The sequence below is a fragment of the Homoserinimonas aerilata genome, from assembly GCF_006716125.1.
GTDB classification, from domain to species: domain Bacteria; phylum Actinomycetota; class Actinomycetes; order Actinomycetales; family Microbacteriaceae; genus Homoserinimonas; species Homoserinimonas aerilata.
In genome coordinates this window covers 2004456-2062126 of record NZ_VFOM01000001.1, presented here as the reverse complement: position 1 = coordinate 2062126, position 57671 = coordinate 2004456, and the positions used below count along the sequence as shown (strand labels likewise).

General features: G+C 67.7%; 49 protein-coding genes (2 of these 49 cut by a window edge). 31 read left to right on the top strand and 18 right to left on the bottom strand.

The genetic code is table 11. The annotated features are described in order from the left end of the window. The 10 genes from FB562_RS09635 to rplL form a co-directional block, all read left to right on the top strand. On the top strand, positions 1-733 hold the 3' portion of the coding sequence (locus tag FB562_RS09635; RefSeq protein ID WP_246081418.1) for a Gfo/Idh/MocA family protein. 317 nt of this gene lie to the left of the window's left edge; 733 of the gene's 1050 nt are visible here — the last part of the coding sequence; its start codon lies off the left edge, out of view; its stop codon occupies positions 731-733. After that, a complete protein-coding gene (locus tag FB562_RS09630) occupies positions 730-1521 on the top strand; it encodes a hypothetical protein (RefSeq protein WP_141880910.1) in 792 nt (263 codons plus the stop codon). The genes FB562_RS09635 and FB562_RS09630 overlap by 4 nt, the downstream gene beginning before the upstream one ends. Positions 1522-1549: 28 nt before the next feature. Beyond that, positions 1550-2299: a sugar phosphate isomerase/epimerase family protein gene (locus FB562_RS09625; RefSeq protein WP_185740531.1), complete on the top strand. Its 750-nt coding sequence runs from the start codon at positions 1550-1552 to the stop codon at positions 2297-2299. Positions 2300-2304: 5 nt separating this feature from the next. Beyond that, on the top strand, positions 2305-3393 hold the full coding sequence (locus FB562_RS09620; protein WP_246081452.1) for a Gfo/Idh/MocA family protein: 1089 nt from the start codon (positions 2305-2307) through the stop codon (positions 3391-3393). Then, the gene (locus FB562_RS09615) at positions 3386-4399 is read left to right on the top strand and encodes a sugar phosphate isomerase/epimerase family protein (protein WP_141880908.1); all 1014 of its coding nucleotides are present in this window, start codon (positions 3386-3388) and stop codon (positions 4397-4399) included. Before FB562_RS09620 ends, FB562_RS09615 begins: the two co-directional genes overlap by 8 nt. Before the next feature lie 72 nt (positions 4400-4471). Continuing rightward, positions 4472-5215, top strand: coding sequence for a response regulator transcription factor (locus FB562_RS09610; RefSeq protein ID WP_141880907.1), 744 nt, complete (start codon positions 4472-4474; stop codon positions 5213-5215). Continuing rightward, complete coding sequence (locus FB562_RS09605; RefSeq protein ID WP_141880906.1) at positions 5212-6699, top strand: sensor histidine kinase; 1488 nt, start codon at positions 5212-5214, stop codon at positions 6697-6699. The genes FB562_RS09610 and FB562_RS09605 overlap by 4 nt, the downstream gene beginning before the upstream one ends. Positions 6700-6853: 154 nt before the next feature. Next, on the top strand, positions 6854-7657 hold the full coding sequence (locus tag FB562_RS09600; protein ID WP_141880905.1) for a hypothetical protein: 804 nt from the start codon (positions 6854-6856) through the stop codon (positions 7655-7657). Between the two features lie 246 nt (positions 7658-7903). Further along, on the top strand, positions 7904-8419 hold the full coding sequence (gene rplJ, locus FB562_RS09595) for a 50S ribosomal protein L10 (RefSeq protein ID WP_141880904.1): 516 nt from the start codon (positions 7904-7906) through the stop codon (positions 8417-8419). A 54-nt stretch (positions 8420-8473) separates the two neighbouring features. After that, on the top strand, positions 8474-8863 hold the full coding sequence (rplL, locus tag FB562_RS09590; RefSeq protein WP_141880903.1) for a 50S ribosomal protein L7/L12: 390 nt from the start codon (positions 8474-8476) through the stop codon (positions 8861-8863). A 392-nt stretch (positions 8864-9255) separates the two neighbouring features. Here rplL and FB562_RS09585 read toward each other — a convergent pair whose 3' ends face one another. Together FB562_RS09585 and FB562_RS09580 are read right to left on the bottom strand one after the other, a co-directional pair. Continuing rightward, the gene (locus tag FB562_RS09585; protein WP_141880902.1) at positions 9256-10512 is read right to left on the bottom strand and encodes a hypothetical protein; all 1257 of its coding nucleotides are present in this window, start codon (positions 10510-10512) and stop codon (positions 9256-9258) included. A 121-nt stretch (positions 10513-10633) separates the two neighbouring features. Beyond that, a complete protein-coding gene (locus FB562_RS09580) occupies positions 10634-12229 on the bottom strand; it encodes a helix-turn-helix transcriptional regulator (RefSeq protein WP_141880901.1) in 1596 nt (531 codons plus the stop codon). 228 nt (positions 12230-12457) lie between these two features. Between FB562_RS09580 and FB562_RS09575 the strand changes: the two genes are divergently transcribed. The 4 genes from FB562_RS09575 to FB562_RS09560 all read left to right on the top strand — a co-directional run bounded on the left by FB562_RS09575 (position 12458) and on the right by FB562_RS09560 (position 17926). Then, positions 12458-13789, top strand: coding sequence for an ABC transporter substrate-binding protein (locus tag FB562_RS09575; RefSeq protein ID WP_141880900.1), 1332 nt, complete (start codon positions 12458-12460; stop codon positions 13787-13789). Between the two features lie 154 nt (positions 13790-13943). Continuing rightward, positions 13944-15074, top strand: a complete 1131-nt coding sequence (locus FB562_RS09570; protein WP_141880899.1) for a carbohydrate ABC transporter permease — start codon at positions 13944-13946, stop codon at positions 15072-15074. After that, positions 15071-16033 (top strand): carbohydrate ABC transporter permease, encoded by a 963-nt coding sequence (locus FB562_RS09565; RefSeq protein WP_141880898.1) that lies wholly within the window; start codon positions 15071-15073, stop codon positions 16031-16033. Before FB562_RS09570 ends, FB562_RS09565 begins: the two co-directional genes overlap by 4 nt. Positions 16034-16060: 27 nt before the next feature. Then, positions 16061-17926: an ABC transporter ATP-binding protein gene (locus tag FB562_RS09560; protein ID WP_141880897.1), complete on the top strand. Its 1866-nt coding sequence runs from the start codon at positions 16061-16063 to the stop codon at positions 17924-17926. A 13-nt stretch (positions 17927-17939) separates the two neighbouring features. On the opposite strand, the gene FB562_RS09555 is transcribed toward FB562_RS09560, so the two are convergent. The 3 genes from FB562_RS09555 to FB562_RS09545 form a co-directional block, all read right to left on the bottom strand. Further along, positions 17940-19118 (bottom strand): type II toxin-antitoxin system HipA family toxin, encoded by a 1179-nt coding sequence (locus FB562_RS09555; RefSeq protein ID WP_141880896.1) that lies wholly within the window; start codon positions 19116-19118, stop codon positions 17940-17942. Then, positions 19115-19339 (bottom strand): helix-turn-helix transcriptional regulator, encoded by a 225-nt coding sequence (locus tag FB562_RS09550; protein WP_141880895.1) that lies wholly within the window; start codon positions 19337-19339, stop codon positions 19115-19117. The genes FB562_RS09555 and FB562_RS09550 overlap by 4 nt, the downstream gene beginning before the upstream one ends. Positions 19340-19501: 162 nt before the next feature. Next, on the bottom strand, positions 19502-20194 hold the full coding sequence (locus FB562_RS09545) for a DNA alkylation repair protein (protein WP_141880894.1): 693 nt from the start codon (positions 20192-20194) through the stop codon (positions 19502-19504). A gap of 401 nt (positions 20195-20595) precedes the next feature. Here FB562_RS09545 and FB562_RS09540 point away from each other — a divergent pair, with 401 nt between their 5' ends. Further along, positions 20596-20880, top strand: a complete 285-nt coding sequence (locus FB562_RS09540; protein ID WP_141880893.1) for a hypothetical protein — start codon at positions 20596-20598, stop codon at positions 20878-20880. Positions 20881-20940: 60 nt separating this feature from the next. Here the strand turns inward: FB562_RS09540 and FB562_RS09535 are convergent, their stop codons facing one another. Together FB562_RS09535 and FB562_RS09530 are read right to left on the bottom strand one after the other, a co-directional pair. After that, a complete protein-coding gene (locus tag FB562_RS09535; protein ID WP_246081417.1) occupies positions 20941-21639 on the bottom strand; it encodes a DUF305 domain-containing protein in 699 nt (232 codons plus the stop codon). Next, complete coding sequence (locus FB562_RS09530) at positions 21632-22363, bottom strand: thioredoxin-like domain-containing protein (RefSeq protein ID WP_141880892.1); 732 nt, start codon at positions 22361-22363, stop codon at positions 21632-21634. Before FB562_RS09530 ends, FB562_RS09535 begins: the two co-directional genes overlap by 8 nt. 254 nt (positions 22364-22617) lie before the next feature. On the opposite strand from FB562_RS09530, the gene FB562_RS09525 reads away from it, so the two are divergent. The 11 genes from FB562_RS09525 (at position 22618) to FB562_RS09475 (ending at position 37655) form a co-directional block, all read left to right on the top strand. Beyond that, complete coding sequence (locus tag FB562_RS09525) at positions 22618-23979, top strand: cystathionine beta-synthase (RefSeq protein WP_141880891.1); 1362 nt, start codon at positions 22618-22620, stop codon at positions 23977-23979. A 9-nt stretch (positions 23980-23988) separates the two neighbouring features. Then, entirely contained in the window at positions 23989-25137 is a 1149-nt protein-coding gene (locus FB562_RS09520) for a cystathionine gamma-synthase (RefSeq protein WP_141880890.1), read from the top strand. A 33-nt stretch (positions 25138-25170) separates the two neighbouring features. Next, positions 25171-26550, top strand: coding sequence for an MFS transporter (locus tag FB562_RS09515; RefSeq protein WP_185740500.1), 1380 nt, complete (start codon positions 25171-25173; stop codon positions 26548-26550). 150 nt (positions 26551-26700) lie between these two features. Continuing rightward, the gene (locus FB562_RS09510) at positions 26701-27708 is read left to right on the top strand and encodes a LacI family DNA-binding transcriptional regulator (RefSeq protein WP_141880889.1); all 1008 of its coding nucleotides are present in this window, start codon (positions 26701-26703) and stop codon (positions 27706-27708) included. Between the two features lie 412 nt (positions 27709-28120). Continuing rightward, positions 28121-29782: a ribulokinase gene (araB, locus tag FB562_RS09505; RefSeq protein WP_141881177.1), complete on the top strand. Its 1662-nt coding sequence runs from the start codon at positions 28121-28123 to the stop codon at positions 29780-29782. After that, positions 29779-30483, top strand: a complete 705-nt coding sequence (locus FB562_RS09500; RefSeq protein ID WP_141880888.1) for an L-ribulose-5-phosphate 4-epimerase — start codon at positions 29779-29781, stop codon at positions 30481-30483. The genes araB and FB562_RS09500 overlap by 4 nt, the downstream gene beginning before the upstream one ends. Continuing rightward, positions 30483-32000 carry an L-arabinose isomerase gene (gene araA / locus FB562_RS09495; protein ID WP_141880887.1) on the top strand — a complete coding sequence of 506 codons (1518 nt, stop codon included), beginning with the start codon at positions 30483-30485 and terminating at the stop codon, positions 31998-32000. The genes FB562_RS09500 and araA overlap by 1 nt, the downstream gene beginning before the upstream one ends. An 84-nt stretch (positions 32001-32084) precedes the next feature. Then, positions 32085-33197: a multiple monosaccharide ABC transporter substrate-binding protein gene (chvE, locus tag FB562_RS09490; protein WP_425459820.1), complete on the top strand. Its 1113-nt coding sequence runs from the start codon at positions 32085-32087 to the stop codon at positions 33195-33197. 111 nt (positions 33198-33308) lie between these two features. After that, complete coding sequence (gene mmsA, locus FB562_RS09485; RefSeq protein WP_141880885.1) at positions 33309-34841, top strand: multiple monosaccharide ABC transporter ATP-binding protein; 1533 nt, start codon at positions 33309-33311, stop codon at positions 34839-34841. A 2-nt stretch (positions 34842-34843) separates the two neighbouring features. Next, positions 34844-36100, top strand: coding sequence for a multiple monosaccharide ABC transporter permease (mmsB, locus tag FB562_RS09480; RefSeq protein ID WP_141880884.1), 1257 nt, complete (start codon positions 34844-34846; stop codon positions 36098-36100). A gap of 301 nt (positions 36101-36401) precedes the next feature. Then, positions 36402-37655 carry a multidrug effflux MFS transporter gene (locus tag FB562_RS09475; RefSeq protein WP_246081451.1) on the top strand — a complete coding sequence of 418 codons (1254 nt, stop codon included), beginning with the start codon at positions 36402-36404 and terminating at the stop codon, positions 37653-37655. A gap of 15 nt (positions 37656-37670) precedes the next feature. Here FB562_RS09475 and FB562_RS09470 read toward each other — a convergent pair whose 3' ends face one another. From FB562_RS09470 to FB562_RS09450, 5 genes are all read right to left on the bottom strand, one after another. After that, complete coding sequence (locus FB562_RS09470; protein WP_141880882.1) at positions 37671-38702, bottom strand: LacI family DNA-binding transcriptional regulator; 1032 nt, start codon at positions 38700-38702, stop codon at positions 37671-37673. Between the two features lie 82 nt (positions 38703-38784). Further along, entirely contained in the window at positions 38785-39807 is a 1023-nt protein-coding gene (yjfF, locus tag FB562_RS09465; RefSeq protein WP_141880881.1) for a galactofuranose ABC transporter, permease protein YjfF, read from the bottom strand. Further along, the gene (locus tag FB562_RS09460) at positions 39804-40853 is read right to left on the bottom strand and encodes an ABC transporter permease (RefSeq protein WP_141880880.1); all 1050 of its coding nucleotides are present in this window, start codon (positions 40851-40853) and stop codon (positions 39804-39806) included. Before FB562_RS09460 ends, yjfF begins: the two co-directional genes overlap by 4 nt. Continuing rightward, positions 40850-42451: a sugar ABC transporter ATP-binding protein gene (locus FB562_RS09455; RefSeq protein WP_141880879.1), complete on the bottom strand. Its 1602-nt coding sequence runs from the start codon at positions 42449-42451 to the stop codon at positions 40850-40852. Before FB562_RS09455 ends, FB562_RS09460 begins: the two co-directional genes overlap by 4 nt. Positions 42452-42566: 115 nt before the next feature. Beyond that, positions 42567-43547: an ABC transporter substrate-binding protein gene (locus FB562_RS09450; RefSeq protein WP_425459828.1), complete on the bottom strand. Its 981-nt coding sequence runs from the start codon at positions 43545-43547 to the stop codon at positions 42567-42569. A gap of 330 nt (positions 43548-43877) precedes the next feature. On the opposite strand from FB562_RS09450, the gene arfA reads away from it, so the two are divergent. From arfA to FB562_RS09430, 4 genes are all read left to right on the top strand, one after another. Next, entirely contained in the window at positions 43878-45437 is a 1560-nt protein-coding gene (arfA, locus tag FB562_RS09445; protein WP_141880877.1) for an arabinosylfuranosidase ArfA, read from the top strand. Positions 45438-45465: 28 nt separating this feature from the next. After that, complete coding sequence (locus FB562_RS09440) at positions 45466-46707, top strand: FAD-binding protein (RefSeq protein WP_141880876.1); 1242 nt, start codon at positions 45466-45468, stop codon at positions 46705-46707. A gap of 120 nt (positions 46708-46827) precedes the next feature. After that, positions 46828-48177, top strand: a complete 1350-nt coding sequence (locus tag FB562_RS09435) for an APC family permease (RefSeq protein ID WP_246081416.1) — start codon at positions 46828-46830, stop codon at positions 48175-48177. A 17-nt stretch (positions 48178-48194) separates the two neighbouring features. Further along, positions 48195-49307: a glycerate kinase gene (locus tag FB562_RS09430; RefSeq protein ID WP_141880875.1), complete on the top strand. Its 1113-nt coding sequence runs from the start codon at positions 48195-48197 to the stop codon at positions 49305-49307. A gap of 38 nt (positions 49308-49345) precedes the next feature. Here the strand turns inward: FB562_RS09430 and FB562_RS09425 are convergent, their stop codons facing one another. From FB562_RS09425 to FB562_RS09410, 4 genes are all read right to left on the bottom strand, one after another. Then, complete coding sequence (locus tag FB562_RS09425) at positions 49346-50263, bottom strand: carbohydrate ABC transporter permease (RefSeq protein ID WP_141880874.1); 918 nt, start codon at positions 50261-50263, stop codon at positions 49346-49348. Next, complete coding sequence (locus FB562_RS09420; RefSeq protein ID WP_141880873.1) at positions 50260-51150, bottom strand: carbohydrate ABC transporter permease; 891 nt, start codon at positions 51148-51150, stop codon at positions 50260-50262. Before FB562_RS09420 ends, FB562_RS09425 begins: the two co-directional genes overlap by 4 nt. A 109-nt stretch (positions 51151-51259) precedes the next feature. Continuing rightward, positions 51260-52534 carry an ABC transporter substrate-binding protein gene (locus FB562_RS09415; protein WP_141880872.1) on the bottom strand — a complete coding sequence of 425 codons (1275 nt, stop codon included), beginning with the start codon at positions 52532-52534 and terminating at the stop codon, positions 51260-51262. Positions 52535-52775: 241 nt separating this feature from the next. Next, on the bottom strand, positions 52776-53828 hold the full coding sequence (locus tag FB562_RS09410; protein WP_221625374.1) for a LacI family DNA-binding transcriptional regulator: 1053 nt from the start codon (positions 53826-53828) through the stop codon (positions 52776-52778). 134 nt (positions 53829-53962) lie between these two features. Here FB562_RS09410 and FB562_RS09405 point away from each other — a divergent pair, with 134 nt between their 5' ends. Further along, a complete protein-coding gene (locus FB562_RS09405) occupies positions 53963-54982 on the top strand; it encodes a LacI family DNA-binding transcriptional regulator (protein ID WP_141880871.1) in 1020 nt (339 codons plus the stop codon). A gap of 46 nt (positions 54983-55028) precedes the next feature. On the opposite strand, the gene FB562_RS09400 is transcribed toward FB562_RS09405, so the two are convergent. Beyond that, complete coding sequence (locus FB562_RS09400; protein WP_141880870.1) at positions 55029-56261, bottom strand: endo-1,4-beta-xylanase; 1233 nt, start codon at positions 56259-56261, stop codon at positions 55029-55031. Further along, positions 56258-57671: the 3' portion of a beta-xylosidase/alpha-l-arabinosidase gene (locus tag FB562_RS09395; RefSeq protein ID WP_141880869.1), read on the bottom strand. The gene runs 944 nt beyond the window's last position; only the last 1414 of its 2358 coding nucleotides appear in the window; the start codon falls outside the window, past its right edge; it ends in the stop codon at positions 56258-56260. The genes FB562_RS09400 and FB562_RS09395 overlap by 4 nt, the downstream gene beginning before the upstream one ends.

The following is a 57671-nucleotide window of genomic DNA, read 5'->3' as shown; positions in this document are numbered from 1 at the left end:
CGAGGAGGCAATGGAGTTGGCTGACGTCGCGCAGCGCAACGGAGTGCCGATCGTCGTCGGTGCAATGCACACGTATGACCCTGCATGGGACGCGGTGTCTGCGCAATGGGACAGGCTCGGGTCTGCAGCGCACAGCATTCGCTCCTCGATCGTATTACCGATGAACTCCCGTTTCGAGGACTGGGCCACGGAGATCCACCACCGTGCGGCGCCTTCAGCCTCAGGCAGCCTCATGGGCTCTTCCGCGCGCTCTGCAATGCTTCACGCAGGGATCATGGGGCTCGCCATCCACAACCTTCCTCTTCTGCGCCGCTTCATGCCCACCGTGGACGAGGTCATGCTTGCTGAGCTCTTCACGCCGTTTGGCTATCACGTCACTCTCCGCTCTGGGGAGCAGTTCGCTGACCTCTTCGCCTACATGCATCACCAATGGAGGCCCGACTGGACCCTTGACGTCTGGGGAGACACGTCGGAGCTCCACCTCGAATTCCCGCCAAGCTACGTGCATGCGGGCAGCGCGGTCGCAAGCCTGCGCACAGCAAACTCGCTTGAAACTTTCGGGCCCTATGACAGCAACGGCTACGAGGCCGAATGGGGGCATCTTGCCGCGCTCATTGAGCACGGAGGACGCCAGAACCCCGCAGAGTTCACAGCCGCAATCGACGATCTCACCTTTGCGATCGACATTGCAGACCGGGCCGCGGCGATGGTTTTGGCAGGGAGCGCAGCATGAGCAAGCCGGTCTTTGTGCCCGCAGAGCTGAGACAACGATTCGTCCCGGTGATCGCGAGTCTTCCTGTGACATTTTCCATGACTGAGGTCATCGCGGGCTCGATCCACCTCGTTGACGGCGGTGCCCCAGACTGGCCAGACCGCGTTCATCAGGCTGATGCAAGCGGGGCGATCGGCGTCGTGCTCCTCGATCCTGCACCGGCCCTCGGAACAGAGGAGATGTCGGTCGCGACCCCTGTGGTCGTCGCCCAAGAGTGGCGCGCCAACCCCGTCTGGGCTGAGATCGGACCGTGGCAGAACGAGTTTGAGCTTGCGGACACGATTCAACTCCACGGCGTCCTCGGTCGCAATTCCCGACGTTCGCTCGATGCGGCCATTCTGGATGCGTTGAGTCTCGTTGCTTCGCTTCTGGGCGAGGTCACAGTCCATGCCTCAGGTCGAAGCAACACCGCTGCGTGGCTCGAAGTTGACCTCAGTGGTATGCCCGTTCACATCGACATCGTCGCATCCCCCTTCGCCGAAGGCGGTCTGCGATTCGAGGCGTATGCGCCCAAGCTGCAGCACCTCGTCGAGCTTGCTTCGGATGCGACGGCAGCACCCGCGCGCACGTTACGCATCGACGGCGAAGGGGCAGCCAGCTTGCCGACCATCTACGAGAACGCCCCCCGGGCAAGCCTGCGGCGCATCGCTCGAGTCGTTGACGGTGTGTGCCGCAGCGACGACCTCGCGCGGCTCAATGTGGCGATCACCCAGCTCAACCAGTTGAAGGAGACCTCCAGTGACCAGTGACGACCGCAAACAGGCATACAGTCCGACGATGGAGCATCCGAGTCTTTCCGTGCAGCTTTACACGCTGCGCGAGGCGGTCCAGGAGGATCTGGGAGGAACGCTGGCTCGGCTCTCGCGAATCGGTTTCGAGCAGGTCGAGCCCTATGGCTTCCCGGATCTCGAGGGTCTGGGCGAGTCTCTGACATCCGCTGGCCTGGTCGCGCCGACGGGGCACGCTCACTATCTGGGAGAAGACGACACCGAGTTGCACAGGGTCTTCGCCTCTGCGAAGGCCCTCAACATCGGTCTCGCCATCGACCCTTATGTCGTGGCCGAGCGCTGGGTTTCCGAGGCGGACATCAGGGAGACTGCAGAGCAACTCAATGCGGCGGCGGCTGTCGCTGCCGAGTACGGTGTCGAGGTCGGCTACCACAACCACGCCCATGAGCTCGAGACCCAGATCGATGGGCGTACAGCATTCGAGTTCTTCGCCGATCTTCTCAATCCCGAGGTTCGCCTAGAGGTTGACACATACTGGGTCACCGTCGGAGGTCACGACCCCATCGAGATTCTTGCCCGACTGGGCGATCGTGTCGCCGCGATCCACGTGAAGGATGGCCCCGCAACCAAGGAGACCAAAGATCAGGTGGCGGTCGGACAGGGATCCCTGCCGGTCAGAGACATCCTCGCGGCGGCACCCCAGGCGTTGAGGGTGATCGAACTCGACGACTCCCGCGGTGATCGCTTCGCCGCGGTTGCTGACAGTTACGCATGGCTCGTGAACGAGGGGCTCGTGTGAGCAAGATGATCGCGGCAGGGTTCGTCGGTGGTGGCTTCATGGGGGAGGTGCACACGCGGGCGGCTCGAGCGGCGCGGGCGCGGCTCTCGGGCATTGTTTCGTCTTCTCCGTCGCGCGGGCAGATTGCTGCCGAACGACTCGGAGTGGAGCACTCATTCGCCACACTCGAAGAGATGCTCGCCGATCCGAGCATCGATGTGATCCACGTCCTCACTCCCAATGCGCTCCACGCAGAACAGGCTCTCGCGGTGATCGCCGCCGGGAAGCATGTCATCTGTGAGAAGCCTCTGGCGGTGAGTTCCGTCGAGGCGGATCAGCTGGTCGCAGCCGCTCGGGAGGCCGGCGTGACGGCGACCGTACCGTTCGTCTACCGCTTTCATCCCATGGTGCGGGAGGCTCGTGCCCGAGTTCAGGCGGGCGACACGGGGCGGCTCTTCACCATCAATGGGAGCTATCTTCAGGACTGGCTGCTCGATCAGGCGGACCACAACTGGCGGGTCGATGCTGCGACCGGTGGGGCGTCACGTGCTTTCGCTGACATCGGCTCGCACCTCGTGGACCTCATCGAATTCGTCACAGGAGAACGCATCACTCGCGTCGCGGCGAGCCTGCGCACCTTCTTCGACACGAGGGTGGGGTCGTCGCATGTCGGAACCGAGGATGCTGATGCTGTCGTATTCGAGACGAGTGGCGGTGCAATAGGCACGCTTCTCGTCTCACAGGTTGCTGCGGGCCGAAAGAATGCGCTCCGTCTCGACATCTCGGGCAGCCGCGAGAGTCTGAGTTTCGATCAAGAGCATCCGGATTCCCTGTGGGTCGGCCGGAGGAAAGCAAGCCTCACCGTGCCGCGCGACCCCGCGCATTTGCATCCCGATGCGGCGCGCTTGTCGGTCGTTCCCGGGGGGCATCCGCAGGGTTACCAAGAGGCCTTCGCCGCATTCATCGGCGACAGCTACGCGAGCATTGCCGGGGAGGCCCGAGATGGTCTTCCCCGTTTTGAAGACGGGCTCCGGGCTGTGCGCATCACCGAAGCTGTCATCCAAGCCTCCACATCAGGGCAGTGGGTAGAGATAGAAGAGGTCCCCAATGAGTGAGTCGACACACCCCGTAACGCTGTTCACCGGCCAGTGGGCCGATCTGCCGTTCGAGGAGGTCGCCCGGCTGGCCGCCGGGTGGGGCTATGACGGTCTCGAGATCGCCGCCTCGGGCGACCATCTCGATCTGAAGCGGGCCGACGAGGATGATGTCTACCTGCGGTCGCGCCTCGACATCCTCGACCGCCACGGCCTGAAGGTGTTCGCGATCTCGAACCACCTCACAGGCCAGGCCGTCTGCGATGACCCGATCGACTTCAGGCATCAGGCGATCGTGCGCGACTACACCTGGGGCGATGGCGACGCTGAGGGGGTGCGGATGCGCGCAGCCGAAGACATGAAGCGTTCGGCACGTGTCGCCCGCAAGCTGGGCGTCGATGTCGTCGTCGGCTTCACCGGCTCGAAGATCTGGCCGTATGTGGCGCAGTTTCCGCCGGTGCCGGCATCCGTCATCGATTCCGGCTATGAGGACTTCGCGACGCGTTGGAACCCCATCCTCGACGTCTTCGATGCGGAGGGCGTGCGCTTCGCCCATGAGGTGCATCCGAGCGAGATCGCCTACGACTACTGGACGAGCGTCCGCACGCTCGAGGCGATCGAGCACCGGGAGGCGTTCGGTTTCAACTGGGACCCGTCGCACATGATGTGGCAGAACGTCGACCCTGTCGGCTTCATCGTCGACTTCGCCGATCGCATCTATCATGTCGACTGCAAGGACACGCGGATGCGCCCGGCCAACGGTCGCGCCGGCGTGCTCGGCTCGCATCAGCCGTGGGGCGACCCGCGTCGCGGCTGGGACTTCGTCTCGACAGGCCACGGCGACGTGCCCTGGGAGGATGCGTTCCGGGCGCTCGAGTCGATCGGCTACGCGGGCCCCATCTCGGTCGAGTGGGAGGACGCGGGCATGGACCGGCTGCACGGCGCGAAGGAGGCGCTGGGCTTCATCCGCTCGCTGCTCTGGGATCAGCCGACGCAGTCCTTCGACGCAGCCTTCAGTACGCAGTAGCGCCGGGCCCACGCACGGGCGGCCCCCAGCCCCTTCATAGCCTTCTCATAGTTTGGCGCGGATGATGGAGGCATGACGGACGACGCCAGCACAGCATCCGAGCGCCTGCGCCACATCGACGGCTCACCGGTGCGCGCCGTCGTCGTCGACGATGAGGTGACCCTCTCCGAGCTGATCAGCATGGCGCTGCGCTATGAGGGTTGGGATGTTCGCACCGCAGCCGACGGCCAGTCGGCGCTGCGCACGGTGCGCGAGTTCGACCCCGACGCCGTCGTACTCGACATCATGCTGCCCGACATCGACGGCATGCAGGTTCTGAAGCGGATGCGCGCCGACGGTCAGGATGTTCCGGTGCTGTTCCTGACGGCGAAGGATGCGCTCGATGACCGCATCGCGGGGCTCACCGCGGGCGGCGACGACTATGTGACGAAGCCGTTCAGCCTGGAGGAGGTCATCGCCCGGCTGCGCGGGCTCATCCGGCGCTCCTCTCTGCTCATGTCTGAGGCATCCGACCCGATCCTGCGCGTCGGCGAGCTCAGCCTCGACGAGCAGAGCTACGAGGTGCACCGCGGCGACCGCCTCATCGAGCTGACCGCGACCGAGTTCGAGCTGCTGCGCTTTCTCATGCGCAACCCGCGCCGGGTGATGAGCAAGCTGCAGATCCTCGACCGTGTGTGGAGCTACGATTTCGGCGGCCGCTCCAGCATCGTCGAGATCTACATCTCGTATCTGCGCAAGAAGATCGACGCCGGCGCGGAGCCGATGATCCACACGGTGCGCGGTGTCGGCTACATGATCAAGGCGCCACACTCATGACACAGCCGTCGGTCACACACTGGGACAGCCCGAGGGCGGATGCCGAGCCGCCCCGGCGACGCCGGTGGACGCTCCGCAGCAGGCTCGTGCTGGGCATCGTCGCGCTCCTCGCCGCGGCGAGCATCGTCGTCGGTCTGGTCAGCGTGGTCGCCCTGCGCGGCTTTCTCATGGACCGACTCGATGACCAGCTGCTGGCGGCGACGGGGCGCACGCAGCCGACATCCGAGGAGCTCCCGCCGGGAGGCGCGCTCGGCTATCCGTCGCGCCCGAGCTTCGGGGTACAGGGGCCGGGCACGATGGTCGCCCTCACGAGCGGCGATGTCGCGCGCGCCGGGGTCCTGACCTCCGATGGCACCCTCGATCTGCTCGATGATGCGCACGCGGCGGTGCTCATCGGCATCACGGAGGGCGACGGTCCGGTGACGGTCGACCTCGGCGGCGAGCTGGGTGAATATCGCGTGGTCGCGCGCGAGCTGGCGCCGGGCATCCTGCAGGTCACGGGTCTGTCGCAGTCGGAGGTCAACGGCACCGTCGCCCAGCTGCTGCTGGTGATCGGGGTCGTCGCGCTGGTGGCGCTCGCGGCGGCTGCGGCGGCCGGGCTCGTCGTGGTGCGGCTCGCCCTGCGCCCGCTCGACCGCGTGGCTGCGACGGCCGCGCAGGTCTCCGAGCTGCCGCTCGACCGCGGCGAGGTGGCACTGGCGGTGCGCGTCTCCGACGATGACGCCGACCCGTCGACGGAGGTCGGCCGGGTGGGGGCCGCAATCAATCGGATGCTCGGCCACGTCGCATCCGCGCTGGCCGCCAGGCAGGCGAGCGAGAACAAGGTGCGCCGTTTCGTCGCCGACGCCAGCCATGAGTTGCGCACGCCGCTCGCCTCCATCCGTGGTTACGCGGAGCTCACCCGCCGTGGCGGCTACGAGCTGCCGGATGATGTCGTGCGGTCGATCGGGCGCGTCGAGTCTGAGGCGGTGCGCATGACGTCGCTCGTCGAGGATCTGCTTCTGCTGGCCCGCCTCGATGAGGGCCGCGATCTGGAGCGTGCTCCTCTCGAACTCGTCGGCCTGCTGGCGGATGCCGTCGGTGACGCGCATGCGGCGGGCCCCGATCATGAGTGGTCGCTGGAGGCGCCCGAGGGGCCCGTGATCGTGAACGGTGACGTGAACCGCCTGCATCAGGTGGTCGCCAATCTGCTCGCGAACGCTCGGGTGCACACGCCGGAGGGCACGGCCGTCGTTGTCGAGCTGTCGGAGCGGGCGGATGGCGTCGACATCGTCGTGCGCGACGACGGCCCCGGCATCCCCGAGAAGCTGCTGCCGGAACTGTTCGAGCGCTTCGTCCGCGGCGACAGCTCGCGGTCGCGCGTGGCCGGCAGCACGGGTCTGGGCCTCGCGATCGTGCGTGCCGTCGTCGAGGGTCACGGCGGCACCGTGTCGGTGGCGAGCGAGCCGGGGCGCACCGAGTTCCGGGTGACCCTGCCGCGCTGAATCCTGCCCTGCCCGGCTGAAAGCCGCAGGGCCGGGTGCCGGATTCCCTCGGAATTCGCCCGGCGCGAGACCCGCTGTGCGCCGTGCCGCAGCGCAGCGGATGCGACGTGCGAAGATGGGCGAACCCGACGCTTTCGAAGGACCCGACGTGAGAATGGCGTACCCCCGCGGGCCAGTGCTTGCTGCCCTCCTGCTCGCCCTCTGCCTCATCGGCACGCCTGCGGGCGCGGCTGTCGCATCCGTGTCGTCTCCCGTGCAATTGCCTCTTCCGGATGCCCATGATGCGGTGATTCTGCAGGCGGCGGATGATGCAGCCGCACCTGAGGAGCGGTTGCCGGATGCCGTGGCCGAGTACTTCGCCTCGGGTCTCGTGCCGCGTCTGACCGAGCTGTATGCGCCCGGCGCCGACGCGGCATCCGGGATCGCCTTCGACGAGACGACGGAGGTGGGAGCGGTGACTCGCCTGCGGGCGTGGACGGCCCCGTTTCTTGAGGGAACGGTCACGCTGAGCCCTGTTCGACTCGTCAACGACTGGGTGGCGCCCGTCTCGGTCGCGGGTGTGCCGGTCGGGCTGGCGACCGTGTGGATCAACCCGGGGTTATCTGCGCCCGAGCTGGCGGACTTCATGCCGGAGCCGGCGCTCGTCGAGGCGGTCGCCGCAGCGCCGGAGGGTTCGCTGCTCGTGCGTGATGCGGCGCGTGGCGCGTGGTTCGCCCTCGCCGACGGCGTGCTCGTGCCGCTCGTCGCGGGCCACTCGGGCGTGGAGAAGTCGATGGCGCTCACCGCAGCCCAGGCGATCATCGTGCAGGATGAGCGGCGGTCGGCCGCTGCGCCCGACACCGGCGGCTCGCAGGGTGTGCTCGTGGCGGCGCTGGTGCTCGGCATCGTCATCCTGCTGCTTGTGGGCTTCGTGCTGCTCCCGGTGCGCCGGCGGGTTCCGGATGCCGAGGCCAGCTGAGCATTGCGGATGCCGCATTTGCGCGGTGGGCCGGCTTGCGCATACGATGGACGGAGCCAAAGACCGCTGGTTGTCGTCGTGCATGAAAATGGATGACGATCGAAGAGTTGCTTTCGAGCAACATCCCGCGCAGGTGTGTGAAGTCTGATTCCGACTCTGTCGGTCCTCCAGCTCCGTGCGCTTGCGCCGGAGCTTTTTTCATTCCTGCGGTTCCGGCACAACGCACTAACGAAATTGAGGAGCCACATGGCGAACAAGGAAGCTTCGGTCGCCGAGCTTACGGAGCTGTTCCGTAACTCGACCGCCGTACTGCTCACCGAGTACCGCGGCCTCACGGTGTCCCAGCTGGGCCAGCTGCGGACGAGCATCCGTGAGGACGCGTCTTACGCCGTGGTGAAGAACACTCTGACCAAGATCGCGGCCAACGAGGCAGGGATCGCGTCGTTCGACGACGAGCTCGCTGGCCCGTCCGCGATCGCCTTCGTACACGGTGACCCTGTCGCCGTTGCCAAGGGTCTGCGTGACTTCGCCAAGGCAAACCCTCTGCTGGTCATCAAGGGGGGTTACTTCGACGGTAACCCGCTGACCGCCGCAGAGGTCATCAAGCTGGCCGAGCTCGAGTCGCGGGAGGTGCTGCTGGGCAAGCTGGCTGGCGCTTTCAAGGCTTCGCTGTTCGGTGCCGCCTACATGTTCAACGCGCCGCTCGCGCAGGCGGTTCGCACCGTCGACGCACTGCGCGACAAGCAGGAGTCCGCAAGCTAAGACCCTCCCGGGTCGTGCTGTGCGGTGTTGATAGTCAGAAATAAGGAGAAAACAATGGCAAAGCTTTCCAGCGACGAGCTGATCGAGGCGTTCAAGGAGCTCACGCTCATCGAGCTCAGCGAGTTCGTCAAGAAGTTCGAAGAGGTCTTCGAGGTCACTGCGGCCGCTCCGGTCGCGGTTGCCGCTGCCGGTGCCGCTGGTGGCGCCGCTGCCGCAGAAGAGGTCGAGGAGAAGGACTCGTTCGACGTCGTTCTCGAGTCTGCCGGTGAGAAGAAGATCCAGGTCATCAAGGAGGTGCGCGCCCTCACCAGCCTTGGTCTGGGTGAGGCGAAGGCTGTCGTTGACGGCGCCCCCGCCAACGTCCTCGAGGGCGTCAACAAGGAGACCGCCGAGAAGGCGAAGGCTCAGCTCGAAGAGGCCGGCGCAACCGTCACCCTCAAGTAGTCGACGCCCCTCAGGGGCACGCTACGCACAGAACGCCCCCGGCTTCGGCCGGGGGCGTTCTTTTGTGTGTGCGATGAATCGTGTACAGACAGAGGTCGGTGGCCACCTCGGGTAGGTGGCCACCGACTGGTACTGCTGCAGGGGGCGGATCGGGGTTCGCCATCTGCGGGGCGGTGTCGCGGAGCGGGTTTCACCTGTCGGGTGGCGGTCGACGGATCGGGGGAGTCCATCGGCCGAACCAGGTGAAGCATCTGCGCGCCCGGGTGGCGCCGTGGGGTTCGGGTGGCGCCGGGGTGAACGCGGAGCATGGGCCGAGGACTCAGCGCATGCTCCGCGCTCCTGCCGTCTGTCGTCGCGATGACCGGGATCAGGGTCGGCCGTCGCGACGCCTGCTACTGGGTGGCCCGACGGCGGAGGCGTCCCAGGACTGTGGCACCTCCTGCCAGGAGGAGCGCGGCCGCGAACACGCCGAGCGCGAGAAACTCGCTCGGGCCGGTCATGGCCAGGGTCGGAAGGGAGAGCGAGCTTGCGGCCAGTGCCGGGCAGGCCAGCGTGATCGCGACATCGGCGGTCGCTGCGAGCTGACGCCCGGGCTCGACCAGCAGCTGCGCGGTGTACGGCTTCTGGGTTTCGAGACCGGCGAACGTCAGGGTCGTACCTGTCGTGCCGGAGACGGCCTGCTCGGAGACACCGGCGATGGTGTTGCCGGATGCGTCGACGAGCGTCACGAAGTAGTCCTTCGTCGCGTCGAGCTCGGCAGTGGTCACCGTGATGGCACCCTTGCCGGGCGTGGTCACATCACATTCACCCGCGGCTGCGGTGATCGTCGGCGGGGCGAGTGTGGGCAGGCCCGGGGCGGGCGGTGTGACCGGGGGAACCGGTGCGGCAGGGGTGCAGTCCGCGATGGTGGCCGTGCCGGTGCGGGCGATCTCGACTCCGGGAGCCGCCGCCGTGGTCGCACTCACCTCGTAGCCGCCGGGGGCGAGGCCACGGAAGGCGGCTTCGAGCTCGGCTCCCGTGGAGGTGTGTGACTGCGTCTGCACGGCCACTCCTGCGGACCACAGCGTGAACACGTACTCGGTGCCGGCGGTGAGGCCGTCGAGCGTCATCACGATGCCACCGGATGCGACGCCCGAGGCGAAGACGCAGGGCTCGATCGCGATGCTCGCTGCGAGCACGGCGGGCGGGGGCGGCGTGACCGGCGGTGCCGGCGGTGCCGGAGGCGTCACAGGAGGCGTCACCGGGGGCTGGCAGTTGCCGGGGAAGTCGGCGGGCGAGATCGACGCCGAACGCGAGCGGTCGGTGACGTTGCTCTTGGCCCAGTAGCCGGTCACGGCGAGCGTCTTGCTCGTCGGGGCGGTGAGCCTCTCCGTTGCCGTGAAGGTCTGGCCCTTGCCGATCGTCGTGCCGACGGCGACGAGATCGGGCTGCGACGAGGCGATGATCTTCTCGCTCTTGTCGCGCTCCGAGTTCGTCACCGTCCAGGTGGCGATCCAGGCGTCGTCGACGCAGTCGACCGTCACCCTGACCGTGTTGTGGTGGGCGGATGCGGCGCCCGCGGGGGAGAGCACCGCCAGTCCGGCTGCTGCGAGAAGGGTTGCGAATGTGAGCGCGAGGGCACGCCGAAGTCGCATGAATTCGGGTTTCATGGTCATCCTGTTCCGGGGTATAGCAGCCCAGAACGCTGCACTTCGGGTGCGCAGTGAACGGGGGTAGGGCTGTGCCTATACTGTGACACCCATTTGGGGGTCCGCGCGGGGTGACTGGGGGTTAACCGGGGGTGATTTCGAGCCGCAGTCCGAGCTCCTGAACGCGGAGGAGGGCCTCCTTGCGGTTGCTCGCCTCGAGCTTGCGGTAGATGCTGCGCACATGGGTCTTGACGGTGTTCGTCGAGATGAACAGCTCGGCCGCGATCTGGCTCACCGTCTTGTCGAGGGCGAGATGATGCGTGATGACGAGCTCCCGCTCGCTCAGCGGATCATTCATGCTCATGTCGATGTCGTCATCGCCGCGCAACTCCTCGAGGATGGCGTGCACGGATGCCGGCTGGTTGCGGTCGAAGGCGCGTCCGAGCATCCGGCGCAGCGATCCCTGCGGGAGTGAGATGAACGGCGAACGCATGCCGGTCGCGCCCGCGAGGTGCAGTGCGCGGTCGAAGGCGATGTGGCCCTGCGTGGCGCTGCCGAGGTCGTAGCGGGCGGCCGCGGTGAGCAGCAGGGTGTCGAGAAGCGTGCGCACCGAGTGGCCGTCGCCCAGCTCATCGCAGGAGGCGAGTGCCTCGAGCGCCCCGGCGGGGTCGCCCTGGCGGAGGCGCACGCCGGCGATGTGGCGGGCCGTGCACTGCTCGTGGTTGGCGCCGGGATCGACCGATTTTGCGGCATCCAGAGCAGCCTCGAGATCGCCGAGCTGGAGCAGCACGGTCGCGCGCAGCCCCGCACAGTGCGAACGCACGACGACGTCGCCCTGCCAGGTGCGGGCCGCCTCGAGGGCGCGGCGGGCCAGCTCGAGAGCCTCGATGCCGCGACCGTTGACGGAGGAGATCGCGGCCTGCGCGTAGCGGGCGAAGGCCTGCCACTCGGGCAGGCGGCCGATCACGCCGAGCGCCGGATTGAGTGCCACGGCGTCGGCGAGGCGAAGCCTGCGCACCGCGATCATGGCCTCGGCGATCACCGCGGGCGCGCCGAAGTGGCTCTGCATGAGCCCGTCGTCGCCTGCGGTGCGGTGCGCGAGCATCGACTCCTCCTCGCTGCGCGCGTACTCGCCCGAGACGGCGGCGATGAGCGCGAGCGCGGAGCGGCACTCGACGAGTTCCGCCGCACCGAGTTCGCTCTCGAGGTCGGTTGCGAGCACGAGGAGAGCGGATGCGTCGTCGTAGCGACCGCGGTGCAGGAGCACCATTCCCTTCTGGGCGGCGGCGCGGGCCTGCAGCGTGATGTGCATCGAGGGGATCAGCGCGCGATGCTCGGCGAGCAGGGCCTCGGCCTCGTCGATGGCGGATGCGGCGTCGTCGAGTCGACCGAGTGCGCGCAGCGTGGCGGCGCGATGCAGCAGGATGCCCGGGAGCTGTGCAGGGGCATCTCGCCGTGCCATGCGCTCGGCGGAGTCGAACCACGGCAGCGCTGCCGAGCGGTTCTGTGAGCCGGAGGTGCCGTAGCTGGCGCCGAGGGCCGCGAGGATGGCCGGGTCATCCGCCCATTCCCGCTCGGGAATACGCGTGATGAGTGCGCGCACGGCATCGCCCTGCAGCTCGGCCAGCAGCGGCCAGTGGCGCTCAAGCATCCGCAGCGCTGTGGGGTAATCCTGCGCCTGGGCTCGGTCGTCTATCGATTGCAGCACGAATGTGCCGCTGTCAATGCTCTTGTACACGGGTATCCTCGTGCCATATCGGGTTGGCCGAGCGCACAGGAAAGCGCGCACTCAGACATATGGCTGGTGGCTTGCAAGATTAGCCGAGAACATCTCACGCGTCTACCCCGAACAGGGGCCAATTGTGACCGTAAGCGCTTGCATGGGCTGACGGAGTTGCCGTAGCTTGACATTGTGGATCGCCGACGGAGCATCTGCCCTGCCGGACGGCCTCAACGAGGAGGAATCATGAATTTGCACTTGCATCGGAGAGTCACAGCTCCTATCGCAGTCTTCGCCGTGGCGGGCCTCGCGCTCGCCGGATGCAGTGGCGATGCCGGCGGCGGCAGCGGACCGGGCGACTTCGGCGAGGCCGACGGCGTCGTCACCGTCTACGGCACGATCGCCGACACCGAGGCCGATCTTCTCAACGAGTCCTGGGCGGACTGGGAGAAGGAGAACGGCATCGACATCCAGTACGAATCGAGCAAGGAGTTCGAGGCCCAGATCGGCGTTCGCGCACAGGGTGGGAGCGCTCCCGACCTCGCGATCTTCCCGCAGCCCGGCCTCTTGGGAGACCTGGCCAGCCGTGGCTACATCCAGCCCGCGCCCGAGGGCGTCGCAGCGAACGTGGAGAAGTACTGGTCGGAGGACTGGGCGGGCTACGGCACGGTCGACGGCACGCTCTACGGTGCACCGCTGATGGCCAGCATCAAGGGCTTCATCTGGTACTCGCCGTCGCAGTTCGCCGAGAACGGCTGGGAGGTCCCGACCACCTGGCAGGGGCTCGTCGACCTCACCGATCAGGCCGCGACCGACCTCGGCGGCCCGCCGTGGTGTGTCGGCTTCGGCTCTGACGCCGCGACCGGATGGCCCGGAACCGACTGGGTCGAGGACCTCGTCCTCCGGCAGTCGGGCCCGGATGTCTACGACCAGTGGGTGAGCCACGACGTCAAGTTCACCGACCCGCAGATCAAGGAGGCGTTCGACGCCGTCGGATCGATCATCCTCGACCCGAAGTACGTCAACGCGGGCCTCGGCGACGTGGCATCGATCAACTCCACGCCGTTCGGCGACGCCGCCCGTGTGCTGGGCGACGGATCGTGCGCCCTGCACCACCAGGCGTCGTTCTTCGACGGCTTCATCCAGGATCCGGGCAACGGCAACGCCACTGTCGGCCCCGACGCTGACATCTGGGCGTTCATCATGCCGTCGATCGACGGCAAGGGCAACGCGGTCACGGGTGGCGGCGAGATCGTCGGAGCCTTCTCCAACGACGCCGACACCGTCAAGGTGCAGGAGTACCTCTCGAGCCCCGAGTGGGCGAACAGCCGGGTCAGCCTGGGCGGCGTGATCAGCGCCAACAACGGCCTCGACCCGGCGAGCGCGTCGAGCCCGATCCTCCAGGAGGCGATCAAGATCCTGCAGGATCCCGACACGACGTTCCGCTTCGACGCATCCGACCTCATGCCGGGCGCGGTCGGATCGGCGGCGTTCTTCGAGGGAATGCGCAACTGGGTCAACGGCACGTCGACGGATGACGTTCTGTCGTTCATCGACAACGCCTGGCCGTCTGACTGACGGTCAGCGCCGAGGCGTGAGCACGGTGGGGCCGGAGGCGCAAACCTCCGGCCCTGCCGGACTCACCCCCGCTCACCCCTGTCTCACCCGCGACCTCGTGTCGTAGTGTGAACGCACGAGAGTCCACCGCCGTGCTCATCGAAAGAGGTAACCCGTGTCGGATTTCCTGAACTGGGTCGCAACGTTCAACCCGATCGTCCAGATCGTGCTCGTCGTCGTCGCGTTCGTGGCCGTCATCGCCCTCCTCCTGTTCTTCGTCGAGATCGCACCGCGCAGGGGGAGGCTCTACACGGGCATCCGCCTCGCCTTCTGCATCGTCGTACCTCTGGGCATCGCCCTCCTGCTCGGCTCCGTCTACTGGGCGGCAGCCGTCGCCGTCGTCCTGGGCGGCCTCTTCTTCTGGCTCGACTACAAGGCCAAAGCGGGTTCCGGCTACCTCTTCCAACTCTTCGGCTTCCTTGCGCCGGCCATGGTGCTTCTCGCCATCGGCCTCATCTACCCCTCCATCAAGACCTTCTTCGACTCCTTCCTCTCGGGCCGCGGCAACTTCGTCGGCATCGACAACTACATCTGGATCTTCACGCAGCCCGCAGCGCTGCGCACCGTGCTCAACACGATCGTCTGGGTGCTCATCGTGCCCGCCGTCTCGACCGCCTTCGGCCTCGCCTACGCCGTATTCATCGACAAGTCGCGCGGTGAGAAGGTGTTCAAGGTCCTCGTGTTCATGCCGATGGCCATCTCCTTCGTCGGCGCGAGCATCATCTGGCGCTTCGTCTACGCCGCCAGACCCGCCGGCCAGGAGCAGATCGGCCTGCTCAACCAGGTCGTCGTGTGGTTCGGCGGCGAGCCGGTGCAGTTCCTGCAGAACTCGCCCTGGAACACCTTCTTCCTCATCGTCGTGCTCATCTGGATCCAGACCGGATTCGCCATGGTCATCCTGTCGGCCGCCATCAAGGGCGTTCCGACCGAGCAACTCGAAGCGGCAGAGCTCGACGGAACCAACGCCTGGGAGAGGTTCATCAATGTGACCGTTCCGGGCATCCGGAGTTCGCTCGTCGTCGTGCTCACAACCATCTCGATCGCCTCCCTGAAGGTCTTCGACATCGTGCGCACCATGACCGCCGGCGCCAACGAGACCAGCGTGATCGCCAACGAGATGTACACGCAGTTCAAGACATTCGAACTGGGGAGGTCGGCCGCATTCGCGGTCGTGCTGTTCGTGCTGGTGATGCCCATCGTCATCTACAACGCGAGACAGCTGAAGAAGCAGAGGGAGATCCGATGAGCGCCGTCACGCCGGTCGAACTGCCCCTCGACAGCGAAACGAAGAGACAGCTGGGCCGGGGCGAAGGAGTCGCCAAGCGCACCAAGAAGCGCCTCACCAGCCGCACCGCCACCATCGCGGCGCTCGTCATCGCCGTGCTCTGGACGCTGCCCACCTTCGGTCTCTTCGTCTCATCGCTGCGACCCGCCGCGCTCGTCAACACGACCGGCTGGTGGACGATCTTCGAGAACTGGGGCTTCACCTTCGACAACTACGTCGACGTGCTCGCCTCCGGCAACGGAACCCTCGACCTCGCCGGTTCCTTCGTGAACTCGCTGGCCATCACCATCCCCGCCACCGTGTTCCCGCTCGTGATCGCCAGCCTCGCCGCCTACGCCTTCGCGTGGATCGACTTCAAGGGCCGCAACTGGCTGTTCATCTTCGTCTTCGCGCTGCAGATCGTGCCCATCCAGATGGCCCTCGTGCCGCTTCTGAGCCTGTTCTCGCGGGGCGTGCGCATCGGCAACATGCAGGTCTTCGAGGGGCTCGCCGCGAGCGGAACCTACGCGCAGGTGTGGATCGCGCACACCATCTTCGCGCTGCCGCTGGCGATCTTCCTGCTGCACAACTTCATCTCCGAGATCCCGCGAGAGCTCGTGGAGGCAGCCCGCGTCGACGGTGCAGGCCACGGCCAGATCTTCTTCAGGGTCATCCTGCCGCTGACCATGCCCGCCATCGCATCCTTCGGCATCTTCCAGTTCCTGTGGGTGTGGAACGACCTGCTCGTCGCGCTCATATTCGCGGATGGGGCGGTCGCGCCGATGACGAAACTGCTGGCGGAGATCACCGGCAGCAGAGGGCAGGACTGGCACCTGCTCACGGCGGGCGCGTTCATCTCCATCCTCGTGCCGCTCGTGGTGTTCTTCGCCCTGCAGCGCTACTTCGTGCGCGGCCTGCTCGCCGGGTCGACGAAGGGCTAGACGCGCGTCGCTCGTTAGGCTGGTGCGATGAGCGGTGGCGGGCAGGTCGGCAGGTACGGGAAGGCCCGCACGCGGGTCGGGATGATGGACCCGGATGCCCAGAAGGCGGAGAACGCGGCCGCGCCCCGCATCCCGGACCTGCTGCGGCGCATCCGGCACCTCTTCACCCCGCACCGGCGGGCGCTCACCGTCACCATCTCGCTCGTGCTCGTGGGGGCGGCGATCAGTGTCGCGCCGCCGCTGCTCACCCAGCAGGCCTTCGACCGCGGGCTGTTCCCCCCGGGTGGCACCCCCGATGTGCCGGTGCTCGTCGAACTGGTGGCGATCATGGTTCTGCTGTGGATCGCATCCGCAGCTCTCGGCGTGTGGCAGACCTGGCTGACCGCGAACATCGGCAACAAGGTCATGGGCGAGCTGCGCATCCGGCTGTTCAGTCACCTGCAGGCGATGGAGCTGGGCTTCTTCACGCGCACCAAGACGGGCGTCATCCAGTCGCGGCTGCAGAACGACGTCGGTGGCGTCGCCGGCGTGCTCAGCAACACGATCGCGAGCGTCATCGGCAACACCGTGACGGTCATCGCCGCGTTCGTGTCGATGCTGGTGCTCAGCTGGCAGATGACGATCGTGGCGGTCATCCTGATGCCCATCATCGTGATCGCGCAGCGTCGCATCGGGCGTGTGCGGGCGAAGATCGCGGGCGAGACGCAGGAGTCGCTCAGCAACCTGACCGCGATAACCCAGGAGTCGCTCAGTGTGAGCGGCATCCTGCTGGCGAAGAGTTTCACCCAGCAGGGCGCCGAGGTGGGCCGCTACGCGGACGAGAACGCCCGGCAGGTCGAGCTGCAGGTTCGGCAGACGATGAGCGGGCAGTGGTTCTTCGCCACCGTGAACGTGTTCCTGTCGATCATCCCCGCCGTGATCTACCTGGTGGCGGCGTGGCTGATCTTCGACGGCGTCAGCGTCACGGCGGGCACGGTCGTGGCCTTCACGACGGTGCAGGCGCGCCTCATGTGGCCGCTCATGGGGCTCATGCGCATCGCGCTCGACCTGCAGACGTCATCCGCCCTGTTCGCCCGCATCTTCGAGTATCTCGATCTGGTGCCGGCGATCGTCGACAGGCCGGATGCGCGGGCCGTGCCGTCGGAGGGGCTCGGCCTCGTCGAGTTCGACGACGTCGTGTTCAGGTATCCGGATGTCTCGGACGAGTCCCCGGCGACGCTCAGGGAGGTCTCGTTCACGATCGAACCGGGCCAGTTCGCTGCCTTCGTCGGGCCGTCGGGCGCGGGCAAGACGACCGTGTCGTATCTGATCCCGCGGCTGCACGAGGCGTCGTCGGGGGTGGTGCGCTTCGCCGGCGTCGACGTGCGCGAGCTCGGGCAGGAGGAGCTGATGCGCAACATCGGCATCGTCAGCCAGGAGACGTACCTGTTCCACGCATCGATCGCCGACAATCTGCGCTACGCGAGACCGGATGCGACGCAGGAGCAGATCGAGACGGCAGCCCGCAAGGCGAACATCCACGAGACGATCGTGTCGTTCCCGGATGCCTACGACACGATCGTGGGGGAGCGCGGCTACCGGCTGAGTGGCGGAGAGAAGCAGCGGGTGGCGATCGCCCGCGTTCTGCTGAAGGATCCGGCCGTTCTGATTCTCGACGAGGCGACGAGTGCGCTCGACAGTGTCTCGGAGGGCATCGTGCAGTCGGCGCTCGAGGAGGCGTCGCGGGGGCGCACGACGATCGCGATTGCGCACCGGCTGTCGACCATTGTGGAGGCGGATGTCATCTTCGTCGTCGACAACGGAAGGGTCGTCGAGCAGGGAACCCACGAGCGGCTGCTCGGCCTCGGCGGGGTGTACGCGGGGCTGTTCCGGCGGCAGGTGAGCGAGGACTGAGTTCGTTCGGGCGCTAGCCGGAGCCTTCGAGGGAGCTGTGACGAGCGGCCAGTTGCCGTGCGGCCTTGTCGATGGTTCGACGGTCGAACGGCAGCCCCGCTGCCCGCAGTTCGTCCGGGAGGTTCGCCGTGCGGGTGAGCAGACCGCTGACAGCGAGCTCTGTCATGCGTGCGGGGAGTCGGAGGTATTCGGCGAACGACCGCAGCCGTGCCGCCGACAGGGTGTCCCTGCCGCCGACGGTGAGGGCGAGCGTGGTGTCGCCGTAGAACAGGGTTGACGGCAGGTCGTAGGCGGGGGAGATGCTGCGGTCGCCCTCGGGGCTGGAGAGTGCGGAGAGGTTTTTGGCGTGCAGATCGCCGTTGCCGGTCAGCCAGGCGAACACGAGCTGCCTCAGGATGTCGCGTGCCGCCACGAGAGGCGCCGAGGTGAGACGCATGAGTGTGTGCGCTGCCTCCTCCATCGTCAGGTTGTATTTGTCGGCCGGCCACAGGTCTGCGGCCTGACAGGCGTCTTCGACGGCGAGCGGCCCTGCGGGGCCACGGTCGAAGCGGGTCACGAGCAGGCCGGGGGTTCCGTCGGCGTCGCTGACCATCCGGAATGGCGACACCGGCAGCCCGCATCGCTTCGCGAGGGCGAGGAAGAAGGCCTCGTTCTCGACGAGGTGCGGGTGCTCGGGCGGGTTCAACTTGAGGATGAACTGCTCGTGACTGCGGGCGACGGGCAGCGAGATCATGCCCGCCGACACCTTGTCCTGCACCCCGGCGAGGGTGGGGCGTCGCTCAGTTCCGTTTGTGCCGAGGAGTTCGGAGAAGCGGATGCGGTCGAGGCTCTTCGGCAGGCTCGTCGTCGGGGCATCCGTCGGCGCATGTCCCTGCTCGACGACCTGCACGTCGCCGATCGTGTCGCCGGCGACAGCTGTCAGCAGCGTCAGCTCGTCATCGGCCGATGTCTTGACGGCTTGGCGCAATGCGGTGAGCCTGCGACCCTCGGGCAGCAGGCCGGCGAAGTAGGGCGGTACCGCCCCCGCCGCGGTGATGCGAGGGGGCGCGTTCAGTGGCAGTGTCGAGGCGAGCGGCGGATGTCCGCTGACGCGGTAGCCGTCGAGATAGTCGAATTCGATGCCACCGGGCGTGCGTCGTAGTCGCGCGGCAAGCCGTCCTGCCTTGTAGGCATCGGCGGAGGTGACGGTCATGCGGCGCTGCGCGGGCCGATGGTGACGCCGAGACCGAGCGCATCGAGCACTGCGAGCACGACATCGAGCCGCACGGTGGGCTTGCCCGCCTCGAGCGATGAGATGAAACGTACGGAGACTCCGGCGAGGGCGGCGAGTTCCTGCTGTGTGACGCCGAGGCTCTTGCGCCTGTCCGTGATGATGGTTCCGAGCTCGTGGACGATATCGGATGCGGGTCTCATGGGTGTCTCCAATCTGCATGATCGTGCAGTTTCATCCAGTCTACGGACCGAGGAATGGGATACAAGGCCAAATTATGCATGATCGTGCGGATTTGATCCGAAAAGACCATTACCTGGGAGGCGGAACTCTCAGATATGCGCGATCGTGCAGATAGAGAAGCCCTAGGCGCCCTGACGGCCCACGATCTCGGCGATCCAGACGGGCGCGAACGGTGAGGTGCAGTTCGGCGGCGTCGGGTAGTCCTTCAACACCTCGAGGCGCTCACCGATGTCGATCGCGCGGGCACGGTACTCGGCGTGCGAGATGCCGATCTGGGCCAGATCGTGGTTCATGGCCCACTGCAGGCGATCGGGGGCATCCTTCATCTCCGCCTCGATCGTGTCGAGCAGACCCGAAAGGTCGAGCCCCTCGGGGCTCTTCGCGACCCGCTCGGTGGTGAGAGCCCAGCCGGCGCTCGCGACCACGGGGTCGGCGTCGGCAGTCCAGGCGACGCGCAGCTCCTCGACGTGCGGGCTCTTCTTCACCACATAGTTGACGAGCCAGTCGTGCGCCTTGGGCGCGCGTGACTCGCGCAGCATCGCGTCCAGTTCGTCGCGCGAGAACTCCTTGGGGCGGCAGATGAGGATGGCGAGCAGGCGGGCCGAAGTCTCACCGCTGGCCCAGAGTTCACGCGCGAGCGGATGCTGCGTCTTCAGCCGCTTCGCGACCGTGCGCAGTCGGCTGAGGTTCACGCCGTGGTCGTCGCCGCGCTTCTCGTTCGCCTCGCGCACCCTCGGGTCGTCGAGCTCCTCCAGCTCGGCCAGGACCTCGGCCAGAACCTCGCCAGGAACGGCGGCGTGCGGCGCCTCGGGCATGCTGATCTCCTGCTCTCTCAGGCTTCTCAGCGTACCAAGCGGCCCTGCGCATCCGGCCGCCGTGACGGCTGTGGTTTGTCGCGACGGCTGCAGAACGTTCTGCAGCCGTCGCGACAAACCACAGCCGCTGCGACAGCCCCGCGTGATCGTGCAGCGGGAGGAGCCGCCGTGCCCCGTTCGGGGGCTGCCGTGGTGGCGTGCTGGAGGCGATGATGGCAGGTGGGGTTCTCCCGAAAAGATCCCCACCGGTCCAGGTTGCAGTACCAGGGCACGAACCGTCGGTACCCGAAATACCGTCGGCTGAGCCCGAGCACACCCCCGTGCTCACCCTGTTCGACCCACTGTCGCGCCGCGGCACCCGAAATGTCGCCGGCGCTCGCATACCCGAAACGAGTACCCGCATGTCTGTCACGCTGCCCGCATCCGCTCGCCCCGCCGCATCCGCCGACGCACGCCATTCGGCGCTGCACAGCGACGACACCGACCTGGTGTGCCCGTCGTGCTCCTCCGGCATGACCGTCACGACGAACCCGTACTACGGCACCGGTCTGGCCGAGCACCGCACGATCGCGCTCTGCAAGGGATGCCTGAACATCGCGTTCATCCCCGAGGTTGTGGTCGAGACGGAGGCACGCGTCGCGGGCCAGCTCGTCGGGCGGCTGCTCGGCATCTTCGGCCGCCGCTGAAGCACTGAGCCGCGGCCGCCGAAACGCCGCCGTTGAAATGCGGCCGCTGAGCCGCTGCCGCTAGCTGCGCTCGGCGAGGAGATCGTTCATGTAGTCGATCTCCTTCTGCTGCACTGTGACCATGCCCGCGGCGAGCCTGGTGACGACGCGTTCGTCGCTGCGCACGAGCACGGCTTCGGCCATCTCGACGCCGCCCTGGTGGTGGGCGATCATGAGTTCGAGGAAGTACTTCTCGGCCTCGACGCCGCTCAGCGTCTTGAGCGTCGCCATCTGCTCGGCCGTCGCGAGCCCGGGCATGGGCGCGCCCGGCTCGTGCGAGGGGGCGTCGGATGCGCCGCCGTGGTCGTGCACGCTGCCGTCGAGCAGGGGGCGCGACATCCAGGTCATGCTGGGTTCCGGCGCCGCCTGCGGCAGGCCCCACACCTCCAGCCAGGCGAACATCTGCCCCGCCTGCTGCTGCTGCGCGGTGGCGATGTCGTAGGCCAGCAGCCGGATCTCGGGGTCGTCCGTCTCGTCGCGCACGATGAGCGACATGGCGACGGCCTGCAGGTGGTGCGTCTGCATGTCGCGCGCGAATCCGGCTTCAGCGCTCGTCGTCGTCGGGTCGACGGTGACGGGGGCGGATGCCCGGCCGACCGTGAATGCGACGGCCACGAGCAGGGTAGCGCCGAGGATGATGGCGACGACGAACCGCGTGCTCAGCCAGGAGCGCCTACGCGGCTCCGTGGCGTCGATCTCAGCTTCGAGGGGGTCAGGCAATCTTGCCCGGCCCGTCGATGGCGCCGTCGCAGCGGGCGCCCGGCTCGGGCACGTCGCCCGCCTGCCAGTACTTCTCGATGAAGTCGGCCAGGCGCGTGTCGTCGACGCCGTCGAGCTTCACCTGGGCGCCCCAGGCGGAGGCGACGACGGGGGAGTCGAGGCCCTCGTACGGCGAGAGGATCACGTAGCTGCTGGGCAGCGCATCCTTCAGGGTTTCGAGATCGTCACCCGTGACGGCGTTCGCGTCGTAGGTGACCCAGACGGCTCCGTGCTCGAGCGCGTGCGTGGCGTTCTCGTTCTGCTGCGGCTGGTCGTAGATGCCGCAGTTCAGCCAGGCCGGGTTGTGGCTGCCGCCGGCGGGCGGGTTCATGCCGTACAGGCCCTCGTAGTCGACGACCGTGTCGACGTGCGTGTAGTCGACATCGCTCCAGGTCTGCACGCCTTCGATGCTGATGTCGGCGGGGTTGCGCTTGGGGGTGCCGCTGGTGACGACGATCGTGACGATGAGGGCCACGACGGCGACGGCGGCGACCGAGCTCAGCGTGATCGCGATGACACGGTTGCGCTGCGCCCGCGCCTGCTTCTTCTTGAACGCCTCCACCTTGGCGAGGCGGCGCTGCTCTCGCTCCTGCTTGACGGTGAGCTTCTTCGCCGAGGGCGGAAGGCCCTGCGTCGATTCGTTCTGCGTCGAGTCGTCGGGTGTGGGGGTGTCGCTGCGGGCCACGGATGCTGTCCTGTCAGTCGGACTGCGGATCAGACGCGTGCCGACCCCTGCCTCTCGGCGGGGCCACCTGTTCGTGCTGTTCTCGCAGTGCGGCGGGAATGGCGGAATGCGGCCGAGGCCACACAGTTGTACTTACAAGTTATCTCACTGTTGGTGAACGAATCATGTGAGTGCATCCAGTATCGCAGCCCCGTGCATCCGGATGTCAGATCTCACGGTGATGACGGAGCCCCCGCTGGTAGATTGGCGAGACTATGAAGTTTGCAGAGACCGTCCTCGATCTGGTCGGAAACACACCCCTCGTTCGGCTCAACAAGGTGACGGAGGGCATCGAGGCGACTGTTCTCGTCAAGGTCGAGTACCTCAACCCGGGCGGCTCCTCCAAGGATCGAATCGCCGTGCGCATCATCGATGCTGCCGAGGCATCCGGCGAGCTGAAGCCCGGCGGCACGATCGTCGAGCCGACCTCGGGCAACACGGGCGTCGGCCTCGCCCTCGTCGCGCAACAGCGCGGCTACCGTTGCGTGTTCGTCTGCCCCGACAAGGTCAGCGAAGACAAGCGCAACGTGCTCAAGGCGTACGGTGCCGAGGTCGTCGTGACCCCCACTTCCGTCGCCCCCGACAGCCCCGAGTCGTACTACAGCGTCAGCGACAGGCTCGCCCGCGAGATCCCCGGTGCCTTCAAGCCCAACCAGTACGCGAACCAGAACGGCCCGCTCAGCCACTACGAGACGACAGGCCCCGAGATCTGGCGCGACACCGAGGGCGAGATCACGCACTTCGTCGCCGGCGTCGGAACGGGCGGCACCATCAGCGGCACGGGCCGGTACCTCAAGGAGGTGTCGGAGGGTCGAGTACACGTCATCGGCAGCGACCCGGAGGGCTCCGTGTACTCGGGCGGAGACGGGCTGCCCTATCTGGTGGAGGGTGTCGGCGAGGACTTCTGGCCGACTGCCTACGACCCCCAGCAGGTCGACGAGATCATCGCCGTCAGCGACGCCGAGGCCTTCGACATGACGCTGCGGCTAGCGCTCGAGGAGGGTCTGCTCGTCGGCGGTTCCAGCGGCATGGCCGTCGTCTCGGCGCTCAAGGCCGCCCGTGAGCTGCCGGCCGACGCCGTCGTGGTCGTGCTGCTGCCCGACGGCGGGCGCGGCTACCTGGGCAAGATCTTCAACAAGGGCTGGATGGACTCGCACGGCTTCGCCGAAGCCGTCGACGGCCCGAGCGTCACCGATGTCATCGGGGAGACAGGCGGTCGGATGCCGCACCTCCGCCCCGAAGACACGGTGCGCGACGCCATCCGCAGTCTGGGGGAGCACGGCCTCGATCGGCTCCCCGTCGTCTCCGCCGAGCCGCCCGTCGTGCTCGGCCAGGTGCTGGGCTCGGTAGGCGAGGCCGAACTGCTCGACCTCGTCGCGGGCGATCGGGGTCGACTCGACGACACCCTCGCCGAGCACATCGGGCAGCCCCTGCCCGTGGTGGGCGCCACCCAGTCTCTCGACGCCGCGCGTGCGGCCTTCGACGCATCCGGCGGCACCGTGCTGTTGGCGCTCGCCGGCGGCAAGCCGCTCGGGCTGCTCAGCCGCCGCAGCCTCCTCGACTTTCTCCTCGCTTAAGGACACACAGTGAACGACTTCTCGACCCGCGCCATCCACGCCGGACAGGCCTTCGACCCGACGACGGGCGCCATCATCCCGCCCATCTACATGAGCTCCACGTTCGTGCAGGACGGCATCGGCGGCTTCCGTAACGGCTACGAATACGCGCGCGGCGGCAACCCGACGCGCGATTCCCTGCAGGAGCTGCTCGCCTCGCTCGAGGGCGGCTCGAAGGCGTTCAGCTTCGCCTCCGGCCTCGCCGCAGAAGACGCACTGCTGCGCAGCCTGCTCAAAACGGGTGACCACGTGCTCATGGGCAACGACGTGTACGGGGGCACGCACCGCCTCGTCAACAGGCTCTTCGTGCCGTGGGGCATCGAGTTGAGCACCGTCGAGATGAGCGATGCGGATGCGGTGCGCGCCGCCATCAGGCCCGGAAAGACGCGCGTGCTGTGGCTTGAGACCCCGAGCAATCCGCTCCTGAAGATCACCGACATCGAGGCGCTCGCCGCGATCGGCCACGAGGCCGGCGTGATCGTCGTCGTCGACAACACCTTCGCGTCGCCGTACCTTCAGCAGCCGCTGTCGCTGGGCGCCGACGTCGTCGTGCACTCCGCCACGAAGTATCTGGGCGGGCACTCCGATGTGCTCGGCGGGGCGGTCGTGGTGAACGATGAGGAGCTCGCCGAGAAGGTCGCGTTCCTGCAGTTCGGCGCGGGCGGCGTCTCCTCACCGATGGAGTCGTGGCTGACCGTGCGCGGCATCAAGACGCTCGCCGTGCGCATGGACCGCCATTCCGAGAACGCGCACACGATCGCATCGGCCCTTGAAGGGCATCCGGCGATCGAGCGGGTCTTCTACCCGGGCCTCGAATCGCACCCCGGCCACGACATCGCGGCCCGGCAGATGCGCGACTTCGGCGGCATGCTCTCGGTCGCGCTGAAGGGCGGGCCGGATGCTGCGCGCCGCTTCGCAGAGTCGACGTCGCTGTTCCAGCTGGCCGAATCGCTGGGCGGCGTCGAGTCGCTCATCAGCTACCCGAGCGAGATGACGCACGCCTCCGTGAAGGGCACCGAGCTGGCCGTGCCGGAGAACGTCATCCGGCTCTCCGTCGGCATCGAGAGCATCGGCGATCTGCTCGCCGATGTGCTGCAGGCGCTCGACCCGCTCTCCTGAGCCGCCGGCTCGCCGGAAGACTAGTGTGAGCAGGTGACTTCTGCGCCCGATCGCGCGCCCGGGATCTTCGGCGCGCAGTATCTTTGGACGACGATCGGTGCGCTCGCCCTCGTCTTTCTGAACGCCTTCGAGAACCTGGCCGTGACGACCGTCATGCCGGTCGTGAGCGCCGCCCTGGGCGGGTCGAGCCTGTACGCGCTGGCGTTCGCGGCGCCCCTCGCGGCGGGTGTGATCGGTCTTGTGGCGGGCGGCAACTGGTCTGATCGCTCCGGCCCGGCGGCGCCCATGTACGTCTCGGGCGCGCTCTTCGTTCTCGGACTGCTGCTCGCCGGCACGGCCCAGACCATGGGCATGGTCGTGGTGGGCCGCCTCGTGCAGGGCTTCGGCGGCGGCGCGATCAGCGTCGCACTGTATGTGATCGTGGCGCGCATCTACCCGCCGGACCTGCACCAGAAGATCTTCGCCGGCTTCGCTGCGGCGTGGGTTGTGCCCTCCCTCGTGGGGCCCGTTCTGGCGGGGCTCGTGGCCCAGTACGTGTCGTGGCACTGGGTGTTCCTCGGCGTCGTGGGGCTCGTGTTGGGGGCGATCGTTCTGATGGTGCCTGCCGTGCGGGGCCTTCCTCCGCAGGCCGAGCGGGAGCATCCGGAGCCCTGGGCCTTCGGCCGGATCGGGTGGGCCGTGCTGACCGCGGCGGCCGTGCTGGCCCTCAATCTCTCACAGGAGGCACCGGATGCTGCTGCTGCCGTGATCGCGCTGGTGTCGGTCGTCGTCGCTCTGTTGGCGCTGCGCCCGCTGGTGCCCCGGGGCACCCTGTCGGCTCGCCGCGGGCTCCCGACGGTGATCCTGGTGCGTGGTTTCGTCGCCGCGGCGTTCTTCGGCGCCGAGGTGTACATCCCCTATCTCCTGATCGACGAGTACAGTTTCGACCCGGCGCTGGCGGGGCTCGCGCTCACCGGATCGGCGCTCGCCTGGGCCGGAACATCATGGCTGCAGGGCAGGCTGGGGGATCGGCTGTCGGATGTCCTGTCGGTGCGGCTCGGCTCGGCGCTCGTTCTCGCGGGGATCCTCATCGCCGTCGCGACGGCCGCCTGGCTGCTGTCGCCGCTCGTCATCATGCTCGGCTGGCTCCTCGGTGCCGGGGGCATGGGGCTCATGTATCCGCGGCTGAGCACCATGACGCTCGCGCGTTCGACGCCTCAGAACCAGGGCTTCAACAGCGCCGCAGTACAGATCGCCGATTCGCTCGGCGCCGCTCTCGCGCTGGCGACGACGGGCCTCATCGTGGCGGCATTCGCCGTGTTCGGCGGTGCTACGACGTTCGCGGCGACGTTCGTGTTCGCGGCTGTTCTGGCGCTCGCCGCGCTCATCGTGGCCGGTCGCGTCGCCGAACCGAGTTCCGACACACTGCGCTGAGCCGGAGGCCCTGTGAGGCGCCGTCGGGCCGAGTGGACTCGCGACCGCACGCGGGACCGGTGCTCGGGTGGCGTGCATAATGGAGGCGTCACGCAGCATGTGACCGTACACATCGGGTTGGGCGCTGAGGCGCGCGACCGGGGAAGAGCCATGGAGCCAGAGAAGGTACGCGCGCCGAACATCCGCGACGTCGCGCGTCTCGCAGGGGTCTCGTACCAGACGGTCTCCCGCGTGCTCAACGACTCCCCGAACATCAAGCCGAGCACGCGGCAGCGCGTGATCGACGTGATCGACGATCTCGGCTATCGACCCAACCAGGCCGCGAGGGCTCTCGTCACCAACAGGAGCCGAACGATAGGGGTGCTCGCCGGGGACACGGCGCACTATGGGCCGACGACGAGCGTGCACGCCATCGAGATCGCTGCGCGCGAGGCCGGCTATCGGGTGACGATCACGAACTCGTCGAGCGACTACGAGGCGCTGCGGGCCGGCCTCGATCATCTGAGGCGACAGTCGGTGGAGGCGATCATCGTGATCGCGCCGCAGCTGCGCGTGTTCGACGCGATCAGCGACATGGGCCTGACGATCCCGTTCGTGACCCTCGACTCGACGCGTCACGACTCCTCGCACAGTGTCTCGGTCGACCAGTTCTCGGGCGGGCGCATGGCCACCCGGCACCTCATAGATATCGGCCACACCGAGATCGAGCATCTGGCGGGGCCACAGGACTGGATCGAAGCGGATGCCCGGATGCGGGGCTTCCTGCACGAGGTGCGCGAGGCGGATCTGGCGACGAGACCCCCGATCCTCGGCGACTGGACTGCGGCGTTCGGCTATCACGCCGGCCTCGAGCTGCTGGGCAATCGCGACTTCACTGCAGTGTTCTGTGCGAACGACCAGATGGCGCTGGGCGTCATCCACGCCTTCCATGAGCACAGGGTGCGGGTTCCGGAGGATGTCAGCGTCATCGGCTTCGATGATGTCCCGGATGCCGCACATTTCTGGCCGCCGCTGACGACGGTGCGGCAGGACTTCGCGGAGATCGGCCGCCGCTCGATGGCGATTCTGCTCGACGAGCTGGAGGGCACCGCGACGGCCACGCATGAGCAGATCGCGCCCGAACTGGTGCTGCGCGCATCCACCGCCCCTCCTCGCTGACCTGGGCTGCTCGACCAGCGCCGACCTCGCTGACCGGGGTCGCTCGACCAGCGCCCACCTCGCAAGCCCTCATCGCGACTGACTTCTCTCGAGTTGCCCACTTCTGCCCTCAAATCACGCAGATCAGGGGCGAAAGCGGGCAACTCGCGCAGTGGTGCGGCGGAGTGGTGCGGCGGAGTGGTCCAGCGGAAACCGCGGCGGTGTGGCGAATGGCGTGACGGAGAGACGTGTCTGAATCGTGATCATCCGCCGGTTGACACTTCTGGGTGAAAAAGGGTTAGCATTGCCCCACAAATGTGAACGGTCACACGAACGGTCACATGACAAGGTTTTCTGTCGCGGATGCGACATGTGTGAGTGACGAGGGAGTCTGCCGGTGAGTCAAGCGGTAACGCACAACGCTGCTGCGGCCATGTCGGCATCCGAGCGTCACGTCATCGGCGTCGACTACGGAACCCTCAGCGGTCGCGCGGTCGTCGTGCGCGTCTCCGACGGGGCCGAGCTCGCCTCCGCCACCCTCGACTACCCGCACGCCGTCATGGACACGACGCTCGCGGCATCCGGCGCCACCCTTCCTCCCGAGTGGGCACTGCAGGTGCCGGCCGACTACGTCGCCGTGCTCAGGACGGCCGTGCCGGAGGCCGTCGCCAAGGCCGGAATCGACCCGAGCAGCGTCATCGGCATCGGCACGGACTTCACCGCATCCACGCCCCTTCCGGTTCTCGCCGACGGCACGCCGCTGAACGAGCTGCCCGAGTATGAGACGAACCCGCACGCCTACGTGAAGCTCTGGAAGCACCACGCGGCGCAGGGTCAGGCCGATCGCATCAACGAGCTGGCTGCAGCGCGCGGCGAGGCCTGGCTGCCCCGCTACGGCGGGCTCATCTCGAGCGAGTGGGAGTTCGCGAAGGGCCTGCAGCTGCTCGAGGAGGCGCCCGAGCTGTACGAGCGCATGGATCACTGGGTCGAGGCCGCCGACTGGATCGTGTGGCAGCTCACCGGCAGCTACGTGCGCAACGCCTGCACGGCCGGCTACAAGGGCATCTGGCAGGACGGCGAGTACCCGAGCCGCGAGTTCCTGGGCGCGCTCAACCCTGCATTCGCCGGTTTTGCCGACGACAAGGTCGCCCACGAGATCGGCCAGCTGGGCGACGCCGCCGGAACTCTCAGCGCGCAGGCGGCCGCCTGGACGGGCCTGCCCGAGGGCATCGCCGTCGCGGTCGGCAACGTCGACGCGCATGTGACGGCCCCGGCCGCGCAGGCGGTCGAGCCCGGCCAGATGCTCGCCATCATGGGCACTAGCACCTGTCATGTCATGAACTCCGATGTTCTCGCCGAGGTCCCCGGAATGTGCGGCGTCGTCGATGGCGGCATCGTCAGCGGGCTGTATGGCTACGAGGCGGGGCAGTCCGGTGTGGGCGACATCTTCGCCTGGTACGTCAAGAATCAGGTTCCGGCGAGCCATCACGAGGCGGCGGATGCTGCGGGCAAGTCAATCCACCAGTATCTGACCGATCTGGCCGCAGAGCACCCCGTCGGCGCCCACGGCCTCGTCGCCCTGGACTGGCATTCCGGCAATCGCTCGGTTCTCGTCGACCACGAGCTCAGCGGTGTCGTCGTCGGCGCGACGCTGACGACCCGGCCTGAGGAGGTCTACCGGGCGCTGCTCGAGGCGACCGCGTTCGGCACCCGCAAGATCGTGGAGACCTTCAATGCGAGCGGCGTGCCCGTGACGGAGTTCGTCGTCGCCGGTGGTCTGCTCAAGAACGCGTTCCTCATGCAGACGTACAGTGACATCCTGCGCATGCCGATCTCGACGATCGCGAGTGAGCAGGGCCCCGCGCTCGGCTCCGCCATCCATGCCGCGGTCGCCGCGGGCGCCTACCCCGATGTGCGGGCTGCGGGCGCCGCCATGGGCAAGGTCACGCGTGACGCGTACACGCCGAATGAGGCGGCGGCGGATGCCTACGACGAGTTGTATGCCGACTACGAGCTGCTGCACGACTACTTCGGTCGCGGCGCCAACGATGTGATGAAGCGGCTGAAGCGCCGCAGGCGGGAGGCCCTGGCATGAGCACCTTCACCCCTGAGGTCGAGGCGGCGATCGCCGCGACGCGCGACGAGGTCGCGGCGCTGCACTCCGAGCTGACCCGCTACGGCCTGGTCATCTGGACGGGCGGCAACGTCAGCGGCCGCGTGCCCGGCGCCGAGCTGTTCGTGATCAAGCCGAGCGGCGTGCTCTACGACGACCTGGCCCCCGAGAACATGATCCTGTGCACGCTCGACGGCGAGGTCGTGCCGGGAACGCCCGGCAGCGAGCGCAGCCCCTCCAGCGACACGGCCGCCCACGCCTACGTCTACCGCAACATGCCCGAGGTCGGCGGGGTCGTGCACACGCACTCCACCTATGCGACCGCCTGGGCGGCACGCGGCGAGGAGATCCCGTGCGTGATCACGGCGATGGCCGACGAGTTCGGCGGGCCCATCCCGGTCGGCCCCTTCGCGATCATCGGTGACGACTCGATCGGCCGCGGCATCGTCGCGACCCTCACCGGTCACCGTTCGCGCGCCGTGCTCATGCAGAACCACGGCCCGTTCACGATCGGCCGCGACGCCCGCGACGCCGTGAAGGCCGCCGTCATGGTCGAGGATGTCGCCCGCACGGTTCACCTCGCCCGCGAGGCCGGCGAGCTCATCCCGCTGCCGCAGCAGGCCATCGACTCGCTCTTCGACCGCTACCAGAACGTCTACGGACAGCCGGAAGGAACCGCCTGATGCCCACGCTCTCCACCTCGCTCGACCAGTACGAGGTCTGGTTCGTCACCGGCAGCCAGAACCTGTACGGCGAGGAGACCCTCCGCCAAGTCGCCGAGCAGTCGCAGAAGATCGCCGAAGAGCTGGGCGCAGCATCCGATGTTCCTGTGAAGGTCGTCTGGAAGCCCGTTCTCAAGGACAGCGACTCGATCCGCCGCCTCGCGCTCGACGCCAATGCGGCCGACGAGGTCATCGGCGTCGTGGCGTGGATGCACACCTTCAGCCCCGCCAAGATGTGGATCGCCGGCCTCGACGCGCTGCGCAAGCCGCTGCTGCACCTGCACACGCAGGCGAATGTGGCGCTGCCGTGGGGCGAGATCGACTTCGACTTCATGAACCTCAATCAGGCCGCGCACGGCGACCGCGAGTTCGGCTACATCCAGACCCGCCTCGGCGTGGCCCGCAGGACCGTCGTCGGCCATGTCTCGAACCCGGCCGTCACCGCCCAGGTGGGCACCTGGCAGCGCGCCGCCGCAGGATGGGCTGCCACCCACAGCCTCAAGCTCGCCCGCTTCGGCGACAACATGCGCTACGTCGCCGTCACCGAGGGTGACAAGACCGAGGCCGAGCTGCGGTTCGGCGTGCAGGTCAACACCTGGGGCGTCAACGAACTTGCGGATGCCGTCCATGCGGCGTCAGCGGCATCCATCGACGATCTCGTGGCCGAATACGAGGAGCTCTACGACGTCGTGCCCGAGCTGCGCAGGGGTGGCGAGCGGCACGAGTCGTTGCGCTACGGCGCGGCCATCGAGGTGGGCCTGCGTTCCTTCCTGGAGGAGGGCGGCTTCGGCGCGTTCACCACCAGCTTCGAGGATCTCGGCGCACTGCGGCAGCTGCCCGGCCTCGCCGTGCAGCGCCTCATGGCCGACGGTTACGGCTTCGGCGCGGAGGGCGACTGGAAGACGGCCGTTCTCGTGCGCACCGCCAACGTCATGGGCTCCGGCCTGCCCGGTGGGGCATCCCTCATGGAGGACTACACCTACCATCTGACGCCCGGCGAGGAGAAGATCCTCGGCGCCCACATGCTCGAGGTGAGCCCCTCGCTGACGACGTCGAAGCCGTCGCTCGAGATCCACCCGCTCGGAATCGGTGGGCGCGAGGACCCGGTGCGGCTCGTCTTCACCGCGGATGCCGGCCCCGCCGTCGTCGTCGCCATGAGCGACATGCGCGACCGCTTCCGGCTTGTCGCGAACGTCGTCGAGAACGTGCCGCTCGACGAGCCCATGCCGAATCTGCCGGTCGGTCGCGCCGTGTGGAAGCCGGCCCCCGACTTCGCCACCTCCGCGGCGGCCTGGCTGACCGCCGGAGCCGCACACCACACGGTCATGACGACCGCGGTCGGCATCGACGTGTTCCGCGACTTCGCGGAGATCGCCGGAGTCGAACTGCTCGTCATCGACGAGGAGACCACCCTCGGCGGGTTCCAGCGCGAGGTGCGCTGGAACGCCGCGTACCATCGACTCGCTCAGGGGATCTGAGCGAGCACCAGACCCCCGGCTGCAGGGCCGGGCAGCAAGGCTTCGTTTGACGAAGATGTCCCAACCCCAATGAAAGGAAACACAGTGAAGACCAGGAAGCTACTGGGCGGCATCGCAGCCGCCAGTGCGCTCGTGCTCGCTCTTGCGGGCTGCTCGGGCGACCGCACGGGCGGTTCGACCGACGAGGGAAGCACAGAAGGCGCCATCGTCGGCGTCTCGATGCCCACGCAGCAGTCGGAGCGTTGGATCGCCGACGGCGACAACGTCAAGGCATCGCTGGAGGACCTCGGCTACAAGGTCGACCTCCAGTTCGCCAACGACGACATCCCCACGCAGGTGTCGCAGATCGAGAACATGATCACGAGCGGCGCCAAGGCGCTCATCATCGCCTCGATCGACGGAACCACGCTGACGGATGTCCTCCAGCAGGCAGCCGACAACGAGATCCCCGTGATCGCCTACGACCGTCTGATCAACGGCACCGAGAACGTCGACTACTACACGACCTTCGACAACTACAAGGTCGGCGTGCAGCAGGCGACGTCACTCCTGACGGGCCTCGGCATCCTCGATGAGAGCGGTGCGGAGACCGGCGCAGCGGGTCCCTTCAACGTGGAGCTGTTCGGCGGAAGCCCCGACGACAACAACGCCACGTTCTTCTGGAACGGCGCGATCGACACCCTGCAGCCGTTCATGGACAGCGGCGTCATCGTCGTTCCCAGCGGCCAGGTGAGCTTCGAGCAGGCGGCGATTCTTCGCTGGCTGCCCGAGACGGCTCAGAAGCGCATGGAGAACCTGCTCACCGTCATCGGTGACACCAAGCTCGACGGTGTCCTCTCGCCGTACGACGGTCTCTCGATCGGCATCATCTCCGCCCTCACGTCGGGTGGATACTCGGCCGACGCCCTCCCCGTGATCACGGGCCAGGACGCCGAGGTCGGATCGGTCAAGTCGATCATCGCCGGCGAGCAGTACTCCACCATCTTCAAGGACACGCGCCTCCTCGGTGCGCAGGCCGTCAAGATGGTCGACGCTGTTCTGAACGGTGACGAGCCCGAGGTCAACGACACCGAGACGTACGACAACACCGTCAAGGTTGTTCCGTCGTACCTGCTCGAGTCGACGATCGTCACGGTCGACAACTACGAGTCGGTCCTCGTCGACGGTGGCTACTACACTGCGGACGACCTGAAGTAGTAACGTCCCCAAGCACTGAAGCGATTCAGGGCTGAACGGTTCGGGCCGGATGCCCACACGGCATCCGGCCCGAACCTCCCCAGAACACCAGCAACAGAAGTGAGGCAGGGAATGGTCGCCAACATTCTCGAGATGCGCAGCATCACCAAGACATTTCCGGGCGTGAAGGCGCTGCAGGAGGTGAGCCTGTCCGTCGAACGCGGAGAGGTGCACGCCATCTGCGGTGAGAACGGAGCGGGCAAGTCGACGCTCATGAAGGTTCTCTCTGGCGTCTACCCGCACGGCAGCTACGACGGTGAGATCGTCTTCGAGGGCGACCCCGTCGAGTTCCGCGACATCCGCGACAGCGAGAAGAGCGGAATCGTCATCATCCACCAGGAACTGGCGCTCAGCCCCTTCCTGTCGATCGCCGAGAACATCTTTCTCGGCAATGAGATCTCCCGGCGCGGCTTCATCGACTGGGACAAGACCAACCTGGAGGCCGCGAAGCTGCTGGCCCGGGTCGGCCTCAGCGACAACCCGACCACCAAGGTCGTCGACATCGGCGTCGGTAAGCAGCAGCTCGTGGAGATCGCGAAGGCGCTCTCCAAAGAGGTCAAGCTGCTCATCCTCGACGAGCCGACCGCCGCGCTCAACGACGAGGACTCGGCGCATCTGCTCGACCTGATCCGGCACCTCAAGGAGCAGGGGATCACGTCGATCATCATCAGCCACAAGCTCAACGAGATCAAGGCGATCGCCGACAAGGTCACCATCATCCGTGACGGCAAGACGATCGAGACGCTCGACATGCGCAAGGACGAGATCTCTGAGAACCGCATCATCAAGGGCATGGTCGGGCGCGATCTGGAGCACCGCTACCCGGACCGCACCCCGAAGATCGGCGATGAGGTCCTGCGCATCGAGGACTGGACGGTGCACCACCCGACCGAGCACGACCGCGTGGTCATCCACGGCGCCAACATCGTGGCGCGCGCCGGCGAGGTCGTCGGCATCGCAGGCCTCATGGGTGCCGGTCGAACCGAGCTCGCGATGAGCGTCTTCGGTCGCTCCTACGGCTCCGGCATCAGCGGGCGCGTGTACATGCACGGCGACGAGGTCAAGGTGCGCACGGTCTCCGACGCCATCAAGGCCGGCATCGCCTACGCGACAGAAGACCGCAAGCGCTACGGCCTGAACCTGCTCGAGGATGTCAAGCGCAACGTCTCGGCGGCAAGCCTCGACAAGCTCGCCAGACTGGGGTGGGTCGACGGCAACCAAGAACACATCGTCGCCAACGAATACCGCACCAGCATGAACATCAAGGCGCCGTCGGTCGAATCGATCACCGGCAAGCTCTCCGGTGGAAACCAGCAGAAGGTCGTGCTCTCCAAGTGGATGTTCGCCGACCCGGATGTGCTCATCCTCGATGAGCCGACCCGGGGAATCGACGTCGGAGCCAAGTACGAGATCTACACCATCATCAACAAGCTCGCGGCTGAGGGTAAGGCGATCATCGTCATCTCATCCGAACTGCCCGAGCTCCTCGGCATCTCAGACCGCATCTACGCGCTCTCCGAAGGCCACATCACGGGTGAGATGAGCATCGCGGATGCCACGCCCGAGGCACTCATGCAGTACATGACGAAAGAAAAGGAAAAGTAGGGATGAGCGTACTCAAGGAGGCAACAGGCTTTCTGGCCAGCCGCATCCGGCAGATCGGGATATTCCTGGCGCTGATCGTGATCGTGGTGCTGTTCCAGGTGCTCACCGACGGACGCCTGCTCACCGCAGGCAACGTGTCGAACATCATCGTGCAGAACAGCTACATCCTGATCCTCGCGATCGGAATGGTGATGGTCATCATCGCCGGGCACATCGACCTCTCGGTCGGCTCGGTTGCGGCCTTCGTCGGGGCGATGTCGGGCGTCATGATCCAGTCGTGGGGCTGGCCGTGGTGGGTCGCCATCATCGGCTCCCTCGTCATCGGTGCCCTCGTCGGCGCCTGGCAGGGTTTCTGGGTGGCGAATGTGGGCATCCCGGCGTTCATCGTGACGCTGGCGGGCATGCTCATCTTCCGCGGTCTCACGCAGATCGTGCTCGGCAACCGGCAGATCACGCCGTTCCCGGAGGAGTACCGTCAGCTCGGCGGCGGGTACGTGTTCCCGGGGTTGTTCCCGGCCAGCTCCTCACCGGCCGAATGGATCACCGTCGGCCTCGGCGTGCTCGCGCTCGTGATGCTCGTCGGTTCACAGATGAAGGCTCGCGTCGCCCGCGTCAAGCACGGCCTCGAGAGCGAGCCGCTGACCTGGTTCGTCGTCAAGCTGGCCTTCACGGGCGTGCTCGTGCTCGGCCTCACGTACCTGCTCGGCATCGCACCCGGATCGCGCGGAACGCCCGTCGTGCTCATCGTGCTCGGCGTTCTGGTCGTCGCCTACTCGGCGGTCATGAACCGCAGCATCTTCGGCCGCCACATCTACGCGCGCGGCGGAAACCTGCACGCGGCCCAGCTCTCGGGCATCAAGACGCAGCGGGTCGACTTCTACCTGTTCGTCAACATGGGTGTGCTGTCTGCTCTCGCGGGTCTCGTGTTCACGGGCCGGCTGAACTCGGCAGGGCCGGGCGCCGGAAACCTGTTCGAGCTGGATGCCATCGCGGCCGCCTTCATCGGCGGCGCCGCGGTCACCGGCGGCATCGGAACCGTGACGGGGGCCATCATCGGTGGCCTCATCATGGGTGTTCTGAACAACGGCATGTCGCTGCTCGGCGTGAGCACCGACTACCAGCAGTTCATCAAGGGAATGGTGCTGCTGCTGGCCGTCGCGTTCGACGTGTTCAACAAGCGCCGCTCGGGCGGCCGCCGCGCGCCCAAGGCCCAGGCGGTCGTCGAGGCCGAGAAGAAGGAGGCCGTGGCCGCCCAGTAATACGGCCCCGCGCATCCGCAGTTCACATCCGCCCTCTGGCAGGCTCGTTTCCTGTCAGGGGGCGGATGCTGTACTTCTGCAGTGTGTGCACATTAGGCTGTGAAGGTCGAATCGATTCGAGCCTCTCGTTCTCGGTCTTCGGCGCTCCAGACCATCGGACGGCACCCAGGTGTCGTCCTTGTCATCTCTCGCCGCCCGACGCAGGGCGGCGGTGCCGACCACCGGCATCCGCACCGCCTGCTCATGCAGGGCTGACGGGCCTGCAAGGAACATCGTGAGCCAGACCAATTCGATCCCCGTCATCCTCCCGGGCGACCGCAACGACAGACGACCCCACCCGGGGGATGCGCTCAGCGCGCGCCAGCGGCTCGTCTACATTCTCGTGCTGGGCACGCTCACGGCGCTCGGGCCGTTCACGATCGACCTGTACCTTCCGGCGTTCCCCGCGCTGGAGGGCGAGTTCTCGGTCGGTGCGGCGGCCATCCAGCTGACCCTCACCGGCACGACCATCGGCTTCGGTCTCGGTCAGCTCATCGTGGGCCCGTGGAGCGACAAGGTCGGGCGCCGCCTGCCGCTCATCCTGGCGACCTCGCTGCACATCGCGGCGAGCATCGGCGCGGCGCTCGCCCCCGACATCGCGTGGCTGGCCGTGTTCCGTGTGCTGCAGGGCTTCGGCGCCGCTGCGGGAGGCGTCGTCGCCATGGCGATGGTGCGCGACCTGTTCGGCGGCAAACGACTTGTGACGATGCTCTCGCGCCTGGCGCTCGTCAACGGGCTCGCTCCCATCCTCGCCCCCGTCATCGGTTCGCAGCTGCTGATCGTCATGGACTGGCGCGGCATCTTCTGGGTGCTCGCCGCCTACGGTGCGTTCGTCGTCGTCGCGGTCAGCGTGCTCATCATCGAGACGCTGCCACGGCACAAGCGTCACCAGGCCGGGCACTCGACCCTGGGCGCGCGCTACCGTGCGCTGTTCACCGACCGCACGTTCGTGGGCGTCGCGCTCGTCGGGGCCATGAGCTTCACGGGGCTCTTCGCCTATCTCTCGAGTTCGTCGTTCCTGTTCCAGGAGGTGTACGCGTTCACGGCGCAGGAGTACGGCCTGCTGTTCGGCGTGAACTCGATCGGCGTCGTCATCGGCGTGCAGACCAGCTCGCGGCTCATGTCGCGGCTGAACATCGGGCCGCAGTGGATCCTCGTCGTCATCACCATCGTGCAGCTGGCCATGGCCGGCACGATCATGATCCTCGATCAGGCGGATGCGGGGCTCTGGGGCACAATCGTTCCGCTGTGGTTCTTCATCACCGCGTGCGGCTTCGGGTTCCCGGCCGTGCAGGTGCTGGCGCTCGCCAATCACGGCGCGGAGGCCGGAACCGCGGCATCGCTGCTCGGCGCGCTCAACTTCGGGCTCGCCGGGCTCATCTCTCCCATCGTCGGGGTTCTCGGCGTGGCCACCGCAACCCCGATGGCGCTCGTCATGGGCTGCGCCGCGATCATCGCGATCGTCATGGTGTGGGCGGTCGTGCGGCCGCGCACGGTGCCGCCGCTCAGCGACTGATCCGCTGAGCCGCCCTCAGCGCAGGGGCGTGCTGGGCGGTGCGGCCGACAGCCGGGCGACGAGTGTCGGCGCGGTGTGCGGCACGGGCTCCGGCTCGACCTCGCCGTCGGCGAGCAGCTCGAGCACCGTCGCCATGATGTCAGAACCGAGCGCAGCGAAGTCCTGGTGCACGGTCGTGAGCGGCGGACTGAAATAAGCGGACTCCGGGATGTCGTCGAAGCCGACGATGCTCACATCATCCGGCACCCGGATGCCCCGCTCCGCGAAGGCGAACATCGCCCCCAGCGCCATCTGGTCATTGGAGCTGAACACGGCGGTGAAGCTGGGAGCATCCGCCGCCTCCTGCCCGAAGCGGTGCCCGCTCTGCGGCGACCAGTCGCCCACGAACGGGTCGCGCGCCACAAGACCCGCCTGCGAGAGAGCGTGCCGCCATCCGCGCAGTCGCTCTGCGGCATCCATCGAATGCTCTGGGCCGGCGAGATGCACGATGTCGCGGTGGCCGAGCCCGATGAGGTACTCGGTGGCGATCCTGGCCCCGTGGAACTGGTCGATCGAGACACTGTGGAAGCCCGGCCGCGCGCTGCTGTCGACCGCGACCAGCGGAACCCCCAACTCGAAGCCCTGCATGGCGTCGAGCGCGGTGCGATGCGCGGCGATGAGCACCATCGCCTCGATGTTCTGTGAGAGCAGCGTCTCGACGGCGCCCCGCATCGACTCCGGGTCGGCCTCGAGCATGCTCGAGATGCTCACGTTGTAGCGGGCCTCGCGGGCGGCCTCCGTGAGCGACTGCAGCGTGCTCGACGGGCCATAGTCGGGGCTGCCCGTCGTGATGATGCCGATCGTGCGCGAGCGCCGGGTGACGAGTGCCCGCGCCGTCGTGCTGGGGCGATAGCGCAACTGCCGGATGGCATCCTCGACCCGCTTTCGCGTCGCCGGGCGCACATTGGGCAGCTCGTTGACGACGCGCGACACCGTCTGGTGTGACACGCCCGCCAGCCGGGCGACGTCGAAGATGTTGGCGACGCGCGCCTTGTCGTCTCTGCTCACCTGCCCCGCGCGCCCCCCAGGTCAGCGACCGCCTCGAATGATGTTCTCAATTATGCACGCGCCCCCGCGCTCGCCGGCCCGCTCATCGCTCCCGCGCCGTCAGCACCCGCTGCAGGATGATGAACAGCAGCAGCAGGGAACCGATCACGATCTTCGTCCACCACGAGCTGAGGGTGCCCTCGAAGCTGATCATGGTCTGGATGATGCCGAGCACGAGCACACCGAGCAGCGATCCGAGCACGAAGCCGCTGCCCCCGGTGAGGAGTGTGCCGCCGATCACGACCGCGGCGATCGCATCCAGCTCCATGCCGACAGCGGTGAGGCTGTAACCGGAGAGCGTGTAGAGCGTGAACAGGATGCCCGCGATTCCGGAGCAGAGACCGCTGATCGCATACACGAGGATCTTGGTGCGTGACACGGGAAGCCCCATGAGATGCGCCGACTGCCCGCCGTTGCCGATCGCGTAGACGGTGCGGCCGGTGCGCGTGTAGTGCAGCACGATGAACGCCACGATGACGACGAGCACGGCGATGATGACGGTCGGGGTGATGCTGAGCCGTGGGGCGAGCGGGATGCGCGCCTGGGCCAGGCCGACGAAGAACGGTTCCGTTATCGAGATCGAGTCGAGGCTGATGACATAGCAGAGCCCGCGCGCCAGGAACATGGCGGCGAGCGTCGCGATGAACGGTTGGATGTCGAAATAGTGGATGACAAGCCCCACCAGCAGCCCGAGGCCGGTCGTCGCGAGCAGAACGACGACGATGACGGCCGCCGGGTTCCAGCCGTCGCGCAGCAGGCTCGCCGCGATCATCGTCGACAGGGCGACGACGGCTCCGACGGAGAGATCGATGCCTCCCGTGAGGATGACGAAGGTCATGCCGACGGCGAGCACGATGAGGAAGGCGTTGTCGATGAACAGGTTCATGACGACCTGGCCGGAGAAGAAGCCGCGGTACCGGCCGGAGCCGACGCCGAACATGAGCACCAGCAGCACGAAGGTGACGATCACCGAGGTGTAGCGCGAGGAGGGGACCAGTCGGGCGAGGCGACTGCGGGCACCGGATGCGGGCGTCTTCGTCGGGCGGGGGGCCAACAGGGTGCTCATCGGGTGACCGCCTTCGCTGTCGTCATGACGGATCTGCGGCGGCGCAGGCGTTCGCGCATCGCCGGGGACTGGAGCAGGCACACCGCGATGACGACGAGCGCCTTGAACACGAGCGTGATCTCGGGGGCGATCCCGACCGTGTACACGGTGGTCGTGAGGGTCTGGATGATGAAGGCGCCGACGAGGGTTCCCGTGAGCGAGTAGCGGCCCCCGGCGAGCGACGTGCCACCGATGACGACCGCGAGGATGGCGTCCATCTCTATCCAGAGGCCGGCATTGTTGGCATCCGCCGCCGTCACATTGGAGCTGATCATGAGCCCGGCGACGCCGGCGCAGAGCGCGCAGAAGATGTACACCGTCCAGGTGATGCTGCGGGCGCGCACACCGGCCAGGCGACTGGCCTCCGGGTTGATGCCGACCGATTCGATGAGCATCCCGAGCGCCGTCTTGCGCGTGAGAAGCCCCGCGATCACGAACATGGCGCCCGCGATGAGGATGGATGCCGGCAGCCCGAACCAGTAGCCGCCGCCGATGACCTTGTACGGCGCACTCGTGACGGTGATGATCTGGCCCTCGGTGATGAGCATGGCGATGCCGCGGCCCGCCGTCATCAGGATGAGCGTCGCGATGATGGGCTGGATGCCGAACACGGCGACGAGCAGGCCGTTCCAGATTCCGAGAACGAGCGAGAAGGCGAGCGCGACCCCGCAGGCGAGCAGAACCGTGCCGATGCTTCCCGGCTCGGGGGAGTCGGCGATGATCGTGCAGGCGAGCGCGCCCGCGATCGCGACGACGGCGCCGACGGAGAGGTCGATTCCGCGCGTCGCGATGACGACGGTCATGCCGAGCGCGACGAGGAGCGTGGGCGCCCCGTTGCGCAGGATGTCGATGAGGCTGCCGAAGAGGTGGCCGTCCTGCACCCGGATGGAGAGGAACGACGGCGACACCGCGACATTGAGCACGAAGAGTGCCAGCAGTGTGACGATCGGCCAGAACAGCCGGCTGTGGAATGCGCGGCCCATGACCGATGTGGCGGTGGGGTTCATGCCCTCACCCCTTCCTGCTCGGTGCCCGCGCCATCCGGTTCAACCGCTGTCGGTTCGCCCTCTGCCGCCCCGCTGGCGATGAGCCGCATGACCTCGCCCACGGTGACGTCCTCATTGACGAAGTCGGCGACCTTGCGGCGGTCGCGCATGACGGCGATCCTGTGGCTGAGCCGCAGAACCTCCTCGAGTTCGGCGGAGATGAACAGAACGGACATGCCCTCCTCGGCAAGACTCGCGACGAGCCGCTGGATCTCGGCCTTCGCGCCGACATCGATGCCGCGGGTGGGCTCGTCGAGGATCAGCAGGCGCGGGGCCACGGCGAGCCAGCGCGCCAACAGCACCTTCTGCTGGTTGCCGCCGCTCAGATTGCGCAGCAGCGCATCCGGATTGGCGGGGCGGATGCCGAGGGCCGAGATATAGCTGGCCGCGAGCTCGTCCTGCCGTTTGCGCGGGATCGGCCTGAACCAGCCGCGGTCGGACTGCAGCGCGAGCACGATGTTGTCGCGCACCGTGAGGTCCTCGACGATGCCCTCGTGCTTGCGGTCCTCCGAGGAGTAGGCGATGCGGTTCTTGAGTGCGATGCGCGGGGTGCGCAGTCGGCGGGCGGTGCCGGAGACGGTGATGCTTCCCGTCTCTGAACGGTCGGCGCCCGAGAGCAGGCGCGCCAGCTCGGTGCGGCCGGAGCCCAGCAGACCGGCCAGCCCGACGACCTCGCCGGGCATGATCGAGAGCTCGGTCGGCGTGATCGAGCCGCGCCTGCTGATGTCGTGCGCCGCCAGGAACGGTTCGACCGTGACGGCGTCATCCTCGGCCGCGACCTCCCGCGTGCGCGTCTCGAGCCGCTCGAGCAGTTCGATGTCCTTGCCGATCATCTTGTTGACGAGCTCGATGCGCAGGATCTCGTCGGTGCGGTACTCGCCGACGAGTGTGCCGTTGCGCAGAACCGTGAGGCGGTCGGCGATCTCGTACACCTGGTCGAGGAAGTGCGAGACGAAGAGGATGGCGACGCCGTCGTCCTTGAGGCGGCGGATGATGCGGAACAGCTCGGCCACCTCATCGGAGTCGAGGCTCGAGGTGGGCTCATCGAGGATGAGCACCTTCGCGTTGATGTCGATGGCGCGCGCGATGGCCACCAGCTGCTGCACGGCGAGCGAGTGTGAGGAGAGCGGCGAGGCCGGGTCGATGTCTAGGCCGAGCCCCTCGAGCACGGTGGCGGCGCGGCGGCGGGTGGCGCGCCAGTCGATGAGGCCGAGGCGGCGCGGTTCGCGGCCGAGCATGATGTTCTCGGCGACGGAGAGATTGGTGAGGAGGTTGACCTCCTGGTAGACGGTGCTGATGCCGGCGTCCTGCGCCTGGGCCGGCCCGTTCACGCTGAGCGGCCGACCGTCGAGCAGGATGCTGCCGCCGTCGATACCGTACACGCCGGTGAGCGCCTTGATGAGAGTCGACTTGCCTGCGCCGTTCTCGCCCATGAGGGAGTGCACCTCGCCGGGGAACATTCGGAAACTCACGCCGTCGAGCGCCTTCACACCGGGGAATCCGATGGAGATGTCGTTCATCTCGACCACGGGCGTGGCGGATGCGGGGCCTTGCGTCATGCGGTGGACTCCTCGTCGAGCTTCCTGCTTGCGGTGGCGTTGCCCTGTTCGGGCGGATGCGCCCCGGTCGGCGACCGGGGCGCATCCGTCATTCCCTGCCCTGGGGCTTGCGGGCCTAGTACTTGCGGTCGGGCAGAGCCTCGATGGCCTGCTCCTGGGTGAAGGTCGTCTCGTCGGTCAGGATACGCTTCTCGACCGTCTCGCCTGCGACCACCTTCTTCACGACATCGACCAGCTGCGCGCCGAGCAGCGGCGAGCATTCGACGATGAAGTTGATCTTGCCATCGGCCAGCGCCTGCATGCCGTCCTTGACGGCGTCGACGGTGACGATCTTGATGTCGACGCCCGGAACCATGCCGGCCGCCTCGATCGCCTCGATCGCGCCGAGACCCATGTCGTCGTTGTGCGAGTAGACGAGATCGATGTCGGGGTTCGACTTGAGGAACGCCTCCATCACCTGCTTGCCGCCGGCACGCGTGAAGTCACCGGTCTGGCTGGCGATGATGTCGAACTTGGGGTCGTCGCCGATGACGTTGCGCAGACCCTCTGCGCGGTCGTTGGCGGGTGCGGCGCCCGTGGTTCCCTGCAGCTCGACGATGTTCACCTTGTCGGCGTCGGCGTACTCGGTCTTCACCCACTCGCCTGCCCGCTCGCCCTCGACGATGAAGTCGGAGCCGAGGAAGGAGACGTAGAGGGAGGTGTCGGCGGAGTCGACCGCGCGGTCGGTCAGCACGACGGGGATGCCGGCGTCCTTGGCCTCCTTGAGCACGGTGTCCCAGCCCGACTCGACGACGGGGGAGAACGCGATCACGTCGACCTGCTGCTGGATGTAGCTGCGGATCGCCTTGATCTGGTTCTCCTGCTTCTGCTGGGCATCCGAGAACTTCAGTTCGATGCCGGCCTCTTCGAACGCGGCCTTCACATCGATGGTGTTGGCGGTGCGCCAGCCGCTCTCGGCTCCGACCTGTGAGAAGCCGACGACGATGTCGCCGTCGCCCCCTCCGTCTGTTCCGTTGCCGCCGTCTCCGCCGGCTGCGCAGCCGGTGAGTGCGATGAGCATGGCGGCGGTGGCGGCCACGCCCGTGATTTTCTTGATCAAACCAAACCTCCTTGTTCAGTGATCCCGTGTTGCCGTGGTGGTGCTGGTGGTGCGGCCGACACTCGGGTACCAGTCCGTTCTGGTTGTCCATGATGTTAGCGCTAACATTTCGTGCTCAGCAATGATCGATTATCACGGTTGAGTAACGACGAGTATATGCATGCTGGGATCACGAGGCCAGGCAGCCCCTCCGCGCCGAGGCCTGGAAAAGAGGGATGTGAGGGTTCTCATTTCGCGACTCCGGGCATCCGGCGCGCGCGCATCCGGCGTTGTAATGTGCAGATAGTCGACGCGGAGGCCCATGGCCTCACGAAAGGTAAGAGCACCATGCCGAAAGCACGCCTCACCCTCGACCCGCACTTCACGGTCGGCCCCGTCAACCGCAGACTGTTCGGCTCCTTCGTCGAACACCTCGGGCGCAGCGTCTACGACGGCATATACGAACCGGGGCATGCGAGCGCGGATGCCGAGGGCTTCAGGCAGGACGTCATCGAGCTGGTCAGGGAGCTCGGTGTGTCAGCCATCCGCTACCCGGGCGGCAACTTCGTCTCCGGCTTCAGGTGGGAAGACAGCGTCGGGCCGCGCAGCGAACGCCCACGGCGACTCGACCTCGCCTGGCACAGCACCGAGACGAACGAGGTCGGCCTGCACGAGTTCTCGTCGTGGCTGGAGAAGGTCGGCAGCGAACTCATGCTCGCCGTCAACCTCGGTACGCGCGGCACTGCGGAGGCGCTCGAACTGCTCGAATACAGCAACATCTCGTCGGGCACGACACTGTCGGAGCAACGCATCGCCAACGGAGCAACGGATGCCTTCGGCGTGCGGATGTGGTGCCTCGGCAACGAGATGGACGGCCCGTGGCAGCTGGGTCACCGCAGCGCCGACGACTACGGCAAACTCGCCGCACAGACCGCGAGGGCGATGCGCCAGCTCGACCCCGAACTCGAGCTGGTCGTGTGCGGGTCGTCGAGCGCGCAGATGCCCACCTTCGGCAGCTGGGAGCGCACCGTGCTCGAGCACGCCTACGACGACGTCGACTACATCTCATGCCACGCCTACTACGAGGAGAAGGGCGGCGACCTCGGCAGCTTCCTGGCGTCATCCGTCGACATGGACCGCTTCATCGACGCCGTCATCGCGACCGCCGATCATGTGAAGGCCGTGCGCGGCAGCGACAAGACCATCAACATCTCGTTCGACGAATGGAACGTCTGGTACCTCGAGCGGTACAAGGCCGACGACAAGATCACCGGCATCGACAACTGGCCGATCGCGCCGCGCCTCCTCGAAGACGCCTACTCGGTGGCCGACGCGGTCGTGTTCGGCAGCCTGCTGATCTCGCTGCTCAAGCACGCCGACAGGGTCACCTCGGCCTCGCTGGCGCAGCTCGTCAACGTGATCGCGCCGATCATGACCGAGCCGGGCGGGCCCTCCTGGCGGCAGACGACCTTCTTTCCGTTCGCGGTGACCTCGCGGCTCGCCCGCGGCTCCGTGCTGACGCCGAGGCTCGAGTCGGAGCGTTACGACACGGCGCAGTACGGCACGGTTCCCCTCATCGACGCGGTCGCCACGCACGATGAGGAGAGTGGCGAGACATCCGTCTTTCTGGTGAACAGATCGCAGGATGCGCCGGCGACGGTGACCATCGACGTGAGCGCGCTCGGGGCGGCCTTGCTCGTGTCGGCGCAGACCCTCTCCGACGACGACGTGACCGCCACGAACACCCTCGACGATCGGGAGCGTGTCGGCCTCGCCGACAACGACACCGTCGTGGTCGCGGGCGGCGAGGTCACCGTGACCCTTCCGCCCGTCTCGTGGACGGCGATCGCGCTCGCTGGTGCTGCTGGTGGCGGTGGCGCCGGTGCCGCGGTCGTCGCCCTCGCATGAGGCTGAGCGCGCGGCTACCGTGAACCACATGACACACAACTGGGCGGGCAACTTGGCCTACGGGGCGACGCGGCTGCACACGCCGTCGACGGTCGATGAGGTGCGGATGCTCGTCGCCGGCGCCACCCGCATCCGTGCCCTCGGCACGCGCCACTCCTTCAACACCATTGCCGACACCCGGCACGAGCTGCTGTCGACCGAGCGGCTCGACGCGCCCGCGCGCATCGACGAGGCATCCCGCACCGCAACGGTGGGCGCCGGAACGCGCTACGGGGTGCTCGCCCGGCAGCTCGACGACGCGGGGTGGGCGCTCGCCGCGATGGCCTCCCTGCCGCACATCTCCGTCGGCGGTGCCATCGCCACGGGCACACACGGATCGGGCGATCGCAGCGGCAGCCTCGCCACGGCGGTCTCCGCGCTCGAGCTGGTGACGGCATCCGGAGATCTCGTCACGCTGCGTCGCGGCGACCCCGACTTCGCGGGCGCCGTCGTCTCGCTCGGTGCCCTCGGCGTCGTCACCGCGGTCACCCTCGACATCGAGCCCGCCTACGACGTCGAGCAGCATGTGTACGAGCGGATGCCGTGGGCTGCGCTCACGACGCATCTCGACGAGATCACGGGCGCGGCCCACAGCGTCAGCCTGTTCACCACCTGGAGCGACCCCGACACGATCGACCAGCTGTGGCTGAAGCGGCGCGGGGATCGCGACGCACCGCTGCCGGCGGAACTCTTCGGGGCTCTGCCTGCGACGGAGCAGCGGCACCCGCTGCCGGGCGTGCCTGCTCAGAACTGCACCCCGCAGCTGGGTGTTCCGGGGCGCTGGCTCGACCGGCTGCCCCACTTCAGGCTCGAGTTCACGCCCTCGAACGGCGAGGAACTGCAGAGCGAATACCTCGTGCCGCGCGAGCATGCCGTCGCCGCGCTGTCGGCCGTGCGCGCGCTGTCGCCGCGCATCGCGCCGCTGCTGTTCGTCTCCGAGGTGCGCACGATCGCGGCCGACGAGCTGTGGCTGAGCGAGGCCCACGGCGGCGACATGGTCGGGCTGCACTTCACCTGGAAGCCGCGCCAGCGCGAGGTCGAAGCGCTGCTGCCCACGCTGGAGGCGGCGCTTGCGCCCTTCGGCGCGCGGCCGCACTGGGGCAAGCTGTTCGCGGCCGGCGATCTCTCGTCGCTGTACCCGCGGGCATCCGACTTCGCGAAGCTCCGCGCGCGGCTCGACCCGGAGCGCAAGTTCGGCAACGAGTTCCTCGAGCGGCATCTGCCCGGGTGAGTGCGCAACTGCGCGGGTGGATGCGTGGGTGGATGTGCGCCCCGTGGGCTTGGCACGAAGGCGCGAGCAGTTGGCAGAAGATCGCTGGACGCCGCATTCCTGCCACGAGATGATGATCACGTGACTCTCCCCTCCACGCCGCCGACCGCCGAGCTCGCGATCGTCGCCCCGCCGCTCGACGGTGACTCGACGCAGCACGGCAGCCACGGCAGCATCGGGCTGCTTCAGGGCTCGGCGCTGTACATCGCCTCCGTGCTCGGCACGGGCATCCTCGTTCTCCCCGCTCTTGCCGCGGAGCTCGCCGGCCCCGCCTCGATCGTCGCCGTCGTGGCGGTGCTGCTGCTGTCGATCCCGCTCGCGGGAACCTTCGCAGCGCTCGCCGCGCGGTACCCGGATGCCGGCGGCGTCGCCACATTCGTGCGCCTGGCGCTCGGGCGAACGGCGGCGCGCATGGCCGGCTACTGGTTCTTCTTCGGGGTGTGCGTCGGGGCGCCCGTCGTCGCCACGCTCGGCGCCCAGTACGTCGTCGGGGTGCTCGGTGGGCCGCGCTGGATGGTCGTGGTCGTCACGGTGCTCATCTTCATTCCGCCGTTCGTGTCGAATCTGTTCGGGCTGCGCGTCTCCGGCTGGGTGCAGCTCGTGCTGACGGGAGCGCTCGTCGTCATCGTTGTGGGCGTGGTCCTGGTGAGCGCGCCGCACGGCGAGCCCGCCAACTTCGAGCCGTTCCTGCCGCACGGCTGGGCCGGCGTGGGCGCCGCCGTGAGCCTCTTCGTGTGGGCGTTCGCCGGCTGGGAGGCCGTCACCCACATCGCCGGCGAATTCCGCCGGCCGCGCCGCACCATCCCCCTGGCGACGGCCATCGCCATCGCCACGGTCGGCGTCGCCTACCTCGCCCTGCAGGTGGTCACCGTCGCCGTGCTCGGGGGAGGAGAAGCCAGCGAGGTGCCCCTCCTCGACCTCGTTGCCGTGGGCGCCCCCGGCATCGGCCCCATCTCGGTCGCCGTCATCGCCGCCATCGTGTCTCTCGGCGTGCTCAACATGTACCTCGCCGCATTCGCCAAACTGGGCGCATCGCTCGGCCGCGACGGCGACCTCCCGCGATGGATGGCAGCCGGCGCCGAATCGGGCGGGGTACCCCGCCGCGCGCTCGCCGTGGTGGCGGTGCTGTGCTTCACCTACCTGGCGGCCCTCGTCATCCGGGACCTCGACCTGACCCCGTTCATCCTCATCCACACGAGCAACATGGTGGCCGTCTACGTGCTCGGGATGCTCGCCGCCGTTCGCCTGCTGGCCCGGTACACGGTCGGCTGGTGGATGGCGCTCATCTCCGTCGTGCTCGCGTGCGGCCTGGCGGTGCTCGCCGGGCCGAACCTGCTCATCCCGGCGCTCCTCGCGCTCGCCGCCGTCGCGGTCACGCTCATGCGCCGCCGCCGCACCTTCGCCAGCGCAATATCGAAGCCTCAGGTCTGAGGCGGGAGAATGGCCGCATGAGGGTGATCATCGCTCCCGACTCGTTCAAGGGTTCGGCCAGCGCGGCCGAGGTTGCGGCGGCGATCGCTGAGGGGTGGTCGCGGGTGCGCCCGCGCGATGAGCTGACACTCCTGCCCATGGCTGATGGTGGCGAGGGCACGCTCGACGCCTTCGAGCTTGCCGTGCCGGGCGCGCAACGAATGCCGGTGACCGTCACGGGCCCGGGTGAGCATCGCCCCGGCATCCGCGACATCGATGCGAGCTGGCTGCTGCTGCCCGCGAGCGACGGCACCCCGCGCGGCACGGCGCTCGTGGAGCTCGCCGCCACGAGCGGCCTCACGCTGCTTGACCGGATGCTCCCGCTCGAGGCGCACACACTCGGCTTCGGCCAGGCGATCGTCGACGCCCTGGAGCACGGAGTCTCGCGGCTGCTACTCGCCGTCGGCGGCAGCGCCTCCACCGATGGCGGGTCGGCGGCGCTCGCAGCGCTCGGCGCACGCTTTCTCGACGCCAGCGGGCAGCCGATCGCGCTCGGCGGCGGTGCGCTCGCGCAGCTCGCATCCGTCGACCTCTCCGGTCTGCGTGCCCTGCCACCTGGCGGCGCCCTCGTGCTCGGCGATGTGACCAACCCTCTCCTCGGGCCGTTCGGGGCGGCCCGGGTCTTCGGCGCTCAGAAGGGGGCGGATGCTGCCCAGCGGGCCGCGCTCGACCGCGGGCTGGCAACGCTGGCAGCGCTTCTGCCTGCCGAGCCAACGGCACCGGGGGCGGGCGCCGCCGGGGGAACCGGTTACGGGCTCCTCGCCTGGGGAGCGCGCATGGCGCCGGGCGCGGATGCTGTCGGTGACGCCATTGGCCTACCCGAGGCCGTCGCCCAGGCCGATGTCATCATCACGGGGGAGGGGCGTTTCGACGCCCAGTCCGCAGCCGGCAAGGTCGCCGGCTACGTCGCGCGGGTGCCCCGCCCTGACGGTGCCCGGATGCTGCTCATCGCTGGCGGTATCGATGCATCCGTATCCACCGATGCGTTCACCGCATCCCGCGCCCTCACCGAACTGGCGGGCGGTCTCGATGCGGCGCTGGATGAGCCGCTGCGCTGGCTGCGCGAGGCGGGCGCGTCACTCGCCGGTTGAGTAGCGAGCGCCAGCGAGTGCATCGAAACCCAGCGGTGCTAGCTCTTGACCGAGCCGCTCATGAGGCCGCCGATGAAGTACTTGCCCAGCACGATGTACACGACGAGCGTCGGCAGCGAGGCGAGCAGTGCGCCGGCCATCGCCGCACCATAGTTCGCCAGCTGGGCGCCCTGGGCGAGGTTGTTCAGGGCGAGCGACACCGGCCCCTCCCGCTGGTTCGACAGGAACAGGGCGAACAGGAAGTCGTTCCAGGCGCTCGTGAACTGCCAGATGATCGTCACCACGAAGCCCGGCAGCGACAGCGGCAGCACGATGCTGCCGAACGTGCGCAGCATGCCGGCGCCGTCCACGCGCGACGCCTCCATGAGTTCCATCGGGATGCCCACGTAGTAGTTGCGGAAGATGAGCGTGCAGATCGGCAGGCCGTAGATGATGTGCACGATGAGCAGGGTGCCGATGCCGCTCGGCAGCCCCAGCCCCGTCTTCATCTGCACGAGCGGCGTCATGATCGCCTGGTAGGGGATGAACATCCCGAACAGGATGAAGGTGAACACCCAGTCGGCGCGCGGGAACCGCCAGCGCGACAGCACGAAGCCGTTCATCGAGCCGAGGAACGACGAGATGAGCGCGGCAGGGATGGCCAGTAGGAAGGTGCGCCCGATGGCCGGGGCCAGCGCCTCCCAGGCGATCGACCAGTTGTCGAAGCCGGTCGGCCCACCCGGGGCGACCGACTCCCACGGCCAGCGGAGGGGGAGCCCCCACGAGGTCGCCGGGTTCACATCCTGCGGAGGCTTGAGGCTCGTCACCACCAGCACGTACACCGGCATCAGCACCACGATGAGGAACAGCACGAGCAGCGCGTACTTCGCCGTGCGGCCGATCCGGAATCGTGCGCGCGCCCCCGCGGGCGGCGCCGCGACATCCGCCTTCTTCTCGATACCCGTCGTGATCGTCATCGCTCGGCCTTCTCTGAACGTGCCGTGTAGATGAGGTACGGCACGATGAGCACCGCAACGAACAGCAGGAGGATGGTGGCGATCGTCGCCGCCTTGGCGTAGTCATTCGAGGTGAGGGCGACCCACAGGTAGGTCGCGGGGACCTCGGTCTGGTAGATCGCCTTCGTGATGGCCATGATCAGGTCGAAGACCTTCAGGGACATGTGCCCGACGATGATGAGCGCCGACAGGGCGACGGGGCTCAGCTGCGGGAAGATCACGTGCCGGTACAGCTTCCACTCGGAGGCGCCGTCCATGCGGGCTGCCTCGCGCAGCTCCTCGGGGATACCCCGGAAGCCCGACAGGAACAGCGCCATCACATAGCCGGAGAGCTGCCAGATGGCGGGCAGGGCGATCGCCGCCATGCCCCAGGTGGGGTCGCTCCACCACGGGTTCTGCAGGAACCCGAGGCCGAGGCTCTCGAAGATCCTGTTGAGACCGGATGCGCGGTCGCCCTCCGCGCTGTTGAGAAGCCAGCGCCAGACGACACCGGATGCGACGAAGGAGATCGCCATCGGGAACAGGTACACGGAGCGGAACACGCCCTCCGCGCTCACGCCCTTGTCGAGCATCCAGGCCCACAGGAAGCCGAACACCATCGTGCCCACGATGAAGAACAGCGTGAACATGCCGAGGTTGTAGAGGGAGTGGAGGAAGCGTTCCTCGGCGAAGAGGGCGAAGTAGTTGTCGAGGCCGACGAAGTTCTCTGCCGGCTGCAGGCTGTGCCGGTCGCTGAGCGACACCGACACGTTCGCCCCGATGAGCCCGTACACGAAGATGCCGAGGATCACGACCGTCGGCGACACGAGCAGGAGGGGTGGACCCCAGTTCCTGATTCCCTTACGCACTGTTGTTCACTTCCCTGTGATGTTGTCGCCGGGCGGCGACCCGATGCGACGTGGCGGTGGGTGGGAGGCCGAGGCGCTCCCACCCACCATTGTCTCTTCTGAGCTGCGCTTAGCCGAGTGCCTTGTCGGCGGCGGCGACGAGTGCGCTCACCAGCGAGGCGGCATCCTTGTCGGTGCCGAACTTGCCGACGGCCGACGAGATGTCGCCCGACCACGAGATGCTCGCGGCGGCGCCGTGGGCGAGCGAGCTCACCACGGTGTCGTCAGCGAACGAGGTGATGGCCGTCTGCTGGTACGCGGGGTAGTCGCTCGCGGTGGCGTCGGTGCGGGCCGGGATGGAGCCCTTCGCGATGTTGAACGCCTTCTGGCCCTCGGCCGAGCTGATGGTGGTCAGCCAGTCCTTCGCGGCCTGCTCGTGAGGTGCGCCCACCGGGAGGGTGAACGAGTCGGCGAGAAAGTCGAACACGCCGTCCGTGCCCGGGGTGGGCCAGGTGGTGTACTCGTCGCCGTAGGTCTGGCCGGCCTGCACGAATGCAGCCTCGGCCCAGTCGCCCATCACGTTGTACCCGGCGTTGCCGTCGAGCAGGATCTGCGTCGCGGCATCCCATTCGAGGCCCGCGAAGTCGCTGTTCACGAACTTCATCAGCTCGCCGTAGTGGTCGACGGCGGTCTTGACCCCGTCGCTGTCCCAGGCGGTGTCACCCGTCCAGAGGCCCGAGTAGCCTTCCGCGCCGAGGTCGGCGATGAGCACGTTCTCGAGCAGCTGCATCTGGGTCCACTCGGTGCCGAGCGCCAGCGGCGACTCGACCCCGGAGTCCTTCAGCTTCTGCAAGTCGTCGATCCAGGCGTCGATGTCGGCCGGAGCCTTCGTCGGGTCGATGCCTGCGCCCTCGAGAACCGCGGTGTTCACCCACGTGACGTTGGCGCGGTGGATGTTGCTGGGCACCGAGTAGATGGCGCCGTCGACGGTGAGCTGCTCGATCAGGCTGGCGGGGAACACGTCGGTGAGGCCCTGCTCCTCGTAGAAGGAGCTGAGATCCTGCAGCTGCCCGGCGTTGATGTAGTCGGTGAGCTCTGCGCCTGCGTGGGCCTGGAAGGTGTCTGGCGGGTCGTTCGCCTCGAGGCGGGATGCGAGGGCAGCCTTCGCGTTGGAGCCCGCGCCACCGGCGACGGATGCGTTGATGAACTCGATGTCGGGGTACTGCTCGTTGAACACCTTGACGAGCGCGTCGAGGCCGACCTTCTCGGAGCCGGAGGCCCACCAGGTGAAGACCTCGACCTGGTCGGCGTTGCCGGGGTCGGATTCTCCGCCGCCCGTGGAGCATCCGGCGAGGGCGAGGCCGAGAACGGCTGCTCCCGCGATGAGTGACAGTGGCTTGCGCATGGGTGCATTCCTCCATTGGAATCTCGCTGTGCGTTCGCGGCCGAGTGGCGCGGACATCCGCTATTCAATTATGAAAACGTTCCCAAAACAACCCCGCGCGAAAATTGTTACCGATCCTTGCCTTCTGCGCTCCCTCGGGAGGTGTGCGCGCCCGCCAGAGGCATGCCCGCCTGCGCGAGCGGGCGCGCACGCCCCGAACGGCAGCGCACACCGGCGCCTGCAGCCGGATGCTCGGGGCGGGCTACGGTCGCTGCTCGCCGGAACCGCGCCTGATGAGCGTGGTGCCGAGCGTTATCGTCTGCGTCGGGCCCGCCTCTCCGCCGAGGCGGCGGAACAGCAGCTCGGCCGCCGTGCGGCCCATCGCGAGCGGGTCCTGCGCGACGACCGTGACCCCCGGCGTCATGGCATCCGCGAGCTCGAAATCGTCGAAGCCGACGATGGCGGGGCGGTCGGGGCGCCCGACGAGCTGCCGCAGCACGGCCACGGTGGAGCGGTTGTTGCCGGTGAAGATCGCGGTCGGCGGCTGCGCCATCGCGAGCATCGCCGCGAGCGGGCCGGCGAAGTTCTCGGCCACATCGTCTGCCGAGAACACGAGCGCCGGATCGAAGGGGATGCCTGCCGCCTCGAGCGCCAGCCGGTAGCCGAGGATGCGGTGATGGCTGGTGAACAGATCGGCGCGGTCGGTGAAACAGGCGATGCGCCTGTGCCCGTGCGCGATCAGGTGTTCGACGCCGGTGCGGGCGCCGCCCGCGTTGTCGGTGAGCACGGTGTCGGTCGCCACGCTGTCGTCGTCGTCGAGCCCGGGAACGGGGCGGTCGATGAAGACCATGCGCACCCCCGCCCTCAGCTCTGCCCGCAGGTAGTCGATCTCCTGTGGTTCCGATGGCGTGATGATGAGCCCGTCGACGCGGCGGGCGCAGAAGGCGAGCACCATCTTCTTGGCGCGTTCTGCATCCTGATGTGACGAGGCCGAGAGCAGCAGGGAATCGCGGACGAGCGCGACCTCCTCCACGGCCTGGTTGATGAGCGAGAAGAAGGGGTCGGAGACGCTCTCGAGCAGCAGCCCGATGCTCGAGGCTGCGCCCATGCGCAGGTGTCGCGCCGAGTCGTTGCGCCTGAACCCGAGCTCGGCGATGGCCTGCTCGACGGCGAGGGTGCGGGCGGCGCTGACGTTGACATCGCCGTTGACGACCCGCGAAACGGTTGAGAGGCCCACGCCTGCGCGGGCGGCGACGTCACGCATGGTCGCTCGACCGCCTCGGCTGTCGGCGTCGATGCTGTCTCCTGCTCCCATGGGTCCTCGCGATTCGAGTGGATTGTGGAAACGTTACCAAAGATTGCTCGTCGCAACCCGTCAGCGGCGCGCCGATAGTTTCGCGAAAGTTCGCGTGCCGACACCTAGACTGGGCCAGTCGAATGGAGAGAAGCATGAGCCGTACCGCATCAGCCGATCGCGTCACACTCGCGCGTATTGCGGAGGATGCCGGAGTCTCGCTCTCCACGATCTCGAAGGTTCTCAACGGGCGCCCCGATGTGTCGCAGGCGACCCGGGCCCGCGTCGAGGAGCTCCTCGCGGAGCACGGCTATCTGCGCCGCAAGAGTGCCCCGCCGGCCGCAGGCCTCATCGAGCTCGTCTTCCATGAGCTCGAGGCGGCGTGGTCGATGGAGATCATCCGCGGGGTCAAGGATGCCGCCGCCGAGCGGGGGATGAGCGTTGTGCTCACCGAGAGCGGCAGTCGGCATGCGCCGGCCTCCGACTGGATCGAGGGGGTTCTGCGCCGCCGGCCGGCGGGCGTCGTTCTCGTCTTCTCTGATCTGCCGGCCGAATACCGAGAGACGCTGCGCTCCCGTGCCATCCCCTTTGTGATCATCGACCCGGCCGGCGACCCTTCGCCGGATGTTCCGTCGGTGGGCTCCGCGAACTGGTCGGGCGGTCTGATGGCGACCCGGCACCTCATCGAGCTCGGCCACAGCCGGATCGCCGCGATCACCGGCCCCGACGACATGATGTGCTCGCACGCTCGCATCGACGGCTTCCGTTCCGCGATGAACTCGGCGGGGCTGGAGGTGCGCCCCGACTGGGTGCGCTTCGGCGACTTCCACACCTCCGGCGGCTATGAGAACGCCCGTTCGCTGCTCACGGGGGAGGAGCGCCCGACCGCGATCTTCGCCGGCAGCGACCTGCAGGCGCTCGGCGTGCTCGAGGCGGTGCGCGAACTCGGACTGCGGGTGCCGGAGGATCTCTCGCTCGTCGGATACGACGACATCCCGCTCGCCCAATGGGTGAGCCCGCGGCTCACGACCGTGCGGCAGCCGCTGAGGCGGATGGCGGAGGAGGCGACGCGGCTCGTCATGCGGATGGCGGATGCCCCCCTCAAATCGGTGCCGCGCATGGATCTCGCGACCAATCTCGTGGTGCGGGAGAGCACCGCGGCCCTCGCCTCCTGAGCCCGAGCCTCCTGAGCCAGCGGAGGCCAGCCCCAGTCAGCCCGAGTCAGCGCACGACGAGCGGCTCCGGGGCCGCCTCCGCACCCGTGTGCTCGATCGCGAAGTCGGCGGAACCCCGGGCGCAGCTCACACGGTAGTCGCCGAGGAAGCCGCTCACGGCGAGCCGTCCGTCTGCGTCAGTGCGCATCCGGGTCGACGACAGCCACCATTCGCCGCGCACCAGCTTACGCAGCGCGTCGTAGGCGGGCTTGGCTGAGCCGTCGGCGCGCAACAGACCGCCCGGGGCGCCGAGCCAGGCGCCGCGGTCTGATACGCCCCAGTAGGTGATCGACTGCACCGCCGGATGCCCGACGAGCGAGCGGTAGTGCCGCACGATCTCGTCGGCCTGCCGCGCCTCGCCCTCGGGCGTCGATGGCCATGACTCCGGCTGGTGGTCGTTGAGGTCGACGATGTCGGCGGGCATGAGTTCGCCCGACAGCAGGGTGTTCTCGGTGAGATGCAGGGGCAGACCGAAGCGGGCGAAGCGGTCGACCATGGCGAGCATCGTCTCCTCTCCCCAGTAGCCCTGATGCATGTGGGTCTGCAGCCCGAGCGCATCGATGCGCACGCCCGCCTCGAGCAGGTCGTCGATGAGGCGCTCGTAGGCGCTCGACAGATCGAAGTCGTTGAGCAGAAGCGTCGCCCCGGGGTCGGCCGCGCGCGCCTCCTCGAATGCGGCGCGGATGAGGGGCACGCGACCCTTCGCCTGTGCGAGCCGCGAGATCGCGTTCGGCACGCCATCCGGTTCGTTCTCGAACACCGGCATGATGACGGCCTCGTTGACGACATCCCAGCTCTCGATGAGGCCGCGGAAGTCGCCCACCTCGCGGCGGATGCGGGCGAGGGTGAGTCTCTCGACCTCGTCGAGGGGGAGGGCATCCATCCAGGCAGCCTTGACCGTGTGCCAGACAAGCGGGTGGCCCTTGAGTCGCACGCCGCGATCGGCAAACCAGCGGGCGGTGGTGCGGATGCGCTCCGTCAGGGTCTCGCCCGGGCGCGGCTCGAAATCACCGCGGTAGAAGGGCAGCGTCGCAGTATCGAAGACGGCGAGCCAGTCCTCGGCGAGCGGGGAGGCGTCCTCGTCACCGTTGGCGTGGGCGATCAGCTCGAAACCCGTGCTGCCGAAACCGAAGGCATGCCGCGTCTGGGCGACCTCGACCTCGTGGTCGGAGAGAGGGGCTCCCGTCGCGTCGACGAGCCGGAGCACCAGCTCGCCGACGCGATGGGCGGGCGTGCTCACCGGCGCGTGATCGATACTTCGGCGTGCAGGGCACGCGTGTGATCGACCACTCGGGTTGCGCCGGTGAGCTCGACTGTGTGGGCGAACACGATGTCGCCCGCAGATCTGGCCACCCCGAACTCGAGGGTGCCGGGCTCGACGATCCGCGTGCCGTCGACGCCCGTGAATGACGCCAGGTCGGCGGGAACGCTGAACGCCATGGTCGCCTCCTCTCCTGCGGCCAGGTCGACCCTGGCGTAGGACACGAGGCGCTGAACGGGGCGCACGACACTCGCTACGGGATCGTGCAGGAACAGCTGCACGACCTCCGAACCGTCGCGCCCGCTCGTGTTGGCGATCCGCACCCGCACGTCGACGGTGTTCGAGAACTGCGTCGCCGAGGTGCCGAGGTCGCTCCATTCGAAGCTCGAGTACGAGAGGCCGTGACCGAAGGGGTATGCGGGGGTCGGGTCGATGTTCGACACCCCGTTCTTCTGCGCGAGCTTCGCCGCGAGGTAAGTCGACGGCTGTGCGCCCGGTGTCGCGGGCACGCTTACGGGGAGACGGCCGGATGGGTTGACGCGGCCGCTCAATACGCCCGCGATCGCCGGGGTGCCCTCCTCTCCGAGGAAGAAGGCCTCGACGATGGCGCCCGCCCTCTCGGGGGCGTCGCCGAGCGCGTAGGGGCGGCCGGCGAGAAGCGTCACGACTGTGGGCGTTCCGCTGGCGAGAACGGCGTCGAGCAGCTGCTGCTGGGCACCGGGTAGCGCGAGCGATTCGGCGTCGCAGCCCTCACCGCTCGTGCCGCGACCGAACAGGCCGGCACGGTCGCCGAGCGCCAGAACGACGACATCCGCATCCTGTGCTGCAGCGACCGCAGCGGCGATCTCGGTGGTCTCGCCGCCGTCGACCGTCGTGCCGCGCACATGGGTGAGCTCGCTCGCGGGGAACTCCTCGCGCAGCGACTCGATCAGCGTCGGCAGCCGGATGCCGATGGGCGTCTCGGCATGGTGCACGCCGACATGGTTCGGGAACGAATAGCAGCCGAGCACCGCATACGGGTCGTCGGCCGTCGGCCCGAGCACGGCGATCCGCTTCGGCGCCGCGAGCGGCAGCGTGCCGTCATTGCGCAGCAGCACGATGGCGCGCTCCGCCAGACGGGAGGCGAGCGCCCTGTTGCCGGATGAATCGAGGTCGACGGTGCCCCGCAGCGCATCCGTTGACGAGGCATCCGACTGCACGAGTGCTGGTGGCACGGGCGACCAGTCGGCGTCGAGGAGCCCCAGCTCGAGCTTCTGTGCGAGCACGCGCCGCAGGGAGCGGTCGACGATGGCCTCGTCGAGACGGCCTGCGCGCACCTCCTCCGCCAGCGGTGCTCCGTAGCCGCGAACGGTCGGCAGCTCGACGTCGATGCCGGCGGTGAGGGCGGCG

Excerpts from the sequence above, each read along its gene's own strand:
- FB562_RS09630 (WP_141880910.1), top strand. The coding sequence starts at position 730 with ATGAGCAAGCCGGTCTTTGTGCCCGCAGAGCTGAGACAACGATTCGTC.
- FB562_RS09625 (WP_185740531.1), top strand. The coding sequence starts at position 1,550 with ATGGAGCATCCGAGTCTTTCCGTGCAGCTTTACACGCTGCGCGAGGCG.
- FB562_RS09620 (WP_246081452.1), top strand. The coding sequence starts at position 2,305 with ATGATCGCGGCAGGGTTCGTCGGTGGTGGCTTCATGGGGGAGGTGCAC.
- FB562_RS09615 (WP_141880908.1), top strand. The coding sequence starts at position 3,386 with ATGAGTGAGTCGACACACCCCGTAACGCTGTTCACCGGCCAGTGGGCC.
- FB562_RS09610 (WP_141880907.1), top strand. The coding sequence starts at position 4,472 with ATGACGGACGACGCCAGCACAGCATCCGAGCGCCTGCGCCACATCGAC.
- FB562_RS09605 (WP_141880906.1), top strand. The coding sequence starts at position 5,212 with ATGACACAGCCGTCGGTCACACACTGGGACAGCCCGAGGGCGGATGCC.
- FB562_RS09600 (WP_141880905.1), top strand. The coding sequence starts at position 6,854 with ATGGCGTACCCCCGCGGGCCAGTGCTTGCTGCCCTCCTGCTCGCCCTC.
- rplJ (WP_141880904.1), top strand. The coding sequence starts at position 7,904 with ATGGCGAACAAGGAAGCTTCGGTCGCCGAGCTTACGGAGCTGTTCCGT.
- rplL (WP_141880903.1), top strand. The coding sequence starts at position 8,474 with ATGGCAAAGCTTTCCAGCGACGAGCTGATCGAGGCGTTCAAGGAGCTC.
- FB562_RS09585 (WP_141880902.1), bottom strand. The coding sequence starts at position 10,512 with ATGAAACCCGAATTCATGCGACTTCGGCGTGCCCTCGCGCTCACATTC.
- FB562_RS09575 (WP_141880900.1), top strand. The coding sequence starts at position 12,458 with ATGAATTTGCACTTGCATCGGAGAGTCACAGCTCCTATCGCAGTCTTC.
- FB562_RS09565 (WP_141880898.1), top strand. The coding sequence starts at position 15,071 with ATGAGCGCCGTCACGCCGGTCGAACTGCCCCTCGACAGCGAAACGAAG.
- FB562_RS09560 (WP_141880897.1), top strand. The coding sequence starts at position 16,061 with ATGAGCGGTGGCGGGCAGGTCGGCAGGTACGGGAAGGCCCGCACGCGG.
- FB562_RS09555 (WP_141880896.1), bottom strand. The coding sequence starts at position 19,118 with ATGACCGTCACCTCCGCCGATGCCTACAAGGCAGGACGGCTTGCCGCG.
- FB562_RS09550 (WP_141880895.1), bottom strand. The coding sequence starts at position 19,339 with ATGAGACCCGCATCCGATATCGTCCACGAGCTCGGAACCATCATCACG.
- FB562_RS09545 (WP_141880894.1), bottom strand. The coding sequence starts at position 20,194 with ATGCCCGAGGCGCCGCACGCCGCCGTTCCTGGCGAGGTTCTGGCCGAG.
- FB562_RS09540 (WP_141880893.1), top strand. The coding sequence starts at position 20,596 with ATGTCTGTCACGCTGCCCGCATCCGCTCGCCCCGCCGCATCCGCCGAC.
- FB562_RS09525 (WP_141880891.1), top strand. The coding sequence starts at position 22,618 with ATGAAGTTTGCAGAGACCGTCCTCGATCTGGTCGGAAACACACCCCTC.
- FB562_RS09510 (WP_141880889.1), top strand. The coding sequence starts at position 26,701 with ATGGAGCCAGAGAAGGTACGCGCGCCGAACATCCGCGACGTCGCGCGT.
- araB (WP_141881177.1), top strand. The coding sequence starts at position 28,121 with ATGTCGGCATCCGAGCGTCACGTCATCGGCGTCGACTACGGAACCCTC.
- FB562_RS09500 (WP_141880888.1), top strand. The coding sequence starts at position 29,779 with ATGAGCACCTTCACCCCTGAGGTCGAGGCGGCGATCGCCGCGACGCGC.
- araA (WP_141880887.1), top strand. The coding sequence starts at position 30,483 with ATGCCCACGCTCTCCACCTCGCTCGACCAGTACGAGGTCTGGTTCGTC.
- mmsA (WP_141880885.1), top strand. The coding sequence starts at position 33,309 with ATGGTCGCCAACATTCTCGAGATGCGCAGCATCACCAAGACATTTCCG.
- mmsB (WP_141880884.1), top strand. The coding sequence starts at position 34,844 with ATGAGCGTACTCAAGGAGGCAACAGGCTTTCTGGCCAGCCGCATCCGG.
- yjfF (WP_141880881.1), bottom strand. The coding sequence starts at position 39,807 with ATGAGCACCCTGTTGGCCCCCCGCCCGACGAAGACGCCCGCATCCGGT.
- FB562_RS09460 (WP_141880880.1), bottom strand. The coding sequence starts at position 40,853 with ATGAACCCCACCGCCACATCGGTCATGGGCCGCGCATTCCACAGCCGG.
- FB562_RS09455 (WP_141880879.1), bottom strand. The coding sequence starts at position 42,451 with ATGACGCAAGGCCCCGCATCCGCCACGCCCGTGGTCGAGATGAACGAC.
- arfA (WP_141880877.1), top strand. The coding sequence starts at position 43,878 with ATGCCGAAAGCACGCCTCACCCTCGACCCGCACTTCACGGTCGGCCCC.
- FB562_RS09440 (WP_141880876.1), top strand. The coding sequence starts at position 45,466 with ATGACACACAACTGGGCGGGCAACTTGGCCTACGGGGCGACGCGGCTG.
- FB562_RS09430 (WP_141880875.1), top strand. The coding sequence starts at position 48,195 with ATGAGGGTGATCATCGCTCCCGACTCGTTCAAGGGTTCGGCCAGCGCG.
- FB562_RS09425 (WP_141880874.1), bottom strand. The coding sequence starts at position 50,263 with ATGACGATCACGACGGGTATCGAGAAGAAGGCGGATGTCGCGGCGCCG.
- FB562_RS09415 (WP_141880872.1), bottom strand. The coding sequence starts at position 52,534 with ATGCGCAAGCCACTGTCACTCATCGCGGGAGCAGCCGTTCTCGGCCTC.
- FB562_RS09410 (WP_221625374.1), bottom strand. The coding sequence starts at position 53,828 with ATGGGAGCAGGAGACAGCATCGACGCCGACAGCCGAGGCGGTCGAGCG.
- FB562_RS09405 (WP_141880871.1), top strand. The coding sequence starts at position 53,963 with ATGAGCCGTACCGCATCAGCCGATCGCGTCACACTCGCGCGTATTGCG.